Below are 43,899 nucleotides of genomic sequence, written 5' to 3'. Positions count from 1 at the left end.
GAGGACCGCCTTCAGGCGGCGCGGGCGGACTGGCAGGCCGGTGTGGTGCACGTCGTGCGCGGCGGCAAGGCCCTGCTGAACACCCGCCACCACCTCGATGCGGCCGGGCTGACCGGGCAGCAGTGGCGGGTCCGCTGGGAGGCGTCACGCCGGTTCCTGCAGGCCGACGGGGAGTCGGGCAAGCGGTACGGCAACGAGACCCTCCGCGTCACCCCCGAGGGCGAGGTCTCTCTGAAGCTGCCCGCCCCGCTGGCCCATCTGGCGAACGCCCCGCACGGCCGGTACGTGCTCACCGCCCGGGTGGCGTTCGCGCACCGGGGCGGGCAGTGGGCCGACCGCATCACCGCCAACCGCGCGGTCGCCTACCGCATCCACGAAGACACCCTGCGCGGCCGCTGGTACCTGACGGCGTCCTGGGCCCTCCCCCCAGCCACCGTCGTGCCCCTGGCGGCCGCCCGCGCACACGGCATGCTCGGCGTCGACATGAACGCCGACCACCTCGCCGCCTGGCGCCTGGATGCCCACGGCAACCCGGTCGGCCAGCCGCTCCGGCTCGGCTACACCCTGACCGGCACCGCCGCCCACCGCGACGCCCAGGTCCGCCACGCCCTGATCCGGCTGCTGCACTTCGCCCGCCGCCACCAGCTCGCGATCGCCATCGAGGACCTCGACTTCACCGCCGAGACCACCCGCGAGAAACACGGGCGGCGCAAGCACTTCCGTCGGCTGATCTCCGGCATGCCCACCTCCCGGCTGCGGGCCCGGCTGGTGTCGATGGCCGCCGAACTCGGCATCCCCCTGATCGCCGTCGACCCCGCCTACACCTCCAAGTGGGGCGCCCAGCACTGGCAGCAGCCCCTCACCAGCACCACCAGGAAACCCACCCGGCACGATGCCGCGAGCATCGCGATCGGACGGCGCGCCCTGGGACACCCGATCCGGCGACGGACGGCACCGCCCCGCACCCACCAGAGCGATGGGTGCGGGCATCGGACCGCCCAGGCCGGACCGGGCGCCCCCGGGCGTGAGGGACCCCGCCCCCGCATTCCCGGACCACGGACACGATCCGTGCCCCCGGACGCGGAGCGAACGCGGGCGACCAGGACACCCAGAACCGTTCGGGATGTCCGCAGTGACCAGGAATGGGCCCAACACTCACTCCTGCTCACTGAATAGGAACGGTTGTCGCGGCACCGCGCCACCGTGCTCTGGAGACTGGCCGCGAACTCGACCGCCGGGCTGAAGGATCATCGCCGGGTCGGCGTCGCACAGCTCGACCAGGCACCGGGGCGCACGAGGCGTTGGCAACCTCGACGCCGCTGCCGCCGTGACAGATCAGGGTGGCCCGTCAACCGCTGCGTCAGCAGCGACGCCACTGGCGCGGTACGGCAGCTGACTCCGGTGCTGGTGGTGTCGGGCACCGGATCACAGCGACGAGGAGCGTGGCGACGATCCCGCCCGCCACCACGAACATCGCGGTGCTGATTCCGTCTGCGGCCGCGATGCGCAGGCGATCGCCGGTGAGGTCGTCGAGCCCCGCGGTCGCTACAAGGACGAGGAGGGCGAGGCCGACTGCGGCACCGACGCCGGAGCCGGTGGAGGCGATGCCTGAGGCGATGCCTTGTTCTCGGTCTGCCACTCCGGTCGCGGCCGCGATGAACATGGTGGTGAATACCACGCCGTCACCGATGCTGAGCGCAATAAGTCCTGGGATCAGTTCGGCGTACGAGCCGTCCGGCGAGATCGCAACGCCGAGCAGCACAGCGCCGAGCGCGCCGAAGGCAAGAGCAGCCGCCAGCGTGATTCTGAGCCCGAACCGGGTGACGAACTGGCCGGCCGTCGTCGAGCCTGCCACCACGATCGCTGTGGGGATCAGGAATCCGGCGCCGGTTTGCAGGGCGTCGTAGCCGAGGATCTGTTGAAAGTAGATCGACAGGAAGTAGAGCACAGACCCGAAGGTCGCCATGAACATGAACGCTGTGACGACGCCCGTGATGAGGTTTGTGTTCGACAGCAGCCGCGGGGGCATCAGCGGGTCGGAGCTGCGCCGCTCGATCACTGCGAACGCTCCGATCAACAGCAGGCCGGCCACGGCGCTGATCAGAATGCCCGGCGAAAGCCAGCCCACCTCGGGTCCTTGAACCAGAGCAAATACGATCAAGGTGACGCCCAGAGTGACGCTCAGCGCGCCAGGAAGATCAAACGTGCGGCCCTTCTCACGTTCACCGTCGGGCGGGATCAGTACGAACGCAAGCAGCAGTGCCGGACCCGCCAAGACGACATTGACCAAGAAGACAGCTTCCCAGCCGAAAGCCTGGGTCAGTAGTCCGCCGAGCAATACGCCGATCACAAGTCCGGCCGCGCCGGCACCGCCCCAGATGCCCAAAGCGCGGTTGCGCGCCTGACCTTCAGGAAACGTGGTGTTGATGAGCGCCAGCGTGGTGGGGAAGACCAAGGCCCCACCGAGACCTTGAAAAGCGCGTGCGGCGAGCAACATGCCCGGCCCGGTGGCAAGTCCGCCCGCCAGTGACGCTCCGGCATACAGAGCAAGTCCGGTCGCCAGGATCCTGCGCCGCCCGAGCAGGTCCGCAGCGCGACCGCCGAACAGCAGGAAGCCGGCCGAGGCCACCGCGTAAGCGCTGATCACCGACTGAAGCGTTTGCGCCGAGTAGCCCAGATCGCGTGCGATGTCAGGCAGCGCCACCACAACGATGTACTGGTCCAGTGAGACGATCAGCATCGCGAACGACAGCAGCGCCAGTGCCGCGGTCTCACGGTTCCAGCCAAGACTGCCAGGCGCTGATGAGGCTTCCCCAGATCGCAAGTCACCACTCCTGGTCGCCCGGGCAAGTCCGTTGCTACCCCGGCCTCGGACATCCTGCCGAGCAGGACAGCCGGCACCGCTGGAAACGCCCCGAGCACGGAGCACCGACACCAAGACCGTAAGGACCGCGAGCCCCCAACTGGCACAACAACACCCGCGTTGGGCCAAACGAGCCACGCCTGATCTTGGTTCGTGGCGCGTGGAGTTCTGACGGACGAGCAGTGGGCGGTGCTGGAACCGTCGTTGCCGAAGGGTCTGAAGCTCGGCCGGCCGCCGACGAGGACGAGACGCCAGCTGATCGAAGGCATACGATTTCTTACTGGGAAGCGACATCGTGTGCCTGACCGGCAAGGATCACGGTGTCGTCAAAGCCGCCGGTTGCCCGGGCGCGGGTCCTCGTCGGAGCGGTTGTGCCGACACCGATGACTCCTCTCGGGAGCTTCCTGGGTCCTCTGGGCGGGTCCGTCTGTTGCTGCCTGCACTTCCAGGCTGCCCCCGCCACTGTCTACCTTTGATCTTGCGCAGTGCTCCGCCCTTCAGGGCGGAGGTGAAGCGCATCCTCGGCTTCCCGGCGCGGAGCGCCAGGGCATCACTGCGAAGCAAGGCTCACACAGGGCGCTGCTGGTTCTCGATGTACTGGCGTACGACGGTCAGCGGCGCCCCGCCGCAGCTTCCGGCGAAGTACGAGCCGGACCAGAAGTGTCCGCCTCACAGGTACCGGCGGACGTGCGCCTCGTACTCCTTGCGCAGCAGTCGGGCGGAGACTCCCTTGAGGGAGTTGACCAGCTTGGAGAGCTGGACCTTCGGCGGATAGTGCACCAGCAGGTGTACGTGATCCTCTTCGCCGTTGAACTGCTTCAGCTCGGCTTCGAAGTCGCCGCAGATCTCCCGCATGATCTCTTCGCAGCGCGTGAGCATCGCGCCGGTCATGGCCTTGCGCCGGTACCTGGTGACAAAAACCAAGTGAACATGGAGGTTGTGGACGACGTGACGACCGCGCCTGATATCGGGGGTTTGGGCTCCATCTGGGTGACATAAACCGAATGGTGGAGTGATCGCATGAGCGGCGAACTCGCCTGGGAGAAGCGGCAGTTAGGGCATCGCGCCCGGCTGGCGCTGAGTCCTGCGCAGGCCCGGCTCATGGACGACCAGGCCCACGCCGCCCGTGCGACGTGGAACCTGCTGCATGACTTCTGGACGATGACGCCGAAGTGCCGGCGCTCGTTGAAGGCCGCGGACGCGGCGATACGGCAGGCCCGCAAAGATGTCGAGTGGCTCGGCGTGCTGCCCGCTCAGGCTGCGCAAGCCGTGCTGAAGACGTATTTCCAGGCGTGGCGCAACTGCTGGGACGGCCGCGCCGAGGAGCCGAATTTCAAGGCCCGTATCCGGTCGGTGATGTCCGTGGACATCCCGCAGGGACGGGACTTGCAGATCAAGCGGGTGCACCGCCGGTGGGGCATGGTCAACATCCCCAAGATCGGCCGTGTCCGCTTCCGCTGGACCAAAGACCTCCCCATCGGCAAACACGCCGACAAGGACCACCGGATCACCGGCGCCCGGCTCGTCAAGGACGCTTTGGGTTGGCACATCGCCTTCCGCATCCAGACCCTCGAACCGAAGCCCGAGCCCCGCCAGGGGCCGAAGGTCGGCATCGACGCCGGGGTCAACCTTCCCCTTGCGTTGTCCGACGGCAACCACCAGGACCACGGCCGCCCCGCCCGGCTCCCGGACGGCACAGCCGACCGCGACAAGTGGCTGAATACGGACGAGAAAGCCAAGCTGCTCCGCCTGGAGCAACGGGCCGCGCACCGCAAGAGCTTCCGCAAGCCCAAGGAACGGTTCTCGAACCGGCTCCGCAGCACCTACGACCAGATCAAGCAGCTCCGCGCAAGAGCCACGCGTCGCGCCGCTGACTGGCAGCACAAGACCACCACCATCCTCGCCCGCACCTACGGCACGGTCGTGGTGGAACAGCTCAACATCACGAACATGGTCAAGTCCGCCAAGGGCACCGTGGACCAGCCAGGAACCAACGTCGCCGCAAAGTCCGGCCTGAACCGCTCCATCAGCCAAGAGGCATGGGGTCGCGCCGTGACGATGCTGACGTACAAGACCGCCCGCAACGGCGGCACCCTGGTCAAGGTCCCCGCACCGAACACCTCCCTGCGCTGCTCGGCGTGCGGTTTCATCACGTCCGGCAGCCGGGAGGACCAGGCCACGTTCGTATGCAAGAGCCCCGACTGCGGCTGGTCCGGCAACGCCGACTGGAACGCAGCCCGGAACATCTTGCACCTGTACCGGATCGGCCACACGTGGGCGGTCCCGGCTGCTGGGAGAGCAGTCGTCAGGCGCACTCGTGGCGTCAAGCCCGCCGCCGCAAGGTAGGTGGGAATCTCCCTCCTGAGCTTGCGAAGGAGGGAGAGCACTTCATTTGCTCCTGAAGAAGCCGGGGTGGTCACTGCGTTGACCTGTGGGGAGAGCTGGCGCGGGCTGTCGGTGGCCGCGACAGTGGAGGCGGGTGACGTCTGAAGGAGATCTCACGCACCTGCGCAGGCGCACCGGCCAGGCGCTGGGCGAGATCGACCGGCTCACCGGTGAGATCGCCACCGTGGCCCGCGACCTTGCGGAACGTTGCTGCGGTGGAGCACAACGCCCGTCGTGCGCTGGGCAAACAGCCCTCGGGTCGGCTGACGCACCTGGTTGGCGAGCTGGCCGAGACCGTGGCGGGCACGTGTCGGCTGCTGGAGCAGACCGTTTTGCGGCTGAAGGGGGATCCGTACGATTCCCGACCGGCTGGTGTCGTGAGCCGACCCCGATGCCCAGCCCATCCGCAGGGGCAAGCCCCAGCACTCCACCCAGTTCGGTTACAACACCGCCCTGGTCGCCGAGGGCGAAGGCGGTTGCATCCCTCCCCTACACCGCCGCCGCGTCCCCGGCCGGCGCCGGCCGTGCGCTCCGGGCGGCCTGCTCAGGCTGCGCCGGCGGCACGGCCTGAAGGTGCTGGGCGGCCTCGGCGGCGGTGTAGGAGGAGGCGAAGGTGAACGCGCGCGGAGACGGCCCGTGCACCCGCAGGTCCGTCAGCCGCTCCAGGGCCTCGCCGACGGTCGGGAGGTGACCGGCGGGGACCCACCAGAGCACCAGGTGCGCCTCGACGTGCCGCTCGAACCATTCACGGCGTCGTCGCATCACCTCCAGGTGCCCGCTGCGGTAGGTGAAGTCCCACAGGGCCTCCTGGGTCTCCCACACCGTCAGGTTGACGATGACGTCCTCGCCCGCCGGGCGCAGGCCGGTGGCATCGGCCGCCCCCTCCTCCATGAGCCGCCACACGAAGCCGGGCGCGCCGTCGGCGGCGGCGTTGACCGGGTCGAGCATCTCGACGAACGGCGCCATGCGCGGGTCGTCGAGGGGGTGGCGGAGCGTGGCGACGTTGAGCTGGGCGAGGTGGGCGGCATGCGGGGATGCGGTCATGGCCACATCCCAGCACGGCCCGATTTCTATGTCAATCACGATTGTTTTTAGAAGTCTCGACCACCACGCAGCACTCCCCCGGCCGGGCGTCCATGCGGGCGCGGACGGGACCGTCCGTGCCGAGCAGCCCCTCCAGCAGCGCGAGATTCATGCCGCAGACGAGTGGCGGGAAGCGTTCGGCGACGGCGTGGAAGGGGCAGTTGCGCATACGGACGACGCGCGCGGCCGTCCCGGTCGTCCCCTCGGCGCCTTCCAGGTGCGGTTCGTAGCCGCGGGCGGCCAGCATCTCCATGGCCTCTTCAAGGCCGCCACAGGGCGTCGCCGAGCCGCGCAGGGCCTCGCCCCGGCGGCGCGCGGCCGCGCAGAGCCCGGCGTCCAGCCCGGCCTGCTCGGCGGCCTCGGCGAGCAGCTCGGCGGCGGTGCGGTAGTCGCGGGCGGGCAGCGACACCGCCCGCTCGGCCCGCACCCGCGTGTACACCTTGGCGGGACGGCCCGCCCCCGGTCCCGAGCGGCCCGTCAGGCGGCGGCTACTGCTCTCCAGCAGCCCGACCTCGGCCAGCTTGTCCAGATGGTGCGCAGCGAGCGTGCGCGCCACCCCGGCTGCCTCGGCAGCCTCGTTGCGGCCGACCTCGCGGCCCTGCGCCGCCACGTACTCGTACAGGCGGCGCCGCACCGGATCCTGCAACGCCGCGATCGCGTCGATGTCCTTCACCCGGCCATTCTAGGAACAACACAGGTTGGAGATAGAAGGACGGGGCGTGCCTGAAATGCCCAGAGATCAAGATCGGCGGCGGCGACGTTGGTGTCCTCGGCCACTGGACGACACCGGCCGGGGCCGGCGGCGGGATTCGAACCCGCGTCTCCCTCTTGACAGGAGAAGTAGCCGCAGCCTGCGCACCTGGACGCGTCCACCGTAGCCGTGTGCCGGAGCGCAGGCACGTGAATTTGCCCCGGCAGCCCGTGGCGACGTCGTACAGGGCAGCGAGTTCGGTTTCGTCGGCAGCCAGGCTCCAGCGCAGCTTCGTGCACCGGATCCGAACCCGGTGGAGGGCACCTGGTCGCTGTTACGGAGCGGCCCGTCGGCCAACACCCGACAACAATCCGAAGAGGTCAGTGACTGGCTTCCGGTTCGGCGTACGCGAAGTCGTACGGGGCCCAGTCGGCGACCCGGCGGTACCCGAGGCGCTGGTAGAGGGCGTTGCTGGTGGGGTTGCCCGCGTCCGTGAACAGCACGACCTCCGTGGCACCCGCGGCGAGCGCGGCCCGGCTCACCTCGGCGGTCACGGCGGCCGCGTAGCCGCGGCCACGAAGGCGGGCCGGGGTGTAGACGGGTCCACCCGGACCATCCCGGCGACCATCGGGTTCACACCCGCCATGGAGACGGGGGTGCCGTCCGGAATCTCCCAGAAGGTGTAGCGCTTCTCGGCGAAGCGGGTGCCGGCCCAGGAGTCGGCGTCGATGGTGACGGTCTCCCCGAGGTCCGCGGCAAGTTCACGGCACCAGCGCATGAGGTGCTCGTGGTCCTGCTTGCCCACGCTCCGGCCGTGGCCCTCCGGGTGCGGTTCGGGCGGGGTGAGCGTGCCGAGGCGGTACAGGTGCATCCGGACGCGGAGCGTGGGCGTCGCGCCGGTGTGCCGCTGCCAGGCCTCGGCGAACGCGGTGGCGGTGTCGTGGTCCGCGGTGACGCCGGAGAGGGTGTGGCCGAGGGCGGTCCAGTCGGGCGGCGAGGGCGTCGGCCCGCTCGGGGGAGAGCGGGGTGAGGGTGAGGCGGCGGGTCGGAGGGCGGTAGAAGATCGCCTGGACCTCGCCGTCCGACTCCAGTCGGCCGAAGAGGACGGTTCCGGGGTCGAACGCGCCCGGGCGGGTCCGCCATTTCTCCATCACGGTGAGCGGGGTGTTGTGCAGGACGGGGCGCGAGCGGAGGAAGTCTCAGGCCCGGGCGAGAAAGTCGTCGATGTCTTCGGTGAGGTGCCAAGCATCCGGGCGCATGCTTCATGATCTCGCATGCACTCGACTCCGGGGAGCCGATACCCGAAGGTGAGGCGTCGTCATACCTCGGTCGTCATACCTCGTACGCGCAGCCAACTGTGGTCGGCTACCCAGGATTGTCCTTGTCCAGTGGCTGGTGTGGGGACTCTTGCAGGTCAGACGCCGGGTCATCACGGTGAAGAGCGCCCGGTTCAGGTGGTGGGCTTCGGAGTGCCGGGGCAACCGTTCGTAGTCGGGTGCGTTTCGGCGGGCGTTCACGTACCAGCCGATCGTGCGCTCGTCTTTCCAGCGGCGGGGCAGGACGGCGAAGTGAGGGACCCGAATTTTCCGGACAGGGACCCAATAGGGTTGTGAGAAATACGCATACAGCGTCGAGTTCATGTGCGGCCGATTCGGCGTATCCAGATCCGGCTACTACGACCGGCGATTTCGCGATGACCCGGTGCCGGGTCCGCCTCGCCGGGCCAGACCCCACTGGTCGTGTGTGGCCTTCGTGATCCAGCCCGGCCATGCAGCGTGCCTTCAGGTCGCGGGAGGCGAGCGAGCCGAGGTGGTCGCCGACCGAGCGGAGCACCTGCTCGTCGTCGGCGGTCAGGTGCTTGAGCCCGTCACGGACCGCCGCCCCGGACGGGCCGGGCACCACGAACGGCGCCGCCACCTCCCGCAGCACGCATTCGACAGGCGAACCAGCGTTCCCTGAAAGGGCTCTTCCGCCGCCGGGCACCCGCTCATGCACACCAGAACACACTCGTGCACCGACGTACGACAGCAGCGCACAACCCCGGGCGCGTCACCTGTCACAGTAGGGCGGCGACTCCGTGAACCCGGGGGCGCCGACGCCTGAGCAGCGACGCGTGATGCTTCTGTGCCGTATGCCACATCAGTCGTCTTGTGATGAGGTGCAGTGGCGCCCAGAAGTGCAGGCCGCGACGGTACTCCGATGCCCTCCGAGAGGATCCGGCCGAGGCAGGGTGTGATGTAACCCACTCCAGAAAAATCGACTTGTCGACTTAGATTCCTTCAACGCGCATGAGGTTACGAGCGCGTTAACCGGAGAGTCGCCGAAGGCGCGTGCGCCCTGGAGAGGAGTCGCTGCGGTGAGCATCCCCCCACAGCCTGGTGAGTGCGCGCAATTGCGTGTGATCCATCAGTCCACCCCGCGCCAGTACCGGGTCGTGCACGGCCACCGCTGGGCGTTCCGCATGGCCGGCGAGGGCCCGGCCGTGCTGCTGATCCATGGCATCGGTGACTCGTCCGACACCTGGGCCGATCTGATTCCCGCGCTGGCTCGCCACTACACGGTGATCGCTCCCGACCTGCTGGGCCACGGATCCTCCGACAAGCCCCGCGGCGACTATTCGGTGCCCGCCTATGCCAACGGGATACGGGACCTGCTGGGGGTGCTGGACATCGACAAGGTGACACTCGTCGGGCACTCACTGGGCGGCGGGGTGGCCATGCAGTTCGCCTATCAGTTCCCCGAGCGCACCGAACGGCTGGCACTGGTGAGTACCGGTGGGGTGGGCCGCGGCGTCACCCCAGCGTTGCGCGCGGCCTCGCTGCCCGGAGCCCATCTGGCCCTGTCCTGGCTGCGGCTTCCGACGGTGCGGACGCAGACCACCCTGGCGATCCGGCTGCTGAAACTGCTCGATACCGGACTGGGCCAGGACGCCCCGGATCTGCTGCGGCTGGTGGACGCACTGCCCGACGCCGCCTCGCGTGATGCGTTCCTCCGCACGCTGCGCGCAGTGGTCGACTGGCGCGGCCAGGTGGTGACCATGCTCGACCGCTGCTATCTGACTGCCGGTATGCCGACCCTGCTGGTCTGGGGCTCGCGCGACCAGGTGGTGCCTGCCCGGCACGCCGGGACGGCGCACGCGGCAATGCCCGGCAGCCGCCTGGAGGTTTTCGAGGGCGCGGGCCACTTCCCGTTCCACGCCGATCCGCAGCGGTTCCTGGCCGTACTGGAGGACTTCATCGCCACGACGGAGCCGGTCACCCGGAGCGCGGAGGAATGGCGGGAGCTGCTGCGCTCGGGCGGCCCCGATGCGAGGGTGCCTACACCCCCGAGCACGGCGGTCGCCGCGGCCAGGCACGAAGGTCAGGCCGCCGCGAGGCCGAGGATCAGCCGTATCCCGGTCCAGCGCAGGGGCGCTCCCTGACAGCTCCGGCTTCCACCAGCGGAAAGAGTCGTGCGCTGGGTCATGTTGCCGTCGGCGTTGTAGGTCCCGGGGTGGATACGGGGCGGACACCCGGGTGGGTGTCGCGCTGCACGGGCTCGGGCTTCCGCACCTGGATCACGGCAGGCTGCCGGGCGCCTTGTCCGGCGGTGAGCGGTCCCGCCCGGCGCTGGCCGCCACGCCGGCCTCGGCACCTGAGCTGCTGCTCCTGGACGAGCCGACGAACGACTTGGACACAACCGCCGGATGCGGTCCCGGTTCACCGGCTCGCGCCTCGAGCTGCGCGACGGCCGCATCGCCACGCGCCAGGCAGCGGCCTGCTTCCCTGTTGCGGCCAGGTACTCCCGAAGCTGCGCTGCTTGTCGCTTCGGCGTGGCTTCGGAAGCGCACAACCGGCCGCGCCCTGGCCAATGGGAAGCAGATCCCCATGGCCCTGGCGCACCTTCTCCCCGGCGTCATCCAGGCCCACGACACCCTGAGCTGCGCTGACCCACCACTGCCCAAACGCCGGGAACCCAACAACTGGCTCAAGCCGCTTGATCACCAAGCGCTGCCCAAAGCCGTCGGCAAACGTTGCCCGGTCCCGTCCGCCCAACCACGTGACGCCGTGCTGTGGCGCGGCTGCCAACCGGTTCCGTCCGCCCTAGCATGGAGCCTAGGGCAGGAAGGAGAAGCCACCTCGTGCCGCGCATGCGGTACGTCACCGGGCGGCTGCCACCCGCGCCCTCGCCACTTCCGTTCGAGCCGGCCGTTCCCGTGCCGAACACCGCCCGCCCGAAGGCGCGGAAATCCCGGAAGGGCATGGGTGCCACGGAAGACCGGAAGGGCAAGACCGATGCCTCCCACACATCCACCCGACTTCGAGCACGCCATCCACACCGCCAACATCTGGCTGAAAGCGGTGTCCGAAGCCCTGGGAACCGAGGACCGCCACCTCGCCCACCGGGTGCTGCGCACCTGGCTGCACACGCTTCGCGACCGGGTCACCGTCGACGTGGCCGCCCACTTCGCCGCGCAGCTCCCCGACCTGCTGCGGGGCGCCTACTACGACGGCTGGGACCCCAGCACCGTACCGATCAAGTACGACCGCGAAGGCTACGTGAACCGCTTCGTCCAGGAAGCGAAGGTCACTGCCGAAGAAGTGCCCCGGATCGTTCCCGCGGTCACCGCCGTCGTACGCGAACACGTCTCGCCCGGGCACCTGGAGGCGGCAATGGAGCAACTTCCGCACGACATCCGCGCACTCCTCCTCCAGCCGACTGCCTGACCGAGCGCTACGCACGAGCCAGGTACCAGCATGGCGACGCCCCCGCACGGAGCGGGCCAGGACCTGACGGACACTCAGAGTGACAACTTACCTGCGTCGCTCAGTCATCGGGCGCAGGTCGTTGACCGGCACGAAGTCAACGACGAGCGCTCCGGCACGGGGAGCCTCCGGTCGATGAGCCGACGTGTGGCACCTCACCGGCGCGACGACAAGTGGCCTACAGCCTGATCGCCCCGCCGAGCAACGGCCCGGCCCGTCATCACCTCGTTAGGGAGCACGACATGACGCAGAACCGTTCCCCTGAACCCGATGCCGCGCCCGGGCCGGAGGCCCGACTGAGCCGGCTGGAAGCACAGGTCGCGACCCTGGCCGAGGCCGTCCGGGCACTCGCCCGTGGCTTGGAGAACATCCCGTCGGAGGACGTTCCGCCCGAGGAAGCGGCACGCGGCGCACGACTCGCCCACGAACTCCTGCTCTCCCAGGGCCTGTAGACGCACCGGCGCGCCGGAGAAGACGGAGTCGGCCGCGGTGACTGCGCCCGCACCGGCCGATACGGGGGTCGGCGTGCCGATAAGAAACCACCGGAGTCGGCGATGACGCATGCACAAGGACGTAAACCCATCGTGGCCGGCGTCGACCCCGATCCCGGCAAACGCACGGCGCTCGCCTGGGCCGCCGACGAGGCGGACCGGCGCCGCCTGCCCCTGCTGCTGGTCCTCGCGCAGAACGTGCCGACCCCCGGGTACCGGCCGACGGGCGGGCGGCCGTCCTGGGAGGAGTGGAACGAGGCGCTGCACGCGACGGGGGATCGGGTGCTGAAGGCGGCGGTCGCCTTCGTCGAGTCCCGGCATCCGCAGGTACAGGTGACCGGGCTGCTGGCGGAGGGGCATCCGGCATGGGTACTGCGCGAGCAGGCGCAAAACGCCACAGCGGTCGTGCTCGGTTCCTGGCACCTGAGCGCTGTCCGGGAGCTCCTCACCTCCGCCGCCGTCGCCCTCCCGCTCATCGCCCACGCGTCCTGCCCCGTGGTGGTCGTACCGGAGCCGGAACACAGCGCCCAGCCGCAGCCGTACTTCGTGGTCGGGGTCGACGGCAGCCCTCAGTCCGCGGCCGCCGTCGACTTCGCCTTCGAGGAGGCCGCCCTGCGCGGCGCGGCCCTGCGGGCCCTGTACGTGTGGCACCCTCCACGGCTCGGAGTCCTCGACGAGGACGCGGCCGTCCAGGAGTGCCACAGGCTGCTGTCGGAGACGGTCACGGTGCGTACCGCAGCCCGTCCGGAGGTGGAACTGCACCACGAGGTCGTGAGAGGTCACCCGGTACAGGTCCTCACCAAGGCGTCCGAAGACGCCCTCGGCCTGGTCGTGGGCGCACGCGGGCACGGCGGCTTCACCGGCATGCTGCTGGGCTCCGTCAGTCAGGGCGTACTGCACCACGCACACTGCCCGGTCATCACCGTCCCGCATGCGCACGACCAGTAGCCCGCGGTCGGTTCTCCAGAAGGAGGGACCTCACTCCGGAAGGCAAAACGGCAGGTCAGCCATGCTTGCACCGTGGCACATCGGCAGAACGGCCCTAGCCCACTGTCCTCTGGGGCGACGCCGGATGCCAGGTGCCGGCCGTGACTCTCGCTGGGACAGTGCGGTGGCTCTCCAAGGAGCGGACAGAGGAGAGAGAGGACCTGCGCCGCGAGCGCCGGACACAGGGATCGGTCACCGCGCCTGTGCAGCGGACATCGTGCCGCGACGCGATCGAATCATCCGGAGGGACGCGGCCTGGAGGGGCGGGGACATCCCTGGCTTGATCGCTTCTGGCGCGCTCGGCAGGGCCGTGAGGCGGAGCTGCGGCTTGCGCGGGTGGGTGGCGCAGCGCTGATGCGGATCCCACGGGCTGAATCTAGACTGGCGAAGGCGTGAAAAGTCCTGATTAGGGAGATACGCACCATGGCCAAGCGAGGCAACAAACGACGCGGCCGCAAAAAGAAGAAGGCCAACCACGGCAAGCGCCCCAACGCCTGAGCCGACCGAGCGCGCCGACGAACTGGCCGGGCCGCCTGGGGCAGACCGAGTCGCCAGGCCTGCCCCGTTGCCGACAGTCTTTGGGTCAGCCGTCCGGCAGACTTACTGCCGGTGGTGGTTGCCGCCGTGGTGGTGGCGGTCTCGGTCGTGGCCCCACGCGTGGTCGTCGATGAAGCGGCCGCGGTCGTTGCGCAGGGTTGCGGTGTCGGAGCGGTTGCCCCAGACGTAGTCTCGGTTGTCCTGGTAGAGGTCGCTGTCGGTGTCGCGGCCGAAGCCGGTGTGGATGCGCACCGTTGAGCGGCCTTCGAGGCGGTAGCGGTCGAAGGTGTAGGTGTCACCGTCTTCGCTCTTCAGGGTCCAGCCGTCCAGGGCGACGTCGCGGCGGCTGTTGTTGGTGATCTCCACCCATTCCCTGTTCAGCGAGCGGTTGGAGCCGTCGTCGTAGCCCGGGGAGTCGTACTGCACGGCCGAGATCTCCACCTGTGCGCGGCCCCGCCGCTGCCGCCCGGCGCGCAAGCCGGCAACAGCCCGATCTCCTCACCCGAAAGTGCGTAACAGAGCCCTCCGTCACGCACCACGACATGCACCCCACCGGTCGGACCAGACGATGACCCGCCGATGACGCCATCCGCGTGAAGCCCCGCCACGCCCGCAACCGCCACGGCCCCCAGGCGCCTCTGGTCCTGCATCTGCAAGCTGCCCGTCTGCCCGTGAGGAGAGCGACGTGACCACCACTGCCTTCGAGCACAGCGCACCCCGTTCGCCCGCCGGCCCCTGCGCCGTCGACGAGTCCGCCCCCACCTGGCCGGCCCCCGCCGGACAGCCAGGGGACGCCGACTACCTGCTTCCCCCGCCGAACCCCGCCCACCGCCTCACCTGCACCATCGACCCACGCGACCAGCGACGCCTCGACCTGCACGCAGCCCTGACCGCGGCCGGCATCCCGCCCCACCCCGACGACCGCGACGCCATCGACCAGCTCAGCGCCCTGCCCGCCAGCATCAACGCCGCCCTCCAGCGCTGGCTGCACCACACCCCATGAAGCCCTCGGTGCTGTCCCCACCAGGTCTGCGTGGTCACGCTGACCTGGCTGTTCTCCGGACAGCGCAGCGGTGAGACAGCTCGGCTCCGGACCGGCTGCATCCGCCGGCAGCACGACGGGACCGAGATCCGGGCGACTCGAAGCAAGTTGCCCTGCCGCAAAGCCGGCGTCCCGCCACTTACGTCCGCGGAAACATCACCAGCCACCGCGCCCGGTCCACCATCCCCGGCCGGCTTCACAACGCCAAGGAACCGATGAAGCAGTTCGAGCTGCAAGCCCGGCCCGGCCACCGCTCACCGCAGTCCACGCGGTTCTACGCGAAGATCAGCCCGACCACGCTCACCCGGCCCTACGACGACGCCGGTACTTCTCGCGCACCATGCGCACCATCGACGTCCTCGCGACCGCGACGCGGTCGCCTCCGGCGCCGCCGCGGCCGGGGTGCCCGGCAGCACTACGACCCCGGCCCCGGCGGCTGCTGCACCTACACCTTCTTCGAGCAGTGCCCCATTCCAAGGCCTCCACCAAGGCTCAACTCATCGAAGCCAGAGCCAACTTGCAGAAGAGGCGCGCCGCCATCATCCGCTCACCGAGGACGAGCAGGCTGCCGTCGACGACGGCCAAGCCGCCCTCGACCGCCGCCTGGAACGACTCACCGACGTCCCCGCCCCATCCGGGTCGACGCCACGTCAGCTCGGCATCCCGGCGACCGCCGCCTTCCTGCCGATCGTGGACGTCAAGCAGGGCATGGAGATCTCGACGCCGGCTGACATCGGAATGCGAACACGCCCAGGGGCGTGTCACAGTCACTGCCGTGCTCTTGATGGACGTTCTCGTCGCCTTCGCCCGCACCGGCCGGATCGGGCCTCTTCACCGCGGAATGCCCCTGACCGAGGCCGAGGACCTCCTTGGTCCGGGGCGCCCGCACCCCGCCATCCTCATGAAGGGGCCTGATATCGACGGCTACCCGTACTCCTGGGCCGGGCTCGAACTGGTCGTCACCCAGCGGGCGGTCAGCGGCATCTGGATCAACCTCCGGCCCGGCTCGACCGCGAAGCTGCCCTCTCTCATCCTGCCCGCATCAGAGTCGTTCGAGGCCACCGTGCTCCGCGAGGAACTGGTCATGGCCCTGGACACGGCAGGCTGTGAGCACCACGTCAACGACACCCTCACGTTCGGCCGGCAGTCCAGCATCCTCACCCGGCCCGCTGACGTCCGCGCGGTCTTCAGCCTCCCGGGCAGGGACAACCACGTGCCTCACCGAGACCGTCACCACCTCGACGTGATGCACAAGCACACGGCTTGACATCGCTGATTCCACAGAATCAGCCGGTTGGTGTTTCCTTCAACGGGGCCGGAAGTGTGGGGCAGGGGCAGGCCGTTGCGGACGGCGTCGAGATCACGGCGGAGGTTGCGGCCGAAGGACGCCAGCGGGGCCAGGGTGTCCTGTTCTGCGTCGGTCATGATCCAGGAGGTGACCTCGCGGACCGACGGAGCCCGGGTCCCGGGACGGGTGCGTGTCCGCGCCCGGTTCGGTAGCGTCGCAGGTGATGTTGGACGGCCATCTCGCCACCGGGGTGACCCAGTTCGTGGATCTCGCGGTAGAGCTGTGCGGCGTTTCTGCCGCCTTCGCTCCAGCGCTGGCGCAGGGAGCCGACGTACGGATCGGCGATGCGAGCCCGCTGGGGCTCGTGGCGACGACATCGCCGGCAGAGCGGGCGCTGGGCGTTCACCGTCATCTCGACCGCCTGGCCGAGGTTGACCCACAAGGGATGTCTCGGGCTCGTGTTCGCCCCCCGATGGCTTCGAACGAGCCATCGCATGCGACTGGCAGGCCTTGCATCGATCCGTGAAGGCGGCAGCTCCGAACAACCTGTAGGGGCCTCGTTCGCCCCTCTTCATCCGTTTTACGGCCGTGCTCCCGGTCGCCTCCGGCGGAAAGGTGAATATGTCAGGCGGACGGCTCCGGACGAGGTGCGTCTTCCTCACTCAGGGGCCACTGTCGAGCAGAGCTGAGGAGCGGTCATGAGGCGTGGAAACGACGCGGACGTGGAAAGCGACGCGCCGGCCCGGCGGACACGGTCATCGGACGATGCCCGGGTGGACGAGCTGCTCATCCGTGCCGCCGACGGCGACGAGCAGGCATTCGTCGGCGTGTACGACGCGCTGGCACCGCCGGTGATGGGGCTGGCCTACCGGGTACTGAGGAACGAGGCGCAGGCGGAGGAGGTGACCCAGGACGTGATGGTGGAGGTGTGGCGTACCGCCGCCCGCTTCCGTGCGGAGCGGGGCCCCGCCCGCGCCTGGGTGCTCACCCTCGCCCACCGCAGGGCGGTGGACCGGGTGCGGTCCGTCGCCGCAGGCAGGGCCCGCGAGCTGCGCACCGCGACCCTGGAGCACGAGCGGCCCTTCGACGCGGTGGCCGAGGAGGTCGAGGTTCGCGAGGACTACCGGGTCGTCTTCCGCTGTCTGTCCGAGCTGGCCGGGCACCTGCGGTTGCCCCTGGTACTGGCCTACTACGAAGGGCTGACCTACACGGAGGTGGCCGATTCCCTGGCCACTCCCGTCGGGACCATCAAGTCGCGGATGCGTCAAGGGCTGCAGCGCTTGCGTGAGTGTCTGGAGGGCGGATCATGAGCGTCTCCGACGATCCTTGCCTCGGGGTCGGCGCGTACGCACTGCACGCTCTGCCTCCCGGCGAGGAAGCCGCCTTCGAGAACCACCTGGCGAGCTGCACGGCGTGCCGGCGCGAAGCCGACGAGGTGACGCAGGCCGCCGCCTGGCTGGGCGCCCTCGAGGTTCGGAAACCCTCCGCCGACCTGCGCCGCGGTGTCCTCGAACGGATCGCGACCGTACGTCAGGAGCGGGCCGTCACCTCGCGGCGACATCGCCGGCAGCAGCGGGGCCTCGCATGGGCGCTGGCGGCGTCCGTGGCGGCAGCCGCAGCTCTGGGGGGTGTCGCCTGGTGGCAGCACTCCGAGGCCGACACCGCCCGCGAGCAGGTCGCCGACGTCCGTGGCGGCACCGACGCGCTCGCCGATGTCCTGACCGCCGCGGACGCCACGATCAGCACCAGCCGGATGCCGCACGGCGCGACGGCGAGCGTGATCGCCTCGCGGGCCCAGAGCCGGACCGCGTTCGTCGCCTCGGGCCTGCCGCCTCTCACCGGCGACCGGGTCTACGAACTGTGGTACGGGTACGAGGGGCGGTACCGGCCCGCCGGCCTGCTGTCCTCCGCGGGCGGCTCTCAGGCACAGGTCCTCGAAGGGCGGCTCGGTGAGGCCACGGCCGTCTGTGTGACCGTCGAACCCGCCGGTGGCTCGCCCCAGCCGACCACCGCCCTGCTCGCCATCATCCCGGTGCCCGCGTGAGGAGGTGAGGAGACGCACCGTGGTCGCTTCGCCGGCGATGCCTCAGCGACCGCGACGGCAGCCGCGTGACCCGGACCGGCCGCGACGTCATGGATCGCCCAGCCCGGCACACGGCTGGGTGCGTGCGATGAGGTGCTGAGGTGGTCGAGGCGGAGGTCGCGTCCGAGTCCGGGGCCGAGACCTTTCAGGTAGGCCTCCTTCCGGGTCCATGCACGGGCGAAGGCAGCGGGACGCCGCTCCGGCGGACAGGCGGCAAGCTCGGCGGCCTCCCGGCGATGCAGCAGGGCACCGACGTCGTCGACGACGTCGGAAGCGGGCAGCTGCTCGATGTCCGCGCCGACCGCGGTGGCCGCGAAGGCGAGGAGGCAGAGCCCGCCGCTCCGGGAGAGGGAGAAGCAGAGGTCGGCGCCGGGCACGGCGGGCCGGCCGTGCGGGGCCTGGCACATGGGGCACGGCTGTCGCACCAGCGGCACGTTCGCGGGCTCGATGCCGAGGTAGGCGCCGAGGAGCAGCCGCAGCCCGATGTGCGCGACCCGGTAACCGTCCCGGTCCGCCGCCGACCGGAGCGCCGCCGCTCTCGCCTTTTCGCCGCTGTCCAGCACCGATTCGGCAAGCGGGGCAACGACGTCGCGCAAGACCTCCACCCGCGCCAGCCACAGTCGCGGCGGCCGGCCGGAGCGGGGTGGCGTCAGCGACCGGGCCCAGACGGCGGGGACAAGCAGCTCCGGCAGCAGCACCGGATGCGGGGCTGCCCCCGCCGGTTCCTCGGCCGGGTGCCTGGGGAGCACGGGTTCGGCCGCCTTTCGCCGCACGTCTTTCACGGCAGGTGAGCGGATGTCTGTCAGAGAGCCCGGCCGTTCGCCGTGCTCGACTCGCGGGCCGCGGCACCGTGGTCGGGTGACGCATTCGGGACGAAGACCTGGTCACCGTAGAGGGCTTGCACCCAGTTGGTCTGGTAGATCGTGTCGAGGTAGCGCTCGCCGAGGTCCGGGGCGATCGCCACCGGCGTGAGGCTTCGGGTCTCGTGCCGGGCCAGCCAGCTCATCGCCCCGCTGACCACCGTGCCGGTCGACCCGCCGAAGAGGAAGCCCCGCTTCGCCAGGTTCCGGCAGGCACGGATGGTGTCGGCCTCCTCGACACGCACCGCTTCGTCCACGTACGCCTCGTCGAGCAGCGGCGGCCGGACGCTCATGCCCAGGCCGGGGATCATTCGGCGGCCTGGCGGGTCGCCGAAGATGGCGGAGCCGACGCTGTCCACGGCGACGATGCGCACCGGCCGGTTCCAGGACCGGAACCAGCGTGCGCACCCCATCAGGGTGCCGGTGGTGCCGACCCCGATGAACAGCACGTCCAGCTGCGGGAAGATGCGGGCGATGGCCGGAGCCGTCCTGAAGTAGTGCGCCTTCCAGTTGTCGGGGTTGGTGTACTGGCTGAGCCACACATAGCGGTCGTCCGCGGCGCACAGGCTGCGTACGTACTCCAGCCGCGCTCCCAGGAGGCCGCCGGTGGCGTGTTCGTGGGAGACGACGTGCACCTGGCTGCCGAGGGCTTCCATCATCTGCCGGGTGGTGAGATTGCAGCGGGAGTCCGTCACACAGACAAAGCGGTAGCCCTTGCTCGCCGCAATCACGCTCAGGGCCACACCGAGATTGCCCGACGAGGACTCCACCAGGATCGAGTCCTGTGTCAGGATGCCGCTCCGCTCGGCGGACTCCACCATCTCGGTCGCGGCTTTCAGTTTGATCGAACCGGCGAAGTTGAACCCCTCGCACTTGAGGAACAGCCGGTGTCCGAACATCGGCTCCAGGTCGATGTACAGATCCTCCTCGTTGAAGGCCTGGGGAACGGATATGACGGGCACGATGGCCTCCGAGTCCGTGACCGGAACACCGGCGAAAGGCGGGTGGTGAGCCGTCCTCAGCCGTACCGGCGCAGTTCATGGAAGAAGTTGTCGATGATCCGCAGTTCGCCGGAGCGTGCCACCTCCTCGTAGACGAACTTGCCGACCGCGAGGTCGAGCACGCCGAGGCCGAACGGCGAGAACACCACCGGCCGGTCGGCCGGCACCGTCACCCGGCCGGCCATCACGTCGTCCAGCGTGCCGAGCAGGAAGTGGCGGTTGCCGGTGAGGCTTTCCGTGAGGTGCGGTGAGGTGGCGGCCCTGAGGCAGTGGTCGATGTCGTCGACGACATTGGTGGCCGACAGCAGCACCTGCGGCGCGAGGTCGCGCAGTGACACGTGCAGCACCACCGGGTTGTGGCGGAACCACGACGGCTCGTCGATGTGCGGCCGGTCGGCGACGGTGGCGAAGACGATCAGGTCGCTGTGGCGGATCAGCTCCCGCGCGCTGCCGTGCACAGTGACGCGTCCGACGGCTCCTGACTGCTCCAGGTACGTCCGGAATCCCGCCGCGCTGTCGGCGGACACGTCGTGCACGCCGATGGCGTCGAAGGACCAGCCGGTGCCCTCCAGGTACGTGTGGATGTACCGGGCGATCAGACCGGCCCCGACGAACCCCAGACGGGCGGGGCGCGGTCGTCCCCTGCTGAGCCGGTCGGCCGCCGAAGCGGCGGAGGCGGCGGTCCTGGCGGCGCTGATGATCGAGCTCTCCAGACACGCGAACGGGTAGCCCGTGACCGGGTCGTTGAGGATGAGCACGGCCGACGCCCTGGGGATGCCCGACTCGACGTTGGCGGGAAAACTGGAGATCCACTTCAGGCCGTCCACCCGGCTCTCGCCGCCGAGCGAGGCGGGCAGGGCGATGATCCGCGACGACGGCCGGTCGGGGAAGCGCAGGAAGGAGGACGGAGGGTTGACCGTACGGCCTGCCCCGTGCAGGCGGTACGTCGCCTCGACGACCTCCACCACAGCCTTCTCACGTCCGTCGAGCACGCTCTTGACCTGGGCCCCGGGGATGACGGCAAAGGACGGTACGGCCGGTACGTCGGCCCGGGCCGTTTTCCCGGGGGCGGGGCGCACGGTGATCATGCCGCTGTCCTCCCGGTCGATGCCGTGGGGTGGTCCATACGTACCGGGTCCGCCATGGCGACCACCACGTTCCGCGGCCCTTCGTAGGCGTCCCGGCTGTGCGCGGTGCGGATGTTGTCCACGAGCATCAGGTCTCCGGAGTGCCAGGCCCGGCGTACGGTGTGCGCGTCGTAGGCGTTGTTGATCTGCTCGACGACGTCCCGGGACACGGGGTCGCCGTTGCCGTAGCGGGTGTTGAAGGGAAGGTCGTCGGGGCCGTACTCCTCGACGAGGAACTCCCGTACTTCGGGCGCCATCGTCCACTCGTTGAGGAACGCGATCTGGTTGAACCAGCAGCGCCGGCCGGAGACCGGGTGCCGCACCACGGCGCGTCGGTGCTGCCGGGTGCGCAGCGAGCCGTCCGGCTGCCAGGACCAGTCGATGGCGTTGGCCCGGCAGTACGCCTCGATGGCGTCGCGGTCCTCGGTGCCGAAGGACTGGCTCAGCGTGGCACCGATCTCGTTGGTGTAGGTGCGGGTGAGCAGCCAGCCTTCCCGCTCGAACCGGTCGACGAGTTTGGCCGGCAGCGTCTGCAGCACGGCGGCCGAGTCGGCCACGGCGGTGGCACCGCCCGCGGTGGACGGCTGAAGGCACGCGAACAGCATCAGGCCGGGGAACTCCAGCGCGTAACTGAGCTCGTGGTGCATGCACATGGGCTGGTTGGGCGGCCACGCCGACGACGAGTAGACGCCCTCCGCGTGGCGGTCGCGGGCGGCGAACGCCTCCCGCTCGGTCGCCGGACGGTCGGCCACCTGGTGGAGGACCGACTCGACGTCGGCCGGAGTGCGCAGACCGAGGCCCCGGACCGTGACAGCGCCGTGTTCGACGAGGAGGTCGCGCAGTCGGTCGTGCCGGACGGCCACCCAGGCCGCCGCGTCCGAGGCGGCCTCGGCCTGGAGGAACGGCGGCTCGCCGGGGGCCGCAGGCGTGGTGCTCCCGGCGGTCGGAGGCGGCGCGGCGGGGGCCGGGTGCTTGCGGAACAGTGCGGACAGCATGGGTTCTCCTCGGGATGCGCGGATTCACGGCTCGGCCTGCGGGAAGGCGGCTCGGACCAGGGTCTCGGCGGCCTCCGCCGGGCGGGTGCGCAGGAAGTGGTGGCCGCCGCCGGGTACGTCCCGCACCTCGACGCGCTCGGCCAGGAAACGCCAGTCGCCGGGCGCCCGGCGGGCCATCGCCGTCTCGCCTGCCTCGCTGCCGGCTTCGACGTCACCGGGCGTGTCGGCGGCGACCAGCACGGTGACGGGGGCTGTCAGCCGCTCCGCGTCATGCAGAGGGCCGAAGGGGGACCGCACGGAGAGGAACACGCCACGGACCGGTACCCCGCGCTGCTGCAGGGTCCGGGCCGCTTCCACGGCCGGCCCCGCGCCCGAGCCGTCGCCCCACAGCAGGATGCCGGGCGCGCCGAGCCGGCTGGTCTCCGCGGCGACCCGTGCCGCGTCCGGCTGCGCGGCGATGTGGACCGTCAGTCTTCTGCCGTTGTCGCTGCCGCGCAGTGCTTCGGCCAGCGGCAGGAATTCCGCGCCGGTCCGGCCTGTGTCGGGGAAGCAGATCAGGGCGGCCAGCAGGGGGCCGTCAGGGGTCAGCAGAGGCCGCAGGACCCCCCGGGCCCCGGCGCCCGTTCGGGGCGGGCCCGATGTCCGGGTGTCGATGAGACGGGCCAGCTCGGCCAGCACCGGATGGCGGGTGAGGTCACGCAGAGAGATCAGGCGGTCCAGGGATACCGCGAGCCGGACGGCCGACAGGGAGGTGCCGCCCAGGTCGAAGAAGCTGTCGCCCCGGCCGATGCGGTCGGACGGCATGCCGAGGACCGTCGCGAACTTCTCCGCCAGCCGCTGTTCGGTCGGCGTCCTGGGTGCCTGGTAGGCGTCGCCGGCCGTGCCGAGTTCCTCCGCCAGCGCCGCGAGCGCCTTCGTGTCGGTCTTGCCGTTGGCCGTCAGCGGCAGGCGCGCCACCTGGTGGAAGGCGGCCGGGACCATGTATTCGGGAAGCAGGTCGCCGAGCCGCTCACGGACGTCCTCGGTGGTCAGGGTCTCCCCGCTCGTGTAGAAGGCGGCCAGTTGCCTGCCGTGCCCCTCCCCCGTCACCACCACCGCGCCGTCGCGGACGCCGGGGACCCGGAGCAGTGTGTTCTCGATCTCGCCGATCTCGACGCGGAACCCGCGGATCTTCACCTGCGCGTCCCTGCGGCCGAGGTACTCGAGCTTCCCGTCGGGCAGCCAGCGGCCGAAGTCGCCTCCCCGGTAGAGCCGTTGCCCCGGACGGTACGGATCGTCCAGATAGGCGAGCCGCGTGCGCTCGGCGTCGTTGACGTACCCGCGGCCGACGCAGACACCGGAGAAGACGATGGCACCGGGGGCGCCGAGCGGCACCGGCACCAGGTTGTCGTCGACGACATAGACGCGCACGTTGTTCACGGGCCGGCCGAGCGGGACCCGGTCGGCGGCGGGCGCGCGGTCCATCACCTCGTGGTTGGTGTCGTCGGACGTCTCGGTCAGTCCGTAGGCGTTGACCAGCCGGATCCCGGGCCCGACGGTGAACCATCGCTGGGCCAACTCGCTCTTGAGCGCCTCTCCCGTGACCGACACACAGCGCAGGTCCGGCAGGTCGCGCGGGGCGCGTTCGAGGGCGGAGAGGATGACGTCGAGGTACGAGGGCACGACCTGGAGGACGTTGACCCGGCGCTCGACGATCGTGTCGAGGAACCGGTCGGCGTCGAGGATCGCGTCCTGTTCGACGAGCAGGGTCCGGCCGCCGGTCAGCAGGCCGGCGAGCAGCTGCCACAGCGAGATGTCGAAGCACTGCGAGGCGGTCTGCGCCACGACCGTGCCCGCGCCGATGTCCAGGTCGTCGATCTTGGCGTACAGGTGGTTGAGCAGGCCCGCGTGCTCGCACATCGCGCCCTTGGGCTCACCTGTGGAGCCGGAGGTGAAGAACACGTACGCGAGCCGGTCGGCCGGCACCTCGATTCCCGGGTCGGTTCCGTCGGTGGCCCGCTCGGTGATGTCCGGGACGAGCAGCGTACGGGTGCCGGGCAGCACGTCCAGCGCCCGGTCCAGGTTCGTGGTGGCGCCCGGCTCGGTGAGCACGAACCGGCAGGCGGCGCGGGTGAGCATGGTGGTCATGCGCCCGGGCGGGTAGTGCGGGTCGACGGGGAGGTAGGCGCCGCCTGCCTTGAAGACGGCGAGCACGCCGGCCAGCCAGTTCAGGTCGCGCCCGGTCACCACCGCGACCGTGTCCTCGGGGCGCAGCCCCTGCGCCAGCAGGGCACGGGCCAGCCGGTTGGCCCGTACGTTCAGTTCGCCGTACGTCCACTGCCGGTCGCGGTGCACGGCGGCGACGGCGTCCGGGTGGCTGCGCACGCGCTCTTCGAACAGTTCGTGGCAGCGCCGGTCGGGCAGTTCCCGGCGCGGACCGGCGAGTCCGTCGATCTGGAACCGGATCTCCTCGGCCGACAGCAGACTGTGCCGGTGGTGCGGGGCGTCCGGGTCGGCGGCGATCTGTTCGAGTGCGGCGAGGTGGTATCCGGCGATCCGGGCCGCGCAGTCCGCGTCCAGCAGATCGGTCCGGTGGCGCAGGCGCACGACGCGGCGGCCGTCCTGCTCCGCCGCCGTCACCATGAGAACGGTGCCGTTCTCGCCCGCGGGCCCGCGTCCGGTCGGGTCGTACACGGCCTCGGGGCGGGGTGCGGTCCCGCCCGTGCGCGGCGGCGCGTCGGCCGACGAGCCGGTCCGGGACGACAGCAGCTCCGATTCGGCCCGGTGGGATGCCAGCAGCAGTTGGCGCCAGGTACCGGGCCCGACGGTCAACTGGACGGTCAGGGGCGTGGTGCCCGCCGTGGACAGGTAGCCGGTGCGGACGACGGGGTCGCCGGAGAGTGTGGCGAGCACCTTGGCGTGCGCGGCCAGGAACACCGCCGTGAGCGGCACGCCGAGTTCCCGGGCCCGCCGGTGCAGGGCCGTCGTCACCGCTGCGGGGACGGGCGTGACATGCTCGGCGGTGCCGGGCACCGGGGCACGGGTCCAGCGCGGTACGGCTGTGAAGCCGCCCTCGGCCGGTGTGCCGCCGACGGCGGACGCGGCGTCCCCGGCCTGTGCGGCGACGTCGGCCGTGGGTCCCCCGCCGGACCGTGCGTCGCCGCCGTGGGTTCGGTCGTCGGTCGGTGCCGTCGCCCTCGCCATCACCCCTCACCTCCGTCGCCGTCGCCGTCGAGGGCGGGACGAGCCGGATTCCCCGCCCAGCGAGCACGCTCGGGGACCACCTCGCCCTTCATCAGGAAGGAGTCCGCCGCCAGCACGGCACCGTCACCGACCTGCACGCCGTAGTGCACGAACGCTCCGACGCCGAGGGTGCAGCCGGAGCCGATCACGCTGCGGTCCGATTTGAACGTGGCGTCCTCCTGCGAGTGGGGCTGGACGACGCTTCCCGCGTTGAACGTGCAGCTGTCCCCGATCGTGACCATCCCGCGTTCGGTCACGCTGAGTCCGTCGTCGAACAGCCTGGTGCCGACGCTTGCGCCCAGCAGGCGCCACGCGAATCCCTTGAACGGCGTGCCGTTGAGGACCTGCACATACGTCTCCGAGGGAACTTTCCAGTACCGCTCACGCCGCCAGAAGCGGCGGTCGTAGATCGAGCAGAACAGCGGTCCCGGAGGGTGCAGTGCCGTCACGGCCCGCTCGACCAGGATGAAGTACAGGACGGTGAACGGCAGTGCGAGGGCGTTGGCGAGCGCGATGGCTGCCGTGCCCCACTGCGGGTAGAGACTCGCGGCGCACGCGAAGAGCAGGGTGATGCAGAAGAAGTACAGCCATCCCGCGAACAGGAACCACGCCATGGTGACGGCGTTGTGCCGGTTCTTGGCCGCCAGGCGGCGGCGCAGCCCGTTCCCGTTCGTCAGCTCGTCGAAGGTGCTGTCCCGCATCACCGACCGTGGGATCTCGAAACAGGGAGACCCCAGCAGTCCCACGTCGTGCCGGACCGGGCCGTCGACGGGGACCATCACCTTGGTCGCCAGGAGGCAGTTGTCACCGGTCCTGCCGCGCGTGGGGTAGGCGACCCGGTTCCCGAGGAAGTTGTGCGCTCCGATCGCGGTCCGCGACAGGCGGAAGGACGTGCTGGAGTAGTCGGCGTTCATCAGGGAGAGGCCGTCGGCGACCATGGTGCCCGTGCCGATCGCGCTCATGAACGGGCTCTCGTGCTTGACCCGGGTGCCGAAGTTCGACCCGGTCTGCTCCACGCGGGACAGGTCGTAACCGATCCAGCGCAGGTAGTGCACGATGCACGTGCTGTCACCGAACAGGCGGGTGAGGAACCTGCTGTTGGTCAGCAGGAGGATCGCCCGGTGCACGGCATGGTGGAAGCCGAACAGCGGATACGTCCGGCCCGGAGTGACGAACCGGGCGAGCAGCCGCGGGACGGTGGCCAGGACGACGAGGGCGGCGGGCACGGCGCAAGCAAAGATCACGGCCGTGACCACCAGCACGTCCACGTAGAAGGCCCAGCCGGCCGGGGACGTCTGCACCGGCTCCAGCGCCGTGTCTCCCTCCAGGATGCGGGAGAGCAGCACGTCAAGGCAGCCCACCGCCAGCGGCACGTACACCAGCACCGCGGCCGACAGCAGCAGGACTCCGTGGACCGCTCGCCGCAGGGTGCCGCAGCGGGCGGGCTCCACCGGCTGGAATTCGGCGTCCGTGGGCTGGGCCGGCGACCCGTGCCAGTGCTCGCCGTCCGGGACCTCCTGACCGGTCTGCAACGAGGAGGCGTGGCCCAGCTGGGATGCGTCGCCGAGGCGGCTGCCGATGTCCAGCACCGTCGCCTCACTGACGACCGCGTCCCGGCCCAGGGTGACCGGACCCGTCTCGATCACACCGTCGTGGGCGCGGTAGCAGTTGATCAGCGAGTCCTTGCGGACCACCGTGCCGTCGCCGATCGTCAACAGGTCGGTGCAGACAGGCACATTGCGCGAGAGGAAGGTCACCCCCCGTCCGATCCGGGCGCCCAGGGCTCTGAGGTACAGCGGGTACAGCGGCGACCCGGCGAGCAGCAGGACCGGACTCGACCGGATCAGCGTCTTGACCAGCCAGAAGCGGACGTAGAGCAGACTCCAGACGCGAATCCGCTGCGGTTTCCACCGGCCGATCAGCAGCCACTTCACGATCACGGGCAGAGCGCACAGGACCACCAGCAGGACGGCGCCGGACACAACGGACCTCAGGTAGGCCTGCAGCAGGCCGCTCCCGCCCGAGATCCAGTCGTAGCCGCGGGCGGTGACGACGGCGAGGAGGCAGGCGTAGCCGAGATAGCACAGCACTTGCAGGAGGCCGCAGAGCACGTAGTGGGGACGGCCCGTCGGTTCCGCCGGTGGCCGTGGCCGGGTGTCGGGGGCGGGAACCGGCGGCGCACCCGGAGCCGTGCCCTGAGGTGCGCCGTCCACCATCGCCGCCGACAGCGCGCTGATGGTGGGATACCGGTAGATGTCGCGCATCGACACCGACGGCAGGTCGGGCCGCTTCCTGACACGCGCGCAGAAGTGCGCCATGACCAGGGAGTCGGCCCCCAGATCGTTGAAGAAATGGCTGTCGAGCGGCACCTCATCGAGCTTGGCGACGTCCGCGAGCAGCCGGGCGAGCGTCTCTTCCCTCCCCGGGACGGCCGCGGTGCCCATCACCTCGAGCTGGTGTCCCGTCATACGCACTCCCTGGGCTGGCGGCGGCCGACCGTCCTGCTTGCCAGGTATTCGTTGCCAGGGAGACGAGGTATGAAGGCGCCGTGCACCTTCTTGCATCGTGAGCGCCCCATCTCGCCAGGTGACACCGACCACGGTGGCCCGGACCCAGCGCCCAGAGTCGGTGCAGCGGTCGCCGACTACCGTTTCACCCTGCTGCGCACAGCAAGGACGGCAAGGCCGAGCAGGGCCGGCTCCACCAGACGGGAGGCCATCTCCGTGTACGTGCCCGCCGTGGTCAGGTCCTGGCCGGAGGAGCGGAAGACCACCGAGTTGATCACCACCCGCATGGACTTCTCGAACCGCACGGTCGACATCCGCTGTGCATACGGCCCATGGGGATTGGCCGGATCGGGGGTGTCTGTGGTCATGGCGATGGTGCGGCCGGTGAGAGTGCCGGTGCTCTGCGGTTTCGGGTCGTCCTGCGGGAGGCCCCACAGCATCATCGCCAGCACAGTGGCGGTCATGGTCGCCAGCAGCCAGCCCAGGGCACGGGAGGCCCGCAGCCCGTAGCCGGACAGAGCCCAGTACGCGGCGATCAGGGCCCGCTCGGCGCGCGGAGTGCCGGGGTCGTGACGGCGCATCTCCATCTCGCCGTAGTAGAAGTCGGCCGCCCCCGGCTCGTCCTTGCCGTCCTCGAAGGCCTTGCGCAGCTGCCGGTACACCGGTGCCAGCGCGGCCGGATCCAGCACCGCCTCCCCCTCGGGCGCAGGGACCCAGCCATCCGCGCCGCGGGTACGGGTGGCACGCCAGTGGTGTTCTTCGGCCAGCGTCTGGCGCGGCGTGCAGCGCACCGGCCACACGCCGCGCCGTCGCAGCCCGGAGGGGGTGGGGGCCAACAGGCACCGGCCCTCCAGCCGCAACTGGTCGAGGTGGATGGTCCCGACGAAGAGGCAGTCGGTCAGGTCGACGTCGGTAAGGACCAGGTGAGCCGCGTCCACTCCCCGCAGTGATACGACCTGCACCGGAAGATCCGTCGAATCGGGTTCGGGCATCTCCAGACCGTTCACGATGAAGGGTCGGGCACGGGCGGCGATGCTCACCGGGTACTCCAGGACCGCGTCGCTCAGATCCACAGCCGTGTGGCGCAGCCGCAGCGCGGCGGTGGAAGCCCACCGTGTCCGCGTGCACTGCAGGGCCGCTGTCGACGCCTCGATGGTCACGGCACCGTGGAACACCGCCTCCGACACATCCAGCGTCCCGGCACACACCAGCGGACCCACCTGGGCGGTGCGCTCGAACACCGTGCTGTGGAAGAAGACGTTGCCGTTGAACGTCGCCCCGGCCAACGATGCACTCCCCCGGATCGTCGCAGCGGAGAGCCAGAGGTCGCCGCCGAACTCCATGTCGTCGAACCAGGCGTCGCCGCCGATCTCCGTCGCAACGACGTGGGTTTCACCGGCGATCTGCGCCTTCTGGAACAGCGCGTCACCGCCGACGTGCACCCGGTAGAAGTCGGCGTCACCGCTGATCCTGGCACTGACAAACCAGGCGTTGCCGCCGATCTCCGCGTCGTCGAACCTGGCGTCGCCGCCGATTTCCGTCCCGTAGAACCAGGCGTTACCGACGATCTCTGTCTCACAGAACGACGCGTTCCCGCTGATCTTCGCCCCGTCGAAGTGGGCGTCGCCGCTGAACCGCGCCGTGTCGAACACGGCGTTGCCCAAGTGGGGCTCGTCCGTTGCAGGGTCTGTGAGTGCGGCGAGCAGTTCGCTCAGCAGTTCTTCGGTGAACGACGTACCACGGTGATCGAGGTCAGCGCCGGGCTGCAACCCGGCGAGGTAGGCGGAGCGGTCGGCGTCGGTGAGATGGGCCAGGCAGACGGTGTGCGGCTCGACGATACGGCCACGACAGCCGGCGCCGTCCGCCCCGGAGCCGTGCACGCAGTACGGCCACACCTGTGTGGTCGGGTCGGCTGAGGTGGCAGTCACGTCGTGTGGGACGTGGAAGAACATGCGTCGGTTGCGGCGGGGCGCCCCATGTGGGCACTCCCGCGTGCACGCGGAGTCAGGCGGACGAAGGGCTGGGCTGTGGGGCATCTGCGGGGCGACGAGCGCGGAGCAGACCGCTCACCGACAGGGCTCCAGGCCCTGTGAAGACGAGCAGAAGAAAGGCCCAGCAGTACAGAGCCGGGCTCTCGCCGCCGTTCTGCAACGGGAACAGTCCATCCTTCTGGTGGACGGTGAAGTAGGCGTAGGCCATGGCGCCCGAGCTCAGGAAGGCAGCGGAACGCGTACCCATGCCGACCATGACGAGCACCCCACAGACCAGCTCGATCAGCCCGGCGTACCAGTAGGGCCATTCACCCGCGTCGGTCGCCTTGCGGCCCAGCAAGCCGAACACGGTCGCCGCCCCTTGACAGGCGAAGAGAAATCCGATCACGACACGAAACAGCCCGAGGGCCAGAGGTTGGTGACGGGTCAGCTTCGAGGTGTCCACCGTTGCTCCTGAGCTCCACAGAGACAGCTGTTGGGTGACCTGGCCACTACGGGCGCTGTGATCACCTTCAGTCGCTTGTACGTGTCCACGGGCTCCCCCGTTCACCTCACCTCAAAAGTTACCGATCGGATACAGCAGCGCTGCACAACAGGCATCGGGCAGGTGTGCCCCTCACCCCTTCACCGCGCCGGACGTGAGTCCCTGGACGAGGTGACGACTGGCGAAGGCGGACGGCACCATCGTGGGCAGGATGGTCAGCACGGCGGCCGCGGACATCGAGCCCCGGTCGACGTTGAAGCCGGAGATGAAGCCGTTCAGGGTCGTGGGGACGGTCTTGTTGCTGTCGCTGTTCATCAGCGTCACCAACAGGAACAGTTCGTTCCAGCAGCTGACGAAAGCGACGGGAGGGTCTCCGGCGTGGTCAGTACCCGACGGCGAAAGTGGCGTCGGCCCGGTCGGTCGCGGTGGACACGGGATCGATGCGCAGGGCGTAGTCGTAGTGCCTGATGTATCTGTCGGGGAAGTTGTGGGAGCGGAACGACGACCAGGACGAGTTCGCCAGCCCCGCCGTCCGGTGGAACGTGGCGTCCTGCGCGAAGGACGCCGTCCCGTCATTGACGTCCAGCCGCAGTGCGTAGCTGTAGTGCCGCAGGTAGCGGGTCGGGTAGTTGACCGACTGGAAGGACACCCCGGACGAGTCGGCGAGGCCCGGCACAAGCCTCCACTGCGCGTCGGTGTACGGGTCGAACGGATACGTGTCGATGCGCGCCGCGAAGCCGGCATGGCGGACGTAACGGGCCGGCTGGTTGTAGCACTTGATGCGGTGCCAGGCCGGAGCACCCCAGCGGGTCACGAGATTGTCGTACTCGGTGGCGGTGATGGGGTGGATGGTGCCGTGCTTGGAGTTCACCGGCTGCGTGTAGTCGCGCTGATCGAGCGGCGTCCAGGTGCCCGTTGCCAAGTCGCTGCTCTGCCAGGCTTGAAGTGCTCTCCCGGCTGAGGGCGGGAGATTCCCTCCTACCTTGTGGTGGCGGGCTTGACGCCTCGTGGGCGCCTGACGACTGCCCTTCCGGCAGCCGGGGCGAGCGCGAGGCCCGTCCGGTACAGGTGCAAGATGTTCCGGGCTGCGTTGTGGTCGGCGTTGCCCGACCAGCCGCAGCCTGGGTTCTTGCACACGAACACGGCCTGGGACTCGCGGCTGCCGGGTGTGGTGAAGCCGCAGGCGGAGCAGCGCCTGGAGGTGCCGGGGGCGGGGACCTTGTGGAGGGTGCCGCCGTGGCGGGCGGCCTTGTACGTCAGCAGGTGACGGTCCGGCCCCATGCCTCGCCGCTGATGGCGCGGTTGAGGCCGGACTTCTGCGCGACGTTCTTTCCCGGGTTCCGGGCGGTTCCCCTGGCGCTCTTGGTCATGTTCGTGATGGCCAGGTCTTCCACCACGATCACGCCGTAGCTGCGGGCGATCTCGGTGGTGGTCTGGTGCTGCCAGTTGCTCGCCCTGCGCGTGGCTGTCGCACGGAGGCTTGCGATCTGGTCGTAGGTCCGCTTCAGCCGGTTCGAGGTGCGCTCTCCCCGCTTGCGGAAGCTCTTGCGGTGCGCGGCGCGCTGCTCCAGCCGGAGCAGCTTGGCCTGTTCCTTCTCGGTCAGCCATGCTCCGTGGGTCTTGGCGGACCCGCCGGAGAGAGCCATCGGACGGTGACGCCCATGTCGATGCCCACCTCGGGGCCGGTGTGCGGCTCGGGTGCGGCTTCGAGGGTCTGGATGCGGAAGGCGATGTGCCAGCCGAGGGCATCCTTGATGAGACGGGCGCCGGTGATCCGGTTGTCGGCGCTGGCGTTCTTGCCGACCGGCAGGTCCTTGGTCCAGCGGAAGCGGACGCGGCCGACCTTGGGGATGTTGACCATGCCCCAGCGGCGGTGCACCCGCGTGATCTGCAGGTCGCGCCCCTGGGGGATGTCCACGCTCATCACGGACCGGATGCGGGCCTTGAAGCCGGCGCGTCGGCGCGAGCGTCCCAGCAGTTCCTCCACGCCTGGAAGTAGGTCTTCAAAACGGCCTGGGCGGCCTGGGCCGGGAGGACGGCAAGCCAGTCGATGTCCTTGCGGGCCTGGCGAATCGCCGCGTCCATGCGCGTGAGGGACCGCTGGCACTTCGGCGTCATGATCCACAGGTCGTGCAGCAGATTCCACGTGGTACGGGCGGCATGGGCCTGCGCATCGACGAGCCGAACCTGCGCAGGGCTCAGCGCCAGCCGGGCACGGTGCCCGAACTGCCGCTTCTCCTGTGCACGGTGCGTGGTCACGTGATCACTGCAGCATTTGGTTTATGTCGCCGCGCTGGAATCCAAATCCCGATGTGCGCACGGGCCGTCACGTCGTCTACCACCTGCATGTCCATTTGGTGTTCGTCACCAAATACCGGCGCGGCGTGCTCACCGACGCCATGCTCAGCCGGTGCGAGGAGATCATGCGGGAGGTGTGCGAGGACTTCGAGGCCGAGCTGAAGCAGTTCAACGGCGAGGACGGTCACGTGCACCTGCTCGTGCACTACCCGCCCAAGGTCCAGCTGTCCAAGCTGGTCAACTCCCTCAAGGGCGTCTCCGCCCGGCTGCTGCGCAAGGAGTACGACCTCCACGTGCGCCGCTTCCTGTGGGGTGGGCACTTCTGGTCCGGCTCCTACTTCGCCGGAAGCTGCGGCGGGGCACCCCTGACCGTCGTGCGCCAGTACATCGAGAACCAGCAGCACCCCGTGTGAGCTCTCCTGCTACGCAGCGATACCCCGGCGCTCCGCGCCGGGAAGCTGAGGATGCGCCTCACCTCCGCCCTGAAGGACGGAGCACCGCGCAAGATCAAAGGTAGATCCGCGCACGACCTGCCGGCGACATCCCGCCACAGGCGCGGGACGCCGGCCCGACCTCAGGCGCGGCCCGCGCCGGGTTGCGCGCGATGACCCGCAGGTGAGCGCCGCTTCCGTCGGTCGGGGAATGTCCCGGCACGGCCCGCTGTTCTACAACCTGACTGGCATGCACTGATCAAGGTAGTGCCTGTCGGTCGGTGAAAGGAGAGCCTCGTGGCACGCAGCACCGCGCGTCCCGTCGTCCGGCTGAGGTCGGCGGCCGGGACCGGTGTCACCTATGTGACGCGCAAGAACCGTCTGAACCACCCTGACCGGCTGGTTCTGCGCAAGTACGACCCGGTGGCCGGGCAGCACGTTCTCTTCCGCGAGGAGAGGTAGGACCAACGGCCTGCGCCGATCGGCGGAGGGCCCCGAGAAAGGACATCTCATGAGTCCGGGTGTCCATCCCGTCTCCCGCCCGGTCGTCTTCCGCGACCGGGCCGCGGGCGAGGTGTTCCTCATCGGCCCGACCGCCGACTCGCCGCGGGCGCTCGAGCGGCAGGACGGCAACGCCTACCCGTTGGTCGACGTCGAGATCTCCTCGGCGAGCCACCCGTTCCACACGGCATGACGGCCATGCGGCTCCGGGCCACCGCTCAGCGCGTCCGGAGCCAGCGGGCCCAACGAAAGGACATCCATGAAGGTGCGCAAGTCTTTGCGCTCGCTCAAGGCCAAGCCCGGCGCCCAGGTGGTGCGCCGTCGGGGCGTGACCTTCGTCATCAACCGCAAGGATCCCCGTTTCAAGGCCCGCCAGGGCTGAGCCTCCCCAGTCGGATGCGTCGACGGGCCGGTCTCCTTCCAGGGAGCCGGCCCGTCGCTGTCATACGCTCGATGTCTTCAGGGAGTCCGAGGGCGAGGCGGAGGCGGTGATGTTCTCCGGCGGAGAGATCGCCATCCACAAGCACATCCTGGACTTCATCGACCTGGCTCAGGCCCGCCCGATCAAGAACGTCACCCTCAACACGGCATCCGCCTCGCCACCGACCGGCGCTCGTCGCCGAGCTCGGTGCGCGCAACCGTGTGCCGGCCACGTCGGTCACCGTCTACCTGCAGTTCGACGGATTCGACGCGCGCACCCATCGTGAGATCCGCGGCCGCCGCCTCGCCGACCTCGAACAACGGCTGTACGGCAGCATCTTCAAGTCCGTCCCCCAGCGCGTCGCCACCACGCTGACAACCCTCGCCACCCGCATCGACACACCCGCCGGCAAACTCCGGCCGGGTGCCCGCCACCCCCAGATCGCCCTCACCCACCAGCAGCTCGCGGCGCCGGCCGGTACCTCCCGCGAGACCTGTACCAAGGTTCTGCGCGAGTTCACCGACCGCGGCTTGCTCCGCCTGGCCCGCGGGCGCATCACCGTGCAGACACAGCGCGCCCCGGTGGCATGGGGAATTCGCCGGAGCGGGCTGCCTGGCATCGTAGGGGCGCGCTGCCTCGCTGGACACCTACTCGGTCGCTGTGGCGGCTGTTTCAGGGCGTGGGAGTCCAGGTGAGGCGCTCCGCCAACGTTGCCGCGAACTCCTCCGCTCGGGACAGTTGGATGCGCAGGTCCTCGACCCGCTGCTGGGCGGCCTGCTCGAAACCGCGGATCCGGTCCAGCAGTTCCTCGCGTTCCTCGGACGGCAGTTCTTCGCCCGAGTCGAGGCGGTCGGTGGCCTCCAGCAGGGAACCCATTTCGTCCAAGGTGAAGCCGAGCGGCTTCATACGGCGGATGACCATCAGTCGGGCGACATCGGCCTCGGTGTAGAGGCGGAAGCCGCCCTGGGAGCGGGCGGAGGGGAGGACGAGGCCGGTCTCCTCGTAGTGCCGGATCGTGCGCAGCGACAGCTCGGTCCGTGCGGCGACCTCGCCGATCTGCATGTGCTCGCTGCTCACGCCGGGTGCCTTCCTCGTCTCTCGCCACGGCCGCGAACGGCCGCCGCCAATCTCTACTCTAACGTTAGGGTAGAGTCGCCCTGGTCCTGGGTCGGCTGCCTGCCGTGCCCGTTCCCATGGTGCGGGATGCCGTCCCGTGCCCATCAGCCGTGTCGGGGCCGACGACGCCCCCGGCGAAGACCGTAGTCCGCAGGAGAGAGCGTGCGCATGCCCATGATGCCCGGCGCCGCTGCCTGCCCGCCGTGACCCTTCGCCCCCCCAGCAGCGCCCGGTTCCCTCACGGATCGCTTCACTGCTGCCCACTGACTTCGGTCCGCCGCTCGCGGACTCGGTGGCCGGCCGCCCCGGCCTTCCACGCCTTCCTGCGCACCCGCAGTGATGCCGGGTGTGCCCGAGCACGACAGGTTCCTTACGTCTTGTCCTCCTCCGCACTGTCCCCCGCCGCGTGGATGCGCGGTTCCCGGCGTCCGTCCTGGCTGTCCGGTCCGAAGGTGCTGCGCACCGAGGTGCTGGCCGGTCTTGTGGTCGCCCTGGCGCTGATCCCCGAGGCGATCTCGTTCTCGATCATCGCCGGGGTCGACCCGGCGGTGGGCCTGTTCGCCTCGTTCACGATGGCCGTGACCATCGCGATCGTCGGCGGCCGACCGGCCATGATCTCCGCGGCCACCGGTGCCGTCGCCCTGGTCATCGCCCCACTGAATCGCGAGCACGGCTTCGGCTACCTCGTCGCGGCGGTCATCCTCGCCGGCGTCTTCCAGATCATCCTCGGCGCGCTCGGCGTCGCCAAGCTGATGAGATTCGTACCGCGCTCGGTGATGGTCGGCTTCGTCAACTCCCTCGCCGTCCTCATCTTCATGGCGCAGGTGCCGGAGATGACGGACGTGCCGTGGGCCGTCTATCCGCTGATCGCGGCCGGGCTGGCGCTGATGGTGTTCTTCCCCAAGGTCACCACGGTGATCCCGGCGCCGCTGGTGTCCATCACCATCCTCACCGTCCTCACGGTCGCGGCCGGGATCGCGGTGCCGACCGTGGGCGACAAAGGCGCCCTGCCGTCCTCCCTCCCCGTGCCGGGCCTGCCGGACGTGCCGTTCACCCTGGACACCCTGACCACCGTCGCCCCGTACGCGCTCGCCATGGCTCTGGTCGGTCTGATGGAGTCGCTGATGACGGCCAAGCTGGTCGACGACATCACCGACACCCACTCCTCCAAGACCCGTGAGTCCGTCGGGCAGGGCGTCGCCAACATCATCACCGGCTTCTTCGGCGGCATGGGCGGCTGCGCGATGATCGGCCAGACGATGATCAACGTGCGGGTCTCCGGTGCCCGTACCCGGCTGTCGACGTTCCTGGCGGGTGCGTTCCTGATGGTGCTGTGCATCGTCTTCGGGCCGGTCGTCTCCGACATCCCCATGGCCGCGCTCGTCGCCGTGATGGTCATGGTGTCGGTGGCCACCTTCGACTGGCACTCCATCGCCCCGAAGACGCTGAAGCGGATGCCGGCCGGGGAGATCACCGTCATGGTGGTCACCGTCGCCTGTGTGGTCGCCACCCACAACCTCGCCATCGGCGTCGTCGTCGGTTCGATCACCGCGATGGTCATCTTCGCCAAGCGCGTCGCCCACCTCGCCGAGGTCACCGCCGTCACCGACCCCGACGGCACCACCGTCGTCTACCGGGTCACCGGCGAACTGTTCTTCGCCTCCTCCAACGACCTCGTCGGCCAGTTCGACTACGCCACCGACCCCGCCAAGGTCGTCATCGACCTGTCCGCCGCCCATATCTGGGACGCCTCCTCCGTCGCCGCCCTCGACGCCATCGAGACCAAGTACGCCCAGCGCGGCAAGACCGTCGAGATCATCGGGCTGAACGAGCCCAGCGCCCGGATCCACAAGACGCTCAGCGGCGAACTCGCCGGCAGCCACTGACCGGCACACGCACACAGCCGAGGGCCGCGGAGGCACCACTCTCCGCGGCCCTTTCCCTTACCACATCAGTGGCCGGCGCGACGCCGAGCCCTGGACGCCGTAAGCCCTCGCACAGGCTCCGCCACCATGACGTGTCCCGAGCCGTACGCGCGGTGGCGGGCGGGCACGGGCGCAGCCCGGTGTTCGGCTTGCCGGACCGGTCGCTCTCCGCGATCGTGCTGGACTTACGAGGAGCGCTGCGTGCGTGATCCGAGGCATTCGCCTCGAGGAGACGCTCAAGGCCGTCGACGCCTGGGCCCGCGACTCCGACTACCGGGTGCGCCGCCTGGCGAGCGAGCCCACACGCCCCGGCTCCCCGGATCCATCTCGCCGCTTCACCCGGAGACCACCGAACTGCGCGACGGCGACGTCCTGGCCTTCTCCCCTGGTCTCTCGGCGACGGATACGGCGAGGCTCCACGTGTGCTACGTCATCTCCTCGACGAACCACACGATCCGGCCCGGAACGCACTCACTCGCGATCCAGGTCAACGGCCGACGGTTCTCCCCCGTGAAGTTCGAGATGGCCACTGTCCGCAGCACCGCATCACCGCTGTGCATGGACGCCCGGATGCGTTGCCGGCCGGCGGAACGGCGGAACCGTCGTTGCCCGGCCATCGGCGTTTCGGCCAACCAGTGCTCACCAGCGGCCTCTTGCGGGGCAAGGGTCCGTGCACTGCACACCTGCCGTGAACCGCTCACTACCGGGGTTCACAGACCGTCCGAAAGACATGTGTTCGAAACCGGGCGGCGGTCGTTGAGCCAGACGACACAGCCGCGAGCGTCATAGAGGGGGAGCGACGTTGACATCGTTCGGACCACGCCGCAAGGGGAAGCCGGGCATTCGGACCACGGCAGCGGCCGACGGGATCTCGGACGCCGAGTACGAGCTGTACGGGGGCCGGCTCCGGTATGACCGGTCCTACGGGCACCATGAGGGCCCGCTGACACGGCTGGGGTTCGGGCGGATGGCAGCCGCGCTGCCGCGCATGGTGGGCATGGTGTTGCGCACGGGCTGGCAGACGGACCCGCGGGCGCCGGCCGGGGTCGTGGTGGCCCGGCTCGGCCAAGGTGTGACGGCCGGCGGAGGGCTGATGGCCGTCAACAGCGTCCTCACACGGCTGTTCGCCGACGGCCCGAACGCGGACAAGCTCCGTGACGCTCTGCCATCGCTGGTGATGCCGGCCGTCGCGGCGGTGGCGACGGCGCTGCTGTCGGCATGGTCGACGGCCATGTCCGGGCGGCTGGAGCCGCAGGTGGAGCGGGCGGTCTCCGCGCGGTACTACACGGCCGTCACCCACGTCGAGGTGGAGGCCACCGAGCGGCCGGACGTCCAGCGGGTGCTGGAGGCGGGCAAGTTCGGCACCGACTCCGCCCGCAGCATGCTCCGGCTCTCGGTGGGCGTGGGGAACCTCGTCATCGGCATGGCGGCGGCCGCCGTCGTCCTGGCGTCACTGCACTGGGCGCTGCTGCCGATGCTGCTGGCCATCGCCCTGCCCAAGGGATGGGGAGCGGTCCGCTCCGCGCGCCGCGACTACATCTCCCCCCTGACCGTGCGAGCAACCCCCCCGACCGTGAGGTGACGTCCGTGCCGCCCAGCCATTCCCCCATCCGCAGGACCGTCGAGACGTATCTCGCCCGCCACCCCGGCGAGCGCGACGCACTGGCCGGGCTGCTGGCCGCTTTGGACGGCAGTGCCGATGCGACCAGCCGCGCGACGCTGCCCGCTCACATCACCTGCAGCGCGGTCGTCGTCGACCGCGACCGCCGGGTGCTGCACATCCGGCACCGGGCAACCGGCGGCCTTCTGCTCGTGCCGGGCGGCCACGTCGAGGCCGGTGACCGCACCCTGCTCGCCGCGGCGCTGCGCGAGGTGGCGGAGGAGGCCGGGATCCAGCCGGGTGACCTGTGCCTGACCCCGCAGGCCCTCGGCGAGCCGATCGACATCGACATCCACGACATCGACGCCGGCCCCGCCAAGGGCGAGCCGGCCCACCGGCACTATGACTTCCGTTTCGTGTTCCATCTCGCCCGCGAGGAACCACCGGTAATCACCTTGCAGGACCAGGAGGTGTCCGGCGCCGAGTGGCTTCCGTTCACCGGCATCACCTCACCGACGTTGCGCGCCAAGCTCCTTGATGTGCAGCTCGACGGACAGCCAGAGCCGGTGAACGCGTCCGCGCTGATCCATGACGGCGCGGGCCGCTACCTGCTCCATCTGAGGGACTATGTGCCCGGCATCTGGGAGCCGGGGGCGTTCGCGCTCCTCGGCGGCGGCCGGGAGGCGGGCGACCACTGCCTTGAGGACACTCTTCGGCGGGAGCTGTCCGAGGAAGTCCCCGGGCTGCGACTGGCGGATCTGGAGCCGTACGCCGTGGAGAAGGCCACGAGCATCGACGGCCTTTCCGTGCCCGTCCAGGTCTTCGCGGGCCGCTGGCACGGCAACCCCGACAGTCTCCGGCTGCAGGAGGGGGTACTGCTGCACTGGTTCACTCCCGACCAGCTGGACCGGCTGCGCCTGCACCCGTCGACCCGAGACCTGATTCACCGGCACGCAGCCCAGCACGGCCGGGCCGGCCGGCCGGTCGACGGGCAGCCGGTGTGGGAAGGGGACGGCCGGACCGTGCTGAACGGCGTCGGCGTCCACCTCCATCTGGAGGACGGCGACGGCCGGGTGCTGCTCGGGCTGCGCCACCCGGATGCCAAGTACGCAGGGAACACCTGGCATTTCCTGGCGGGGCGCTGCGAGCAGGAGTCCGCGGTCGCGTGCCTGGTGCGGGAAGCCCTGGAGGAAGCGGGGCTGGTCATCGCCCCTGCGGATGTGGAGCTGCTGCATGTCGTGCACGTCGTGGACGCCCCTGGTGGACGGCCGCTTGTGCAGATGGTGTTCCGGGCCCGGCGCTGGAAGGGCGTCCCGGAGGTCCGCGAGCCCGACAAGTGCCTCGCCTGGCAGTGGTGGCCGCAGGAGGCATTGCCGGAGCCGATCGTCCCCTACACCCGGGCGGCCATCGCCGGTATCGCCGAAGGCCGCGCCTACACGGAATTGGGCTGGTGACCGGGGTGACCGCGTGCGTCGTGGACGCGAGTCGGCGGGGCCGGGCGGCCCGCTCCACGAACGCTCTCGCGGCCTGTCTGCCCGCGGCGACTGAACCGGTGCTGCGCCTGCTCCCCGCTGCGCACGCTGCGGCAGATGCCGGACCCACCGCCCGACCCGCCCGGCCCGTCCGGTGCCCCTGTGCGGTCGCCGCTCGCACCCCGGCCGGCCGTGCCCAGCCCTGCACGCACCGAGGATGCCCGGCAGGACCGCTCGCCGGGAGGCGATGACGTGAGCGAGTTGTCGAATGCGACGGGCGGGCCTCCTGCTGCTCCCGCCCCGCCCAACCCCCTGGAGTTCGCCCTGGTGTCCGACCCCACCGTGCACGAAGTCCCCCTCATGCCGCCGGAGTCCGCCGTCGACGACCCCGGGGCCGGGACGGCCCGGGCGGCGATGGTCGCCCGCCTCGAGGGCAGCAGCGAACTGCGCCCCGGCCCGGTGCGTGAGGCCCTGCTGGCACTGCCGCGCGAGGTGTTGATGCCGCAGGCGTACGTGCGGCGCTCGGCGCCCGACGAGACACCGCCGTACTGGGATCTGCTGGACTGGTCGCAGCCGGGCGACCGGGACGAGCTGCTGCGTCTGCTCCACAGCGGGGACAGCGTGGCGATCCAGCATGACGGCGAGCCGATCCTCGGCCGGATGCCCCGTTCGCGCTCCGGGGGTGCCATGACCGCGATGTCGAGCACGATGGGCATGACCGCCGACCTGCTCCAGCAGCTGGACCTGCGGCCCGGTCAGCAGGTGCTGGACGTCGGAACGGGCGCGGGCGTGACCGCCGCGGTGGCGTGCTTCGTCTGCGGCCACGACCGGATCGTCACCCTCGACGTCGACCGGCACGTCAGCGAGGCTGCGCGGGCCCGGCTGTTGAAGCTCGGCTACCGGCCCGTCGTCGCGACCGGCGACGGCACCGCAGGATGGCCCGACACGGCGCCCCATGACCGGATCTTCGTGTCCTTCGCCGTGCCCCGGGTCCCGACGGCCCTGGTGGACCAGCTCGCGCCGGGCGGGCGCGCGCTGATGACTCTGGGGACCTCTTCGCCGTCCTGGCCGGGCCTGGGCGTGGTCACCAGGACCGAGTCGGGGACGGTGGAGGGCACGCTGGCCGCGGTGGAGTTCGGGCACCGCGGCGGCTGGGGTTTCGACCGGCTGTTCCTGTCCCGCGAGTTCCGCGACCGAATCGCCGCCTCGGCGGGCGACTGGACCCAGCGCACCCGGCTGGAGCCCCCGGCGGACACCGCCCGGGGCATGTGGCTGGCCCTGGACCACCACCACAAGGGTCTGGTCCGTCACTTCGGCGCCGAGGACCTGACGATCGGCGCACCGGAGTGCGGTTCGTGGATGCGGGTGCGGCCGGCTGGCTACCGCCGCTGGGACGTCACCGTCGCCGGACCGCGCGACATCTGGTCGGAGATCCAGGACGTCGCCGCCCGCTGGCGGGCGGCCGGATCGCCTGAAACCTACCGGCTCCAGATCGGTGCCGACGGCACCCAACGGGTGACCAGTGTCTGCGGCGCCCTGTCCTGGACCCTTCCCGCTCCCAGTCGCGACCACGGAGATGCACGGTGACCTATCCCGACGAGCCGTTCCCCCGCCTCACTCCCGCGGAAGAGGCCCTGTTCGGCACGGCGGCCGCCGACTACGCCCGCTACCGGCCGGGCCTGCCGGATGCGACCGTCCGCCTCCTCGCCGCCGCCCCAACACGTATGCCCGCGACGGTGTTCTGAGGGAGGACGCTGTGTTCACCGTGCTGCTCGCCCGTCGCCCGGGCAGTGCCGCATGACCGGCGCGCAGCGGCACACCGAGCCGCTGGACGTGCACCTGATCGCCATCCGCGACAGCGAAGCCGGGCCGCAGGTGTTGCTGTCCCGGCGGGCCGGCACCGTGTACGCGGCAGGCTGCTGGCATCTTCCATCCGGCCACCTGGACGGACCGGCCGAGGACGTGGTTGCCGCTCTCGTCCGGGAGACGTGGGAGGAGACCGGCGTCCGCGTCGACCCTGTGGATGTTCTCGCGGCCGTCACCGTGCACCACCGCTCCCCCGGCGGCGGTGCGCGCGTCGGGTTCTTCTTCGAGGTCCGGAACTGGCAGGGCACGCCGCACGTGAGGGAGCCGGACGTGTGTGACGCCATGGGCTGGTTCCCGCTCGACGCCCAGCCTGAGCCGATGGTCGCCTACTGCCGGGCCGGCCTGGACGCCTACCGGGCCGGAGCCCGGATGGCAGTGCACTTCCAGGAACCCGGCGATCCGATCGCCTACGACCCGGCCGCCGACCGGCTGGTCCTGGTCCCCGGCAGCGGTACGGACGACGCCGCCCCCGAGGGCGCGGTGCGCGCCTTCACCGAGCGGGCGGTCGGCCGGATCACCCGTTGGACGGATGCCTCCTGGGCGCGGGAGGCAAGCCGGGTGTGGCAGGCCCGCGGCGCCGAGGGCGGAACCTGGTTCGTCAAAGTCCACCAAAACGACCGCTTCCACCAGCGGGAGGTGACCGCGCTCCGCACCTGGGTTCCCCGGCTCGGCACGGCCGCGCCCCGCCTGGTGGCCGCCGATGCGTCGCTGCGGGCCGTCGTCCTCACCGCGGTGGGCGGCCGGTCCCTGCACGGCGCCGTCCACCCGCCCGAGCAACAGCGGCGGATCTTCTACCAGATCGGACGGCTCGCGGCGGCCATCCACCACAGCGCCCCGGCCCGGCCAGACACCGGCACCCTGCCTCTGGGCAAGCTGGAGCGGCATCTGTCCGGGGCCCGCGCCCACCTCGCCCCCGGCGACGAGGGGTTCATCCGCGTGATGGCCGAGAAGGCCACCAGTCTGCCCGCCCTGGAGAAGCGGCCCACGCACGGCGATTTCCAGCCGCGGAACCTGCGCTGGGACGACGCCACCGGCACCTTGTACGTGATCGATTTCGAGCGCAGTGAAGAAGGCGCGGCCGTACGCGACTTCGTGCGGCTGTCCGATGCCTGGAGCGGGCGGCCGGACCTGTTCGACGCCGTGATGGACGGCTACGGCCGCCCCCTCGCCCCGGCCGAAGAAGAACATCTCGCCATCCTCTCGGTGCTGGATGCCGTCTCCGGCATCTCCTACGGCGCCGCCAACGGCGACCCGGAGGTCGTCGAACGCGGGCGCCGCACCCTGGCCCGCCTCCGCACTGCAGAACGCCCCTGAACACCACACCGCCCACCGCACGAAGGAGCAACACATTGACGTACGTCGCCCGCGACCAGTGGGAACAGCACTATGCCGACGGCAAAGGGTTCCGGAGGCTCGGTGAGCGCGAGCGGGCACTGCTCGCCGAGCACACCCCCGTCCCCGACGGCGGCGGCAGGGCACTCGATCTGGGCTGCGGCACCGGGGAGTTGGCCGCCTTCCTCACCTCCCTCGGGTATGAGGTGGACGCCGCGGACTTCGCCGACAGCGCCCTGGACCGTGCCCGCGGCGAGCACGCCGACGTCGAGCACGTGCGCTGGCTGCGTCTGGACATCGAGCGCGACGACCCGGCGGAGCTGCACGAGGACGGCTACGACCTGATCACCCTCCGGCTGATGTATCCGTTCCTGCGGGACCGCAGCCGCGTGCTGCACAGGCTGGGTGAGCGGCTGCGGCCCGGCGGCGCGCTCGTGGTCATCACGCCGGTGGTCGAGCACACCGTTCCTAAAGACTGAGCGGGAGTGAGTCCTGTTGCCAGGACTCATGCTCAGCCGAACGCCCCGAACGGTGTTGGGCGTTCTGGTCGACCGC

37 protein-coding genes and 9 pseudogenes are annotated in these 43,899 nt (G+C 70.2%); 25 read left to right on the top strand and 21 right to left on the bottom strand.

All coding sequences use genetic code 11. The features are described from left to right. On the top strand, positions 1-1,176 hold a 1,176-nt coding region (locus ACFV7R_RS41890), incomplete at its 5' end, for an IS200/IS605 family accessory protein TnpB-related protein (RefSeq protein ID WP_385274403.1). Between the two features lie 184 nt (positions 1,177-1,360). On the opposite strand, the gene ACFV7R_RS41885 is transcribed toward ACFV7R_RS41890, so the two are convergent. Then, positions 1,361-2,824: an MFS transporter gene (locus ACFV7R_RS41885; protein ID WP_385274400.1), complete on the bottom strand. Its 1,464-nt coding sequence runs from the start codon at positions 2,822-2,824 to the stop codon at positions 1,361-1,363. A gap of 606 nt (positions 2,825-3,430) precedes the next feature. Further along, positions 3,431-3,880: pseudogene (gene tnpA, locus ACFV7R_RS41880) on the bottom strand (IS200/IS605 family transposase). Positions 3,881-3,883: 3 nt separating this feature from the next. Between tnpA (ACFV7R_RS41880) and ACFV7R_RS41875 the strand changes: the two are divergent. Both ACFV7R_RS41875 and ACFV7R_RS41870 read left to right on the top strand, forming a co-directional pair. Next, a complete protein-coding gene (locus ACFV7R_RS41875; RefSeq protein ID WP_385274397.1) occupies positions 3,884-5,209 on the top strand; it encodes an RNA-guided endonuclease InsQ/TnpB family protein in 1,326 nt (441 codons plus the stop codon). Between the two features lie 137 nt (positions 5,210-5,346). Next, positions 5,347-5,731, top strand: a pseudogene (locus ACFV7R_RS41870) (ISNCY family transposase); the annotation flags it as partial. A 6-nt stretch (positions 5,732-5,737) separates the two neighbouring features. On the opposite strand, the gene ACFV7R_RS41865 reads toward ACFV7R_RS41870, so the two are convergent. The 4 genes and pseudogenes from ACFV7R_RS41865 to ACFV7R_RS41850 all read right to left on the bottom strand — a co-directional run. Further along, on the bottom strand, positions 5,738-6,292 hold the full coding sequence (locus ACFV7R_RS41865; RefSeq protein WP_385274394.1) for a DUF3291 domain-containing protein: 555 nt from the start codon (positions 6,290-6,292) through the stop codon (positions 5,738-5,740). Positions 6,293-6,323: 31 nt separating this feature from the next. Then, complete coding sequence (locus ACFV7R_RS41860) at positions 6,324-7,004, bottom strand: helix-turn-helix transcriptional regulator (RefSeq protein WP_385274391.1); 681 nt, start codon at positions 7,002-7,004, stop codon at positions 6,324-6,326. 398 nt (positions 7,005-7,402) lie between these two features. Next, positions 7,403-8,281, bottom strand: a pseudogene (locus tag ACFV7R_RS41855) (GNAT family N-acetyltransferase). Positions 8,282-8,734: 453 nt separating this feature from the next. Continuing rightward, positions 8,735-8,951, bottom strand: a pseudogene (locus tag ACFV7R_RS41850) (hypothetical protein); the annotation flags it as partial. Positions 8,952-9,384: 433 nt separating this feature from the next. Here ACFV7R_RS41850 and ACFV7R_RS41845 point away from each other — a divergent pair. From ACFV7R_RS41845 to ACFV7R_RS41820, 6 genes and pseudogenes are all read left to right on the top strand, one after another. Beyond that, positions 9,385-10,443 (top strand): alpha/beta fold hydrolase, encoded by a 1,059-nt coding sequence (locus tag ACFV7R_RS41845; RefSeq protein WP_385274409.1) that lies wholly within the window; start codon positions 9,385-9,387, stop codon positions 10,441-10,443. A gap of 64 nt (positions 10,444-10,507) precedes the next feature. Further along, positions 10,508-10,705 (top strand): annotated as a pseudogene (locus tag ACFV7R_RS41840) (ATP-binding cassette domain-containing protein); the annotation flags it as partial. A 591-nt stretch (positions 10,706-11,296) separates the two neighbouring features. Then, positions 11,297-11,728: a DUF2267 domain-containing protein gene (locus tag ACFV7R_RS41835; RefSeq protein ID WP_385274406.1), complete on the top strand. Its 432-nt coding sequence runs from the start codon at positions 11,297-11,299 to the stop codon at positions 11,726-11,728. A 281-nt stretch (positions 11,729-12,009) separates the two neighbouring features. Further along, on the top strand, positions 12,010-12,219 hold the full coding sequence (locus tag ACFV7R_RS41830) for a hypothetical protein (RefSeq protein ID WP_129798113.1): 210 nt from the start codon (positions 12,010-12,012) through the stop codon (positions 12,217-12,219). A 102-nt stretch (positions 12,220-12,321) separates the two neighbouring features. Continuing rightward, positions 12,322-13,206, top strand: coding sequence for a universal stress protein (locus ACFV7R_RS41825; RefSeq protein WP_385274388.1), 885 nt, complete (start codon positions 12,322-12,324; stop codon positions 13,204-13,206). Between the two features lie 462 nt (positions 13,207-13,668). Next, a complete protein-coding gene (locus tag ACFV7R_RS41820; RefSeq protein WP_099504217.1) occupies positions 13,669-13,743 on the top strand; it encodes a 50S ribosomal protein bL37 in 75 nt (24 codons plus the stop codon). A gap of 102 nt (positions 13,744-13,845) precedes the next feature. Here ACFV7R_RS41820 and ACFV7R_RS41815 read toward each other — a convergent pair whose 3' ends face one another. Continuing rightward, positions 13,846-14,259: a lamin tail domain-containing protein gene (locus ACFV7R_RS41815; protein ID WP_385274385.1), complete on the bottom strand. Its 414-nt coding sequence runs from the start codon at positions 14,257-14,259 to the stop codon at positions 13,846-13,848. 208 nt (positions 14,260-14,467) lie between these two features. Here ACFV7R_RS41815 and ACFV7R_RS41810 point away from each other — a divergent pair, with 208 nt between their 5' ends. After that, complete coding sequence (locus tag ACFV7R_RS41810; protein WP_385274382.1) at positions 14,468-14,785, top strand: hypothetical protein; 318 nt, start codon at positions 14,468-14,470, stop codon at positions 14,783-14,785. A 531-nt stretch (positions 14,786-15,316) separates the two neighbouring features. Here ACFV7R_RS41810 and ACFV7R_RS41805 read toward each other — a convergent pair. Beyond that, positions 15,317-15,595: a hypothetical protein gene (locus ACFV7R_RS41805; RefSeq protein ID WP_385274379.1), complete on the bottom strand. Its 279-nt coding sequence runs from the start codon at positions 15,593-15,595 to the stop codon at positions 15,317-15,319. 4 nt (positions 15,596-15,599) lie between these two features. Here ACFV7R_RS41805 and ACFV7R_RS41800 point away from each other — a divergent pair, with 4 nt between their 5' ends. From ACFV7R_RS41800 to ACFV7R_RS41790, 3 genes are all read left to right on the top strand, one after another. Next, positions 15,600-16,091, top strand: coding sequence for a hypothetical protein (locus tag ACFV7R_RS41800; protein WP_385274376.1), 492 nt, complete (start codon positions 15,600-15,602; stop codon positions 16,089-16,091). A gap of 719 nt (positions 16,092-16,810) precedes the next feature. After that, positions 16,811-17,422: an ECF RNA polymerase sigma factor SigK gene (sigK, locus tag ACFV7R_RS41795; protein WP_129798107.1), complete on the top strand. Its 612-nt coding sequence runs from the start codon at positions 16,811-16,813 to the stop codon at positions 17,420-17,422. After that, complete coding sequence (locus ACFV7R_RS41790; RefSeq protein WP_385274372.1) at positions 17,419-18,156, top strand: anti-sigma factor domain-containing protein; 738 nt, start codon at positions 17,419-17,421, stop codon at positions 18,154-18,156. The genes sigK and ACFV7R_RS41790 overlap by 4 nt, the downstream gene beginning before the upstream one ends. A 140-nt stretch (positions 18,157-18,296) precedes the next feature. On the opposite strand, the pseudogene ACFV7R_RS41785 reads toward ACFV7R_RS41790, so the two are convergent. The 11 genes and pseudogenes from ACFV7R_RS41785 to ACFV7R_RS41735 form a co-directional block, all read right to left on the bottom strand. Next, positions 18,297-18,602, bottom strand: a pseudogene (locus ACFV7R_RS41785) (4'-phosphopantetheinyl transferase family protein); the annotation flags it as partial. 395 nt (positions 18,603-18,997) lie between these two features. Continuing rightward, positions 18,998-20,017 (bottom strand): 2,3-diaminopropionate biosynthesis protein SbnA, encoded by a 1,020-nt coding sequence (sbnA, locus tag ACFV7R_RS41780; RefSeq protein ID WP_385274369.1) that lies wholly within the window; start codon positions 20,015-20,017, stop codon positions 18,998-19,000. Between the two features lie 56 nt (positions 20,018-20,073). After that, positions 20,074-21,144 carry a 2,3-diaminopropionate biosynthesis protein SbnB gene (sbnB, locus tag ACFV7R_RS41775; RefSeq protein ID WP_385274366.1) on the bottom strand — a complete coding sequence of 357 codons (1,071 nt, stop codon included), beginning with the start codon at positions 21,142-21,144 and terminating at the stop codon, positions 20,074-20,076. Beyond that, positions 21,141-22,178, bottom strand: coding sequence for a TauD/TfdA family dioxygenase (locus ACFV7R_RS41770; protein ID WP_385274363.1), 1,038 nt, complete (start codon positions 22,176-22,178; stop codon positions 21,141-21,143). The genes sbnB and ACFV7R_RS41770 overlap by 4 nt, the downstream gene beginning before the upstream one ends. A gap of 24 nt (positions 22,179-22,202) precedes the next feature. Continuing rightward, the gene (locus ACFV7R_RS41765) at positions 22,203-25,361 is read right to left on the bottom strand and encodes an amino acid adenylation domain-containing protein (RefSeq protein WP_385274360.1); all 3,159 of its coding nucleotides are present in this window, start codon (positions 25,359-25,361) and stop codon (positions 22,203-22,205) included. After that, entirely contained in the window at positions 25,361-27,868 is a 2,508-nt protein-coding gene (locus tag ACFV7R_RS41760) for a Pls/PosA family non-ribosomal peptide synthetase (protein ID WP_385274357.1), read from the bottom strand. Before ACFV7R_RS41760 ends, ACFV7R_RS41765 begins: the two co-directional genes overlap by 1 nt. Before the next feature lie 176 nt (positions 27,869-28,044). Continuing rightward, a complete protein-coding gene (locus tag ACFV7R_RS41755) occupies positions 28,045-29,835 on the bottom strand; it encodes a pentapeptide repeat-containing protein (RefSeq protein WP_385274355.1) in 1,791 nt (596 codons plus the stop codon). Positions 29,836-29,911: 76 nt separating this feature from the next. After that, positions 29,912-30,343, bottom strand: a complete 432-nt coding sequence (locus ACFV7R_RS41750) for a DoxX family protein (protein WP_385274352.1) — start codon at positions 30,341-30,343, stop codon at positions 29,912-29,914. 171 nt (positions 30,344-30,514) lie between these two features. After that, entirely contained in the window at positions 30,515-30,697 is a 183-nt protein-coding gene (locus ACFV7R_RS41745; RefSeq protein ID WP_385274350.1) for a hypothetical protein, read from the bottom strand. A gap of 67 nt (positions 30,698-30,764) precedes the next feature. After that, positions 30,765-31,322, bottom strand: a pseudogene (locus ACFV7R_RS41740) (AbfB domain-containing protein); the annotation flags it as partial. Between the two features lie 38 nt (positions 31,323-31,360). Further along, positions 31,361-32,500, bottom strand: a pseudogene (locus ACFV7R_RS41735) (RNA-guided endonuclease InsQ/TnpB family protein). A 164-nt stretch (positions 32,501-32,664) separates the two neighbouring features. Here ACFV7R_RS41735 and tnpA (ACFV7R_RS41730) point away from each other — a divergent pair. The 5 genes and pseudogenes from tnpA (ACFV7R_RS41730) to ACFV7R_RS41710 all read left to right on the top strand — a co-directional run bounded on the left by tnpA (ACFV7R_RS41730) (position 32,665) and on the right by ACFV7R_RS41710 (position 34,728). Continuing rightward, positions 32,665-33,093, top strand: a complete 429-nt coding sequence (gene tnpA / locus ACFV7R_RS41730; protein ID WP_385274347.1) for an IS200/IS605 family transposase — start codon at positions 32,665-32,667, stop codon at positions 33,091-33,093. A gap of 315 nt (positions 33,094-33,408) precedes the next feature. Next, positions 33,409-33,573 carry a 50S ribosomal protein L33 gene (rpmG, locus tag ACFV7R_RS41725; protein WP_129798097.1) on the top strand — a complete coding sequence of 55 codons (165 nt, stop codon included), beginning with the start codon at positions 33,409-33,411 and terminating at the stop codon, positions 33,571-33,573. Between the two features lie 49 nt (positions 33,574-33,622). Beyond that, positions 33,623-33,799: pseudogene (locus ACFV7R_RS41720) on the top strand (50S ribosomal protein L31); the annotation flags it as partial. A 72-nt stretch (positions 33,800-33,871) separates the two neighbouring features. Next, on the top strand, positions 33,872-33,994 hold the full coding sequence (gene ykgO / locus ACFV7R_RS41715) for a type B 50S ribosomal protein L36 (protein WP_385274343.1): 123 nt from the start codon (positions 33,872-33,874) through the stop codon (positions 33,992-33,994). Positions 33,995-34,254: 260 nt separating this feature from the next. Continuing rightward, positions 34,255-34,728 (top strand): helix-turn-helix domain-containing protein, encoded by a 474-nt coding sequence (locus tag ACFV7R_RS41710; protein WP_385274339.1) that lies wholly within the window; start codon positions 34,255-34,257, stop codon positions 34,726-34,728. Here the strand turns inward: ACFV7R_RS41710 and ACFV7R_RS41705 are convergent. Then, positions 34,706-35,110, bottom strand: coding sequence for a MerR family transcriptional regulator (locus ACFV7R_RS41705; protein WP_385274336.1), 405 nt, complete (start codon positions 35,108-35,110; stop codon positions 34,706-34,708). The two genes, ACFV7R_RS41710 and ACFV7R_RS41705, sit on opposite strands and share 23 nt — an antisense overlap. Positions 35,111-35,526: 416 nt before the next feature. On the opposite strand from ACFV7R_RS41705, the gene ACFV7R_RS41700 reads away from it, so the two are divergent. Next, the gene (locus tag ACFV7R_RS41700; RefSeq protein WP_385274333.1) at positions 35,527-37,035 is read left to right on the top strand and encodes a SulP family inorganic anion transporter; all 1,509 of its coding nucleotides are present in this window, start codon (positions 35,527-35,529) and stop codon (positions 37,033-37,035) included. Between the two features lie 464 nt (positions 37,036-37,499). Here the strand turns inward: ACFV7R_RS41700 and ACFV7R_RS41695 are convergent, their stop codons facing one another. Further along, on the bottom strand, positions 37,500-37,634 hold the full coding sequence (locus ACFV7R_RS41695; protein ID WP_385274330.1) for a hypothetical protein: 135 nt from the start codon (positions 37,632-37,634) through the stop codon (positions 37,500-37,502). 242 nt (positions 37,635-37,876) lie between these two features. On the opposite strand from ACFV7R_RS41695, the gene ACFV7R_RS41690 reads away from it, so the two are divergent. From ACFV7R_RS41690 to ACFV7R_RS41665, 6 genes are all read left to right on the top strand, one after another. Beyond that, positions 37,877-38,656, top strand: coding sequence for a hypothetical protein (locus ACFV7R_RS41690; RefSeq protein WP_385274327.1), 780 nt, complete (start codon positions 37,877-37,879; stop codon positions 38,654-38,656). A gap of 5 nt (positions 38,657-38,661) precedes the next feature. Continuing rightward, complete coding sequence (locus ACFV7R_RS41685; protein WP_385274324.1) at positions 38,662-40,128, top strand: NUDIX domain-containing protein; 1,467 nt, start codon at positions 38,662-38,664, stop codon at positions 40,126-40,128. Positions 40,129-40,398: 270 nt separating this feature from the next. Beyond that, complete coding sequence (locus ACFV7R_RS41680; RefSeq protein ID WP_385274321.1) at positions 40,399-41,733, top strand: protein-L-isoaspartate O-methyltransferase; 1,335 nt, start codon at positions 40,399-40,401, stop codon at positions 41,731-41,733. Then, on the top strand, positions 41,730-41,891 hold the full coding sequence (locus ACFV7R_RS41675; RefSeq protein ID WP_385274318.1) for a hypothetical protein: 162 nt from the start codon (positions 41,730-41,732) through the stop codon (positions 41,889-41,891). Before ACFV7R_RS41680 ends, ACFV7R_RS41675 begins: the two co-directional genes overlap by 4 nt. Before the next feature lie 52 nt (positions 41,892-41,943). Then, positions 41,944-43,326 (top strand): phosphotransferase, encoded by a 1,383-nt coding sequence (locus ACFV7R_RS41670; protein WP_385274315.1) that lies wholly within the window; start codon positions 41,944-41,946, stop codon positions 43,324-43,326. A gap of 35 nt (positions 43,327-43,361) precedes the next feature. Further along, complete coding sequence (locus ACFV7R_RS41665; RefSeq protein ID WP_385274312.1) at positions 43,362-43,823, top strand: class I SAM-dependent methyltransferase; 462 nt, start codon at positions 43,362-43,364, stop codon at positions 43,821-43,823. Positions 43,824-43,899: the final 76 nt, after the last annotated feature.

It is taken from the genome of Streptomyces sp. NPDC059866 (genome assembly GCF_042731325.1).
Taxonomy (GTDB): Bacteria; Actinomycetota; Actinomycetes; order Streptomycetales; family Streptomycetaceae; genus Streptomyces; species Streptomyces flavusporus.
The sequence above is the reverse complement of the archived record's forward strand: the minus strand, read 5'-3'. Positions and strand labels throughout refer to the sequence as shown.

Excerpts from the sequence above, each read along its gene's own strand:
- ACFV7R_RS41875 (WP_385274397.1), top strand. The coding sequence starts at position 3,884 with ATGAGCGGCGAACTCGCCTGGGAGAAGCGGCAGTTAGGGCATCGCGCC.
- ACFV7R_RS41865 (WP_385274394.1), bottom strand. The coding sequence starts at position 6,292 with ATGACCGCATCCCCGCATGCCGCCCACCTCGCCCAGCTCAACGTCGCC.
- ACFV7R_RS41835 (WP_385274406.1), top strand. The coding sequence starts at position 11,297 with ATGCCTCCCACACATCCACCCGACTTCGAGCACGCCATCCACACCGCC.
- ACFV7R_RS41830 (WP_129798113.1), top strand. The coding sequence starts at position 12,010 with ATGACGCAGAACCGTTCCCCTGAACCCGATGCCGCGCCCGGGCCGGAG.
- ACFV7R_RS41825 (WP_385274388.1), top strand. The coding sequence starts at position 12,322 with ATGACGCATGCACAAGGACGTAAACCCATCGTGGCCGGCGTCGACCCC.
- sigK (WP_129798107.1), top strand. The coding sequence starts at position 16,811 with ATGAGGCGTGGAAACGACGCGGACGTGGAAAGCGACGCGCCGGCCCGG.
- ACFV7R_RS41790 (WP_385274372.1), top strand. The coding sequence starts at position 17,419 with ATGAGCGTCTCCGACGATCCTTGCCTCGGGGTCGGCGCGTACGCACTG.
- sbnB (WP_385274366.1), bottom strand. The coding sequence starts at position 21,144 with ATGATCACCGTGCGCCCCGCCCCCGGGAAAACGGCCCGGGCCGACGTA.
- ACFV7R_RS41770 (WP_385274363.1), bottom strand. The coding sequence starts at position 22,178 with ATGCTGTCCGCACTGTTCCGCAAGCACCCGGCCCCCGCCGCGCCGCCT.
- ACFV7R_RS41765 (WP_385274360.1), bottom strand. The coding sequence starts at position 25,361 with ATGGCGAGGGCGACGGCACCGACCGACGACCGAACCCACGGCGGCGAC.
- ACFV7R_RS41760 (WP_385274357.1), bottom strand. The coding sequence starts at position 27,868 with ATGACGGGACACCAGCTCGAGGTGATGGGCACCGCGGCCGTCCCGGGG.
- ACFV7R_RS41745 (WP_385274350.1), bottom strand. The coding sequence starts at position 30,697 with ATGAACAGCGACAGCAACAAGACCGTCCCCACGACCCTGAACGGCTTC.
- tnpA (WP_385274347.1), top strand. The coding sequence starts at position 32,665 with ATGTCGCCGCGCTGGAATCCAAATCCCGATGTGCGCACGGGCCGTCAC.
- ykgO (WP_385274343.1), top strand. The coding sequence starts at position 33,872 with ATGAAGGTGCGCAAGTCTTTGCGCTCGCTCAAGGCCAAGCCCGGCGCC.
- ACFV7R_RS41695 (WP_385274330.1), bottom strand. The coding sequence starts at position 37,634 with ATGCACAGCGGTGATGCGGTGCTGCGGACAGTGGCCATCTCGAACTTC.
- ACFV7R_RS41670 (WP_385274315.1), top strand. The coding sequence starts at position 41,944 with ATGACCGGCGCGCAGCGGCACACCGAGCCGCTGGACGTGCACCTGATC.